The following is a 57,671-nucleotide window of genomic DNA, read 5'->3' as shown; positions in this document are numbered from 1 at the left end:
ATAAAGAAGACAAGCTGGTACACATTGTAAATAATGACATTGTGCCAAGCATACCTTCCATCTGAGAAAAATTGGAAATTGTTGTTGTACTTGATGAGCACGCCTAAGAGCTCTGTAAAAAAAGTGTAAATGATAATCATCGGGAAGTATTTCAACGGGGTGTCGAAATACCTTCGGTACCGTACAATGGCCGCTATCCATGTTACGAGGTATAGCGGCACATAGAAGTGCTCGGTCAGATAATCCAGGAGCTCTGTTGGCATGTTCCCTTATTTAAAAATCGGTGTATGGGGGCGGTCCAGAACCTCCATGGTTAAGGTTCAAGCTTCGGTCACCATTTTGAAAAAGAGCGGGCACCATACTTGCCTTGGAAGTGTTGGCTTCTTGCATTCCGCCATCTTCTGGGCTTCCCACCACATCTTTAATGGGTTTTGCCTTTCCATCCGCAGCAATGTAAAAGCCATATTCCTTGCCATCCATCATAGTGGTAGGTACTATAAAAATGGAATTTTGTCTCGGATGTACGACCTTTTTTCCATCGGGAAAATCGGGCTTGTTGGGATAATTGGCAAAATACAAGCGTAGCGAAGCTACTTCAACGCCGGCAGCTTCAGCTTCCTGCTCCACATAGGCCATGTATTGTTTCATGTCGGCATAGGTGAAAGCGGTGAAACGGGCGGGAATAAACTTTTCGTCCGGATTTTGCTCCGTTTCAAATTGTTCGATCATAGCCACCCTGTTCCGGGTATAATTGTCGTAAAGGGATTTGGATTCTTCCAGGGATATGATGCCCTCTGGAGGCGATACTTTTTCAGGTGTCGGTTCGGTAGGCTCATCCTTTTTTGGACCTTGTTGACAGGACCCGATGAATAGCAATGATGCGCCAAAAATAGCGAGCAAGGCCTTTTTGTTGTGATTCATAGTAAAGTGTTTTAAGTTCAGTTTTGAGGAAACCGAAATAAAGATATGCCTTTTCTATAAATTGACTCAACAAAAAACCCTTCAAAGCAAATTGAAGGGTCTATGATTTTTAGTTGTTATGGAACGATTTTTACTCGTTCATGGTGAGCAAAAACTCCTCGTTGTTCTTGGTTTGCTTTATGCGCTGCTCCATAAACTCCATGGCTTCAATTGGGTTCATGTCGGCAAGATACTTGCGCAAGATCCACATACGTTGAATCGTATTTTCGTCCAACAGAAGGTCGTCCCTTCGTGTTGATGAAGAAATAAGGTCGATGGCAGGGAAAATCCTTCGGTTGGAAATTCTTCTATCCAATTGAAGTTCCATATTACCTGTACCCTTGAATTCTTCAAAAATAACTTCGTCCATTTTGGAACCGGTCTCTGTCAATGCCGTAGCAATAATGGATAGTGAACCTCCATTTTCGATATTACGGGCAGCTCCAAAGAAACGTTTGGGTTTATGCAGTGCATTGGCATCCACACCACCACTCAAAACCTTACCAGAAGCTGGCTGCACGGTGTTGTAGGCTCTCGCCAAACGGGTGATGGAATCCAAAAGGATTACTACATCGTGACCGCATTCCACCAATCTTTTCGCTTTGTCCAAAACAATGTTGGCAACCCTAACGTGTTCGGTGGCCTCTTTGTCAAAAGTAGAAGCTACCACCTCGCCACGCACGTTACGTTGCATATCGGTAACCTCTTCTGGGCGTTCATCAATCAATAGGATGATTTGATATACCTCTGGATGGTTAGCGGCAATAGCGTTGGCAATATCCTTCAACAACATGGTCTTACCCGTTTTGGGCTGGGAAACGATCATTCCCCTTTGTCCTTTTCCAATAGGGGAGAACAAATCCATGATTCTGGTTGAAATCGTACTCTGTTTTTCCGCCAATTTGAACTTTTCCTTAGGAAACAATGGCGTAAGGTGCTCAAATGCTACCCTGTCCCTCACTACTTGGGGATCTAGGCCATTGATTTTGTTCACCTTGATCAATGGAAAATATTTTTCCCCTTCCTTGGGAGGGCGGATGTTCCCCAAAATGGTGTCGCCGGATTTTAGTCCGAACAATCGTATTTGTGATTGGGAAACGTAAATATCGTCGGGAGAAGAAAGGTAATTGTAATCGGAAGACCTTAGGAATCCGTACCCATCCTGCATAATGTCCAGTACACCTTCACTTTCGATAATGCTGTCAAATTCGAACTCAGGCTCTTTATACCTATTTTTCAGGTCCTTGTCAAAATTGCTGTTCTTTTTGTCGTGGTGGCCCTTATTTTGTTGGTTGTTATTGTTGCTTCTCCTGTTGCTTTGGTTCTTCTGGGAGTTGTTATTATTGTTGTTCTGGGGTTTGTTGTCCTTTTTTTGTTGCGGACTTTGCCCTTTGGAATCATCCTTTTTGTTTCGAGGCTCTCTTTTCTGTGGAGCTTTTTCGGGCGCATCCCCTTTGTTGTCATTTGCCTCGGTCTTTTTCGGACGAGGGGTCCTGGCTCTTTTTTGTTTTGGCTCTGGTTTGTCGTCCGCAGTTGTTGTGGCTACGGTTTCTGCCACGGCTTTTGGGTTGGAGGCCTGCACATCCAATATTTGGTATACCAGGTCCAGTTTTTTCAAGGTTTTGAATTTGGGAACATTGAGTTCTTTTGCAATCTCTTGCAACTCAGGAAGCTTTTTAGCTTTTAGATCTGAAATCTCGAACATTAAGTAAAGAAATAAGTTAAACTTGTGTGATTCTTAATATGAAGTAAGGGTTATTTTGGATGCTACTGGAGAAAAGAATTTCTTGGTAGGTGCTTGCTAATAACTGCACAATAATACAAATTATTTTTCAAGAATAAGCCCTCATTTCTCAAAAAGACGCCTATTTTTGCCATTGGAAATCAAATTTTGCAATGATTCAACGAATCCAGACGTTATATTTGCTCATAGTAGGCCTTGTTTCGGGCATACTGCCGTTCTTTTTGAATTTATGGGTGGAAGTTGGCGGAAAAGAGGTGTTTGCCCAAGACGAAGTGCTGGTGAGCCTTGTTTTTTACATAGTGACCGTTTTGGCCGTTGTGTCGATTGTGATGTACAAGAAAAGACAAAATCAATTTGTGGTAAACAGATTGAATATGATATTGAACCTTTTTTTACTAGGATTTTTCGTTTATCGATCGCTAAGCTTATCCGGAGAAACTGTGGTTTCTGAGAAGGGTATTGGGATGCTGATTCCTGTATTTTCTATCGTTTTTCTGGTCCTGGCCAACAGGGCTATCAAAAAGGATGAAGATCTTGTAAAATCTGTGGATCGCTTACGTTGAACCTAACATCTTAGTAGTATTAGTGCGAAAAAACCCTGGCCTTGGCCGGGGTTTTTATGTTGTTGGGTTACAGTTTAAATCTTGAGCCAAAAGTGGCCATGTTGAAACCAGAGTCAATTACTTTTTTATAAGCTGGACTAGTGGTGTCCAAAAGTGCGTTGGTATGGTTAAAATGTATAAAGTATACCTTGGATTTCTCCACTTGGGGCAAATCCTTTAGCAATTCCATACTTTCCACGACAAAGGGATGCGGGATTTCTGCAATGTTTCTCGAATTGATTTCTGGGCCATCAAAAAAGGTAGCATCCAGAAATGCCAGATCTACAGCTTTGATTTCATTCAATATGTCCTTTTCCCATTTGGACCACTTGTCAATATCGGGAATAAACAAGACAGATTTGTTGGGGCCGATGATTTTAAAGCCCACCGTTTCCGAATATTCATCCCTATGCGGAACCGTAAATGGAATCACACTTAAATCTTGGGTAAGTTGGATTGTTTTTTCATTCTGAATGGACTGAATGGAAATATTGTTCAATTTTACAAGCTGACTCCATGGTCCATTGGTTTCCAGGAACCGTTTCATTTTGGGCATTGCATACACGGGAACTCTCTTGCTGCCAAGGGACTCTCGGCCCAAGTACATTAAGCCGGTATAGTGGCCAATGTGGGCATGGGTAATAAAAATGCCATCAGGAACCTCTTGGTTGAGGTTGTTTCTCTCTTTCAACAATTTTAATTGGGAGGGTAAATCTGGGGTAGCTTCAAAAAGATAGCTTTTTTGGTTTAGATGGTCTACCACACCCAAGGATACTACTTTACGTGTAGGGTCAGGATTTTTAAACAGCCCTTCGCAGCACGATTTTTGACACCCAATATGAGGGCTTCCTCCATCCTGAACCGTTCCCAAAACATAAAGCGATGGATGTTTGGAATGACCATGGGAGTCCTTTTGGGCATTTACACTATTGCAACTGACCCAAATACCAAAAAAAAGAATTATCAGGTATTTCATTTTCATCTTTTTCCAAGTTCAACCACCTCCAAATCGCTTATTTTTTCCCCATCGATTACAAACCGCAACATGGTTCGCACTTGATGGAAACCATGCTTTCCGCAAGCTCCAGGGTTCATGTGCAAAAGCCCCAATTTTTTATCATGCATCACCTTTAGAATATGGGAATGACCGCAAATAAAAAGTTTTGGCGGATTGCTCCTAATTTCGTCCAGCACACGAACGTTGTATCGATTGGGGTATCCGCCAATGTGCGTGATCCATACATCGACCCCTTCGCACATAAATCGATTGTTTTCCGGAAACTCTTTTTGAATCACATGGTCGTCAATGTTTCCGAACACTCCCCGAACAGGTTTTAACTCTTTCAATCTATCGGTTACAGAAAGGTTCCCAATATCGCCGGCGTGCCAAACTTCGTCGGCCTGGGCGGCATATTTCAGAATGGTCTCATCCATATGTCCATGCGTATCGGAAAGCAATAAAATCTTTGTCATTTCGCTAAAAATATGCTAAAAACCCAAGGTCGGATTCGGTTTGGAAAGGATTCAATTATCTTTACAGGCTTAAAAGTAAGGGATCCCATTGAGATATTTTATCCAATTTTCTTATTTCGGAAAGGCGTACCACGGCTGGCAGAACCAACCCAATGCCATTACGGTGCAAGAGGTACTGGAAAAGGCCCTTTCCACCTTGCTCCGTGAAACTATCGAGGTGGTGGGGGCCGGAAGGACTGATGCCGGGGTCCATGCCAAGCAGATGTTCGCACATTTTGATGTAGAACGTATTTCGGATGTGGAAGAGCTGGTGTACCGTTTGAATGCCTTTTTGCCCGATGATATTGCGGTGCAGCACCTACGGCAGGTTCCAGAGGATGCCCATGCCCGTTTTGATGCTGTGGAACGGACTTACGAATATTGGGTGGTGAAGGAGAAACATCCTTTTTTGTGGGACCACGCCCACTGGGTAAAGTATCCTTTGGATATGGATGCGATGAACAAAGCAGCCAAAATCCTATTGGACCATACCGATTTTGAATGTTTTTCCAAATCCAATACCGATGTGAAAACCTTTAACTGTGATGTTAGGGAAGCCTACTGGAAAGTCGATTCTGAAAAATGGGTGTTCACAATCACGGCAGATAGATTTCTACGGAATATGGTTCGTGCAGTTGTGGGTACACTGTTGGATGTTGGCACGGGGAAAATGTCGCCCCAAGACATCCACAACGTAATTGCAAGTAAAGATAGGGGAGAGGCAGGCGTCTCCGTCCCCGCAAAAGGATTATATTTGACCAAGGTTAGCTACACAAAAGAAATTTTTGATGAGCAAAAAGGATGATGCAGGCAAGGCGTTTGATTTTCGCCTTTTTAAACGGGTTTTTTCACGGACCAGGCCCTATCGGGGCATTTTTTGGTTGGTGGCCATCGTGGCTATCCTCTCCGCCGCATTTGCCATTGGGATACCCTTGTTGGTAAAAACCATTATCAACCAATCGTTGGAAAGTAAGGATGGCGGGCAATTGCTCACCAATGTACTTTACATGTTGGCCTTTCTGTTGGGGCAGGTAGTCACGCAGTTGTTATTTAACTATTATGCCAACCTTTTGGGCGAATCGGTCATACGAGATATTCGAATCAACCTATTTGAGAAGATGACCAGCTTTAAAATGACCTATTTCGATAATTCTTCTATCGGCGTATTGGTTACGAGAGCGGTCGCCGATATGCAGCGTATCGGTGAAATCTTTAGCCAAGGATTCTTTATGATTGTTGCCGATGTCCTGAAGATGTTATCTGCCGCCATCATCATGGTAGTGATCAACTGGAAATTGGCGTTGATCGTGTTCGCTATTCTCCCCGTAATTTTGATAGCAACGCGTCTTTTTCAACAAGCGATGAAAGTTGCATTCATCGAGGTGAGGGCCCAAGTGTCCAACTTAAATTCCTTTGTGCAGGAGCGTATTGCAGGGATGAAAATCGTGCAGCTCTTTAACCGCGAGGAAATTGAAAAGGAAAAGTTTCGTGTTATCAACGAAAAGCATCAAAATGCCTGGTTGAAGACCGTTTGGTACAACTCTATATTTTTTCCCGTAGCGGAAATATCCAACTCTATTGGGATTGGCTTGGTGGTCTATTTTGGCGTCATCCAAAACATCCAGAATGTGGGAATGGACAACAAAGGAGCTATTGTCGCCTTCTTTTTCTTGATGGATCTCTTGTTCCGGCCATTGCGCCAGATCGCGGATAAGTTCAATACGCTGCAGATGGGAATGGTAGCGGCCAACCGTGTGTTCAAGATTTTGGATACCGATAGCCATATTGACGATAATGGAACCGTGGAGAAGAAAGATGTGAAAGGTGATATCGAGTTTAGGGATGTCCATTTTGGCTATGTGCCCGATGAGGAAGTACTGCACGGGATTTCCTTTAAGGTGAAGGCAGGGGAGACTGTTGCCATTGTTGGTGCCACGGGTGCGGGGAAATCCACGATCATCAATCTGCTCAACCGATTCTATGAAATCAATTCCGGGAAAATCTTGGTGGATGATGTAAGCTTGGAGGATTATACCTTAAAATCCTTGCGTTCCCATATTGCGATAGTGTTGCAGGACGTTTTCCTATTTGCCGATACCATTGCCAATAATATTTCGCTCCGTGACGAGAAGGTGACAACCGAACAAATAGAGGCAGCGGCCAAACAGATTGGCGTGCACGAGTTTATTTCGAGTCTTCCAGGGGGCTACCAATACAACGTGAAGGAACGGGGCACCATGCTCTCCAGTGGCCAACGCCAATTGATTGCCTTTTTACGTGCCTACGTGAGCAACCCTAGTATCTTGATTTTGGATGAGGCTACATCATCAGTAGATACCTATTCCGAACAATTGATCCAACAAGCTACCGATAAGATAACCGAAGGTAGGACCTCTATTATTATAGCGCACCGTTTGGCGACCATCAAAAAGGCAGATAAAATCATAGTGATGGACGCGGGTAAAATCATTGAGACGGGCACCCACAAGGAATTGTTGGACAAGGGCGGTTACTACAACGACCTTTACAATGCACAGTTCTTGGCGGAGGAAGTGGCTTAACTTTCCTGCGGAGGCAAGAAATCTTCAACTTTTAGCTCGCCGATCAAAAGCAGGAATAGTGGAAGGGCAATGGAAAAGGCGAAATAAAGAATAAGCAGAATAAAATAAAAAAGTAATAGTCTTACAATCAGTTTTACTCCCCTTGATTTCGAAATGCGAATAATGACGTATGTGGTATAAACCACCATGAAAAGAATACCAATAAATGAGAAAATGAAATACTGTTCTGGAATAAAGAACAGGACAATAATAGATGGAAGAAAGATGACCAAGCTATAATGAGCAAGGGCGTACATAAAAATGATGGTACGTTCGGCGAAATTATACCTTTTTTGGTCAAAACATAGCCAACCAGCAATGGTCATCATGGGAACAAACAATAAAAAAATAAGTGCTTGGTAGTCTAGGATAAAATCCATCAATTTTTCCTGATACCTCGTACTCACATTATTGTTTAGCATATCGAAATTCATGGCATCACCCGATTTGACCATCAAAAAAACGATAAGCCCCGAAAGTGTTATCGCAATCCCCATATAACTTATCGGGTTAAGGTATTTCCTGCGAATTCCTTGAAGATACCCCTCAATGACCACCTCTGGTGTAGTAGTTAAATGTACTACGGTCCTGATAAACGTATTATCTAAATTGAAATATCGCTCTAAAAAGTCTGTCCAAAGATTTTTTATGGTGATTCGGTTGCGTATCACTTTTGCGCCACAAGCGGGACAATACAAATAATCCGTTCGCAATCTTGCGTCACAATTTTTGCAGGTCATTGCTCCAAATCCTTTTTAATGCGTTTGATTAATTCTTCCCTTCCCTTAAAGGGTACAAAATCTCCATTTTTAATGTAGGATATCGACCCTGTTTCCTCGCTCACTACTAGGCAGAGGGCATCCGTTTTTTCGGTGATGCCCACGGCCGCCCGGTGTCGTAGACCAAAGCGTAGGGGAATGTTCCGGTCGTTGGACACGGGCAATATCACCCGAGTCGCGGTTATCGAGTTATCCTGAATCACAATGGCACCGTCGTGCAAGGGACTATTTTTAAAGAAAATGCTTTCAAGAATGGGCTGGGTCACTTTAATGTCCATCGCATCCCCAGTGGATTTTACAAAGTCCATGGAATTGTTGCGCTCGATTACAATGAGCGCACCTGTTTTGGAGGTGGCCATACGTTCACAGGCTCCGATAATGGCCTCCACATCGGTGTTGGTGGAAATGGCCTCCTGCTTGAGGAATTTAAAGTGCTTGAAAATATTCCGTTTCGAGGCAAAGTTGGTGGAGCCGATCATCAATAAAAACTTGCGTATCTCTTGCTGGAAAACGATGATGAGGGCAATCAAACCAATATTCATAAACCCGCCTACCATGCTACTGATCATTTTCATTTGGAGCAGCTCGGTAAGTTTCCAAAGCGCCCAAACAATCACGATCCCTATAAAAATATTGATGGCAACCGTGCCCTTGACCAGTTTGTAGATGTAATAGAGGAGTGCGGCCACGAGGACAATATCGATGATATCCGTAATCTTGAACTCGAGAAAATTTAGAAAATCCAATGGCAGCGTTTTTGTAAAATTAGCAAAAATAGCAGAACCTCAAATTAGAGCGCATTCTCTTTTAAGACCTCCACAAGTTTAACACATTCCATGGCTTCTTTTACATCGTGTGCCCTAATTATGTTCGCACCTTTCAATAGGGCTATGGTGTGCAGTGCCGTGGTGCCATTAAGCGCTTCCTGTGGAGACGATTCCAAAACCTTATAGATCATGGATTTCCGGCTCAGGCCAATTAAAATGGGCAAACCAAAGGTTTGGAACAGGTCCAGATGGTTCAGCAAGGTGTAGTTCTGTTCGGTGGTCTTGGCAAAACCAAACCCAGGGTCAATAATGATGTCGTTGATTTTTTTAGAGGTGGTTTCCCGTATTTTCTCGGAAAAATAGCTTCTCAAATCCTTGATCACGTCCGAATAGGTCGCCTGTTTTTGCATGGACTGTGGGGTACCCTTCATGTGCATCATAATGTAGGGCACTTGATAATCGGCTACCGTATCAAACATGGCAGTGTCCAAATTCCCTGCCGAAATATCGTTGATGAGGGCAGCGCCGTGTTCAATGCTCTCCGCAGCTACCTTGCTTCGGAAGGTGTCCACAGAAATCAAAGTGTCCGGAAATTTAGTTAAGATAAGGTCGATCACGGGAAGCATCCGTTGCAATTCTTCATATTCTGGAACATGTTCGGCCCCTGGGCGCGAACTGTAAGCGCCCATATCAATAAAGGTGGCACCGTGATTCAGCATGTATTCCACTTGCTGGAGGATGGAAGTTTCGTCCTTATACTTGCCTCCATCAAAAAAAGAATCGGGCGTAAGGTTGAGGATGCCCATCACTTTAGGTCTTGTAAGATCTACCAGTTCGCCTTTGCAGTTTATGGTCATAAAAAATATCTGCTTTGTTGGGTTTCATTATCTTTGGCAAAATGCGCTTGGCGATGGCCAAGTTGGACGAAATTTACGCAAATTAGTAACAATACATGCAGCAGACTTCCCAACAATATGACGCGGTGATTCAAGCCTGCCGGGAATTGTTTTCAAAAAAGGCAAAGGATTATGGCACCGCATGGCGCATCCTAAGGTTACCCTCGCTAACAGATCAGATTTTTATTAAGGCACAACGGATTCGAGGTCTTCAGCAGAATGATGTACGCAAGGTGGACGAAGATGAACGTTCCGAGTTTATCGGAATCATCAATTACGCCATTATGGCTTTGATTCAAATACAAAAAGGAGTGGTGGAGCAGCCAGACCTAACGGCAGAAGAGGCCATTACCTTGTACGATGAACAGGTGGCCATCACCAAAAAGTTGATGGAGGACAAAAATCACGATTACGGGGAGGCGTGGCGCGACATGCGGGTCAGCTCACTCACGGATTTGATTCTGCAAAAATTGCTCCGTGTAAAACAGATTGAAAATAATAAGGGCGCCACCTTGGTAAGCGAGGGCGTGGATGCCAATTATCAGGATATGGTCAACTATGCGGTTTTTGCACTCATACATTTAGGTGCAAATCCCAAATTGTAAATCCCAAATTACAACAGCTTTGACTTGGAAAGGAAATACGATTTAGAGGAGAGAACATTCAATTTTGCAAAGAACTGTAGATTGTACGTAAAATCACTAAGTACCACTATTGCAAATATTGAAGACGGAAGGCAGTTGATAAGATCCTCGGGCTCTGTGGGAGCAAATTATATTGAAGCAAATGAAAAACTTGGGAGTAGAGATTTTCAGTTCAGAATTAAAATTGCCAAAAAAGAGGCAAAGGAGTCTGGTTATTGGTTACGTTTATTAAAAGAAGCTAATCCCAATGAAGAGATGGTGCAGAGTTTAATAGATGAATCATTGGAATTGAGAAAGATTTTATCATCTATTTTGAAGAAAACCCAATGATAGGGAAATTGGATTTTGTTTATTTGGAATTGGAGATTTATTTTGAAAAAATATGAAATATTTGGTCTGGATATCAAGGATTATTGTAGGTGTGCTGTTTATTATCAGCGGTCTCATCAAGTTGAACGACCCTATGGGGTTTTCATTCAAACTGGAAGAATACTTTAGCCCCAGCGTGCTGGATTTGCCATTTTTAACGCCCTTGGCCTTGGGGATTTCCATCTTTGTGGTCATTGTTGAGGTTATTTTGGGTGTTTTGCTCTTGATTGGGTTCAAACCAAAGTTTACCGTTTGGAGTCTGTTGTTGATGATTGTTTTCTTCACCTTCCTCACCTTCTATTCCGCCTATTTCAATAAAGTGACGGATTGTGGGTGTTTTGGGGATGCCATCAAACTAACGCCATGGGAATCCTTCACCAAAGATGTCATATTGCTGGTGTTTATTCTGATATTGTTTTACGGTAGAAAGTACATCACGCCCCTTTTCGGCCCAAAAATCAACTGGTCCATTGGAGGCGTGGCTTTATTGGCTTGTATATTGTTCGCCAACCATGTATTGGCCCATTTGCCTGTTGTAGACTTTAGACCCTATAAAATTGGGGCCAATATCCAAGAAGGAATGTCTGTTCCCGAAGATGCACCCCAACCGGTGTACGAATATGCCTGGCGATTTAAGGTGAACGGAGAGGAACAGATTTACATTACCCAAGGGGATTACCCTTCTGTGGATGGAGAATTTATTGATGTGGAAACCACCGAAATACAAAAAGGGTATGAGCCCCCCATTCACGATTTTACGATTGAGCAAGAAGGACAGGATTATGCCTCGCGGGTTTTGGAAGTGGAAAAATTGGTAATGGTCATCGCTTACGATTTGGCCAAGAGCAATTGGGATGCTTTTGAAGAGGTGGCCAAAGTAACTTCAGAAGCCAAACAAAATGGATATAAGGTCATTGGTATGTCCGCTTCAAGCAGTGATATGGCCAATCGGGTTGTGGATACCTACGGACTGGACTTCAAGTTCTTTTTCACCGATGAGACCACCTTGAAGACGATTGTGCGATCCAATCCGGCCATTCTGGTGCTCCACAAAGGAACCATTAAGCAAAAAGTACATTATAACGATTTTGACGAGCTTAAGTTTTAATCAAACGACAAAACGAAAAACATAATAACAGATATCATGAGAACAAAGATTGTGGCAGGAAACTGGAAAATGAATAAGAACCTTCAGCAAACTGAGGAACTGCTGGCCGAGCTCTCCGCCAAACTACCCGATACCGATGCTGACGTAATTGTGGCACCGACCTTTGTGAATCTTCAAGCTGCAAAGCAGGCCTTACAAGATTCAAAGATTCAGGTGGCGGCACAAAACATGCACTTTGCTGAAAGTGGTGCGTACACCGGTGAAATCTCCGCCGATATGTTGTTGGGCTTGGATGTGGATATCGTCATTCTTGGGCACTCCGAAAGGCGCGCCTATTTTGGCGAGGATGATGCTTTTTTGGCCAAAAAAGTGAAAACGGCTATAGAAAAAGGACTTAAGGTGATTTTTTGCTTCGGGGAGGAATTGGACGACAGGAAATCCGGTAATCATTTTTCCGTAGTGGAAAGCCAATTAAAAAATGCATTGTTCGAACTTAAAGCCAGCGCATGGAGCAAAATTGTACTTGCCTACGAGCCCGTTTGGGCCATTGGTACGGGAGAGACCGCAAGTCCCGAGCAAGCGCAAGAGATGCACGCTTTTATTAGAAAAACCATTGCCGATGGGTTCAATTCGTCTATTGCCGAGGATGTTTCCATTTTATATGGTGGTAGTGTGAAACCAGGCAATGCGAAGGAAATATTTTCCAAACCCGATGTCGATGGCGGACTCATTGGAGGTGCTTCATTGGTTGCCAAAGACTTTACGGATATTATCAAGGCCATTTAATACCTAAACATTGGTCTATCTCGAATACGATTTTAATGTCAGTCCGCTCCAACCCGCAACAGATATGCTCATTGCGGAGTTGGGGGAGTTGGGCTTTGAGAGTTTTGTGGAAACGGAAACAGGGCTGTTGGCCTATATCCTCAAATCTGAATGGCAGGACCACAGCTTGGAAGACCTTTTTGCATTCCAAATCCCAGAAGTAAAGATTAGCTGGACCCGAAAGGAAATTGAGCAGCAAAACTGGAATGCGGAGTGGGAGAAGAATTTCCATCCCATTCTCGTGGGGGACCGCTGTATGGTGCGCGCACCGTTTCATCAACCCATGGAAGTGGATTACGATATTGTTATTGAACCAAAAATGAGCTTTGGTACAGGGCATCACGAAACCACCCACATGATGCTTCAGCATATATTGGACAATGATTTTGAAGGAAAAACTGTATTGGACATGGGCTGCGGCACCGGAGTGCTGGCCATTTTGGCCAAAAAACGGGGAGCAACGGACGTAGAGGCCATCGATATTGATGAATGGTGCTTTTTGAATACCCAAGAAAACGTGGAGCGCAATGATTGTTCGGATATCAAGGCATTTCAAGGGGATAGTGGTTTGCTTAAGGGCAAAAAGTACGACATCATCCTGGCCAATATCAACCGGAATATTCTTTTGGAGGATATTCCTATTTATGCTGATTGCCTCAAAAACGGCGGAACCTTATTTTTGAGTGGCTTTTATTTGGCGGATTTGGATGCAATTTCCTCAAAATGTGCTGCATATGGTTTGGAATTTGAAAAAAATCTGGAGAAGAACAACTGGGTTGCGGCAAAATATGTAAATTAGAAAGACATAAACTGCAATAGATTATGGGCACTAGAGAAAAAGAGTTGGAAGATGTTCTTCTGGAAGAAGAAATCACTAAAGAGCACGAAATAGTACTTTTTAACGATGACGTCAACACTTTTGACCACGTTATAGAAACCCTTATCAATGTGTGCGAGCACACGCCCGAACAGGCAGAGCAATGCTCGTTGATTGTGCATTACAATGGAAAATGCACGGTAAAGACCGGCGAATACTCATTCCTGAAACCCAAGTGCAGTAAGTTGTTACAGGCAGGGTTGAGTGCAGAAATCGTGTAATACATTTTTAAGTTGTAGCTTTTCCATAAATTAATACTGCAAACCAAAAATTCATGTATTCTTTAGCTTGAATTGAATTATCTTGCCGTCCCAGTCTTTACATTTAGCCTAAACAATCAAAAACCAACCCGATAACCACCCATTCTGCAAGATGAGTGAATTTTTTAAGGCTGAACTCAAAGACCGTTTTTTGGAATATGCTCTGGACCGTAATGATTATTTTGAAGTCCAGACCCTCTATGATGAATTTTTGCGTCCCAATTACAGTCTAGACTATGTGCAGAAATTGGTCAAGGAAATACAAGAGTACGATGAGAGCCTACTGGATGTAATGGGGGGCAATGGTTCGGATATTTTTATGCTGGCTTCCACGGCAACCACCCAGGACTTTTTGGAGGAGGGGGGCTTTATGCATCTTTATGTAAAGGAAGAAGAAAAGTGGGATACGTTTTTGGAACACTTATCCAGTACGCCCAAATTGACCAAATCAGAAAAAAAGCTCCTCAAACAAAATAATCCTCAACTTAAAAGGGAAAAGTTCATGCTTTTTGGTCTAATTGGTGCCGTGGCCATCAGTTTTTTGTTTACCCTGATAAGTATTTTCAACGAGACCTTGTTAAAACCGGAATACGTTCCTGCGGACGAGTTTCAACGAAAAATGAACCAATTGCAAGAGCAGTACATCCTGGAAAACGAACGCCTTAAGTTGGAGCTTAGGGAGGCCCAGCGAGTGTTGGACTCGTTGGAAAAATAGGATAAAAAAAGACCGTGGGGAAAGTCCACGGCCTATTTTTTTAGGTGCATGTTGCCTTAGGGCTTCATTCCCGGCTGTACTATTTCATAATTGGATTCGGTCTTCGCCTTTTCCACGATTTTTTTCACATCTTCCAATAGTTTTTTGGCATCGTAAATAATGCCATCTTTAATGGTATATTTTACCCCACCAACCCTTTTCACCGTGTTGTCTTCTTGCAGTTGGATGGCACCTGTACCATAAAGTGCCTTTAGGTTGACCAACGGATTCTCCTCAACAATCACAAAATCTGCCAGTTTCCCTACTTTAATGGTTCCAATTTCATCTTCCAGTCCAAGTGCTTCGGCACCGTTCAGGGTAGCGGCCTTGATTACTTCCAGCGGATGAAAACCAGCTTCGCGCAAAAGTTCCATTTCCCGTGGGTAGGCAAACCCATACAATTGGTAGATAAAACCGGCATCGGTGCCTACGGTAATGCGTCCGCCCCGATTTTTGTATTCGTTTAAAAACGTCATCCAAAGCCTGTAATTTTCTTTCCAGTCCATTTCCTGCTCCGTGCCCCAATAGTGCCAGTAAGAACCATGGGACTGTCGGCTTGGGGCATAGAACTCCCAAAGGGAGGGAAGGGTGTATTCCTCATGCCACTCTGCCCGCCTTGCCCTTTGCAGGTCGCGATTGGCTTCGTAGATCACCATGGTGGGGGAGATGGAGAAATCCAACGAAATCAACTCGTCCATTACGGCATTCCATTTGTCAGAATACGGTTGGGCCGCCTGTGCCCATAGTTGTCCTGCCTCCCCAAAACGATCTTGCTCGTTTTGGTAGTTGTAATCCAGGGAATAATCTTGTACCGTCCTGTCGTCGAACAAAGCTTCGGGCAATCCGTACCAGTGCTCCATGGAGGTAAGTCCAGCCCGGGCACTGTTCAGCACGTTCCAACGGCCCACATACAGTTGGGCATGGTGTGTTTTGGAACGTAGGCCCAATTTTTTGTTTTCATCCAACGCTGCGGTCATTACCTCGGGCAGTCCTCCTCCAAACTTGATGCCATCGGCACCTTTTTTGGCATTGGCGCGCACCCATTCCCGGGCAGCTTCGGGGGTTGTAATATCATCTCTGGAGCGTTCACCGGTCAAGCTGCTACCGAACCAAGTATACGCCTCAATCCGCGGCGCTGTGATTTCATTTTTATTGCTTTTTTCTTTTTGGTCCAGCACCCAATCAATGCCATTTCCGGAACCAGGATCACAAATGGTCGTGATACCGTGGCCCATCCATAGTTTAAAAACATATTCAGCGGGGGTACCTTGCGAACTCCCCCCAATATGGGCGTGGGTGTCCACAAACCCCGGTAGTAGGTACATGCCTTCGGCATTCAGCTCCTTGCCGCCCTCTTTCAGTTTGGGCCTGCCCTTTGGGTCAATCGCCATTCCGGGAAAACCGACAACCTTAACAGAAGCAATGCGGTTGTTCTCCACTACAATATCCACAGGACCAATAGGCGGGGATAGGGTACCATCAATTACCGTAACGCCGCGAATAATGAGTTGCGACCAAGGTCCTTCTCCTTCCGCTCTTGGAGGTGCTTTCTCAATTTGTGAATAGGAATGGAGCCCAAGTAAAAGGCAGATACATAAAAGGGAGTGTAGTTGAATTGTTTTCATAGGTTGGGTTGATTGGTGCTATATGTAGTAGCGCTATTTGATAAAATTCTAAATTATTTGGTCTAAAAGGTGTGTAAATTCAATTTTTTAAAGAAATCCTCGATTTTTTCTAAACTAAATTAAACAACTTATTGATTTATTTTTAAATTCATCAAAGCTAATTCGATAATTCTTTGGGACTTCGTATCAAATTGTACTCTTTTTTTAAAAAGGGAAGTTGGTTTGCCATTTTCTTGATGGCACAATTGATGTTTTCCCAAAACACGGAGATCAGTGTTTCGCAGGAAACCCAAAACCCTCAGGAGTTCTTCCAAGAATTACAGGAAAAATCAGGATATACCTTTTTCTATCTCCAAGATTGGATCGATGGGTTGGAACTGCCGGAAAATATACCCAACGCTTCCCTATCCGAGATTTTGGACACCCTTTTATCCGATACCTCATTGAACTATTACATCTTGGAAGAAGAAAAACGGGTGTTCCTGTTGCAAAATACCATCATTTATGATGAACTGCCCATTAGTTTCTATCAACAGAGCGATACCATTTTACAGTCCCAGACCGCCGAGACCCGGGGCAACCTTCCGCCCCCGACCTTTTTTCAGGATGAAGTTGTACAACGGCAACAACAATTGCCCGTTGCCCGTGTGGGACGTGCTGACGAACAGGACCTGAGGTCGAGCTACAGCTTATCGGGCCGTGTGCTCAATGCGGAAAATGGTGCGCCCATTCCGGACCTTGCCATAAGGAGCGGCGGACGTGTGGCCGTGACCGATGAACGTGGGGCCTATGAACTGGAACTTCCCGCAGGATACAATTTGGTCTCTACCAGTGCCATGGGAATCCAGGATTCGGAGCGCGAGGTGATCATGTACAACGATGGCACCTTGGATTTTGTGCTACAGGAAAGTTTGGAACAGTTGGAAGAGGTGGTGGTAGAGGCCGATGCGGTGAGCAACGTGGAGGATGCCATTTCGGGCAGCGAGGAAATCAACTCCGAAGAAGCCAAGGACATTCCTTTGGTGCTCGGGGAAAGAAACATTCTGGAAGTGGCCAAGGCACTTCCCGGCATATCATCGGCCGGCGAGGGGGCCACGGGCCTGAACGTAAGAGGGGGCAAGACCGATCAGAACCTGGTGCTGCTGGACGATGCGGTGCTGTACAATCCCACCCATTTTTTTGGCATTTTCCAGGCACTCAATCCGTTCACCACCGAAAAGGTGAACATCTACAAGGGCGCCGCGCCCATGGAGTTCGGGGGAAGGCTTTCCTCCGTGCTGGACATCGAGACCAAGAACGGGAACACCGAAAAAATATCAGGGGAGGGCTCCATTGGGCCCGTGACCGGAAACCTGGCCCTGGAAATCCCATTAAAAAAGGACGTCTCTTCCCTCGTGATAGGAGGCAGGGGCGTGTATGCCGATTGGATATTGAGGTCCTTGGACGAAGAGTCCCTGAGTAACAGCGAAGCTTCGTTCTTTGACGGTATCGTTAAATACCACCATAAGTTTAACGAGAACAGCGAGATCAGGGGGACAGCCTACTACAGCCGGGACAATTTCAGCATCACTTCCGATTCCCTGTACAATTATAGTAACCGATTGGGCTCGCTCCGCTGGGCGCACAAGCTCAACCAGAACACCACCGGGGTGCTGACGGGAAGCTTTAGCAGCTATAATTTTGGGATCGACTACGAAGGCGAAGGGAACGGCAACTTTGAGCTGGACTATACCATCAACGAATCCGAGCTCAAGTACAAACTGAACACCCGATTGAACAATGCCCATACCTTGGATTACGGCCTTTCAGCAAAATTTTATTCCTCACTGCCGGGCGATGTAAGGCCAACAGGGGAGAATTCCAATATCGCCCCTGTTTCCATAGACAGAGAGCAGGCCTTGGAGGGCGCACTCTTTATTGGGGACGAGTTCCGGGCATCGGAAAGGTTGCTGTTCAACGTCGGGGTACGCTATGCCTTTTACGCCGCACTGGGCGAAGGAACGCAAAACACCTATCAGGATGGCGCCCCAAGAAACCGGTCGACCGTACAGGACACCATATCCTATGGCTCCGGAGAATTTATCGAAACCTATGGCGGCCCAGAGGCACGGTTTTCCGCACGGTATTTGATCACCGACGATTTTTCGGTGAAGACGAGTTTCAACAATTCCTATCAGTTTATACACACGCTCTCCAACAATACCACGGTTTCGCCCATCGATACCTGGAAACTATCGGACCTGAACATAGCGCCCCAAAGGGGATATCAGGCCACCTTGGGATTCTTCAAGAACTTCAACGACAATATGTACGAACTCAGCTTGGAGGGATACTACAAGCGTATGGAGGATGTGCTGGACTTTAAAACGGGAGCCGACCTTTTGCTGAACGAGAATGTGGAGACCGAGGTGCTCCAAGGCCAGGGGAAAGCCTACGGTGTAGAATTCCTGTTGCGGAAGAACCGAGGTGATTTCAATGGGTGGCTCAGCTATACCTACTCCCGTTCCAAATATCGGTTCGATGGCAGTACCCCGGAGGAGCGCATCAATGATGGGGAGTTTTTCCCGTCCAATTTTGACAAGCCCCACGACCTGAGCGTCATCGCCAACTATAAGTTTACCCGGAGGTACAGCGTTTCGATGAACTTTGCCTATCAGACCGGGCGTCCGGTGACCTTTCCGGTGGGAACCTTTAGGTTCAACAATGCGGACTTTGTGGCTTTCAGCGATCGGAATGCCTTCAGGATACCCGATTACTACCGTTTGGACCTGGGCATCAATATAGAGGGCAACCATAAAAAGAACAAGCTGGCCCACAGTTTCATCACCATACAGGTATACAACGTTTTGGGCCGGAACAATCCGTATTCGGTATTCTTTGTGACCGAAAACGGGGAGGTAAAGGCCCTGCAAAGCTCCATTTTTGCAATGCCCATTCCCTCCATAACCTATAATTTCAAGTTTTGATGAATCGCGCTAAGATCATATATCGAATCATGTTGAGCTGGGTTCCTTTGCTGCTTTTGGGTGCCTGTGTGGACGAATTGGAGATCGAGTCCTTGGGCAATGATGAGGAGGCACCTCCTCTGGTTATAGAGGCTGTTCTTACCGATGAGGTCATCAACCAAAAAGTATTTCTGAGCAGGAGCAGCCAACGCTTGGATTTGGAGACGGATACGATTTACAACCCGAATGTTCCTCTTGGCAGGGGCCCCAGAGATTCTGTGGATGCGGAAAGCGGGGCCACGGTACGCCTTTTCGGCGATGATGGAACGGAATATGATTTTTTTGAGAGTGAAGCGGGCCTGTACCAGTCCGACCAAGCTTTTGCGCTGCAATTGGGGACCAATTATACCTTAGAAATTATAACCCGAAATGGAAACGAGTATGCATCGGACCCTATTACGGTTCCAGGGAGGTCAGAATTGACCAATCTATATGCGGAAAGGGCCACCAATGACAACGGGGAAGAGGGCATTGCCATTTATGTGGACAGTGAACCCCGAGAAGGCGATACCCAGTTTTACAGGTACGCTTATGAGGAAACCTATAAAATCGTATCACCACTTTGGTCGGCTAACGAGTTCAGGTTGACGGATTATGACCCGTGTGCATTGCCGAGTCCCACTTATAATCTGTCCGTCGTACCCAAAGAAGTGGAAAATAGGGTGTGCTACAATACCGTTGCGTCCAATACCATTATACAGTTGAGTACTGCTGGCAATCCAGGAGGTGATATATCCAAACATATGGTCCGTTTTATCGGGAAGGATAATTTCATTATTTCGGAACGTTACAGTATTCTGGTGCAGCAGCAGGTACAATCTGCCGATGCCTTTTCCTTATACTCCAATCTGAACAATTTTTCACAATCGGAAAATATATTTTCCCAGGTACAGCCCGGGGCCATTTATGCCAATGTGTTCCGAAAGGACGGGACCACCGAGAATGTCTTGGGCTATGTAAGTGCCGTTGGGGTATCGAACCAGCGGTTGTTCTTTAATTTTGAAGATTTTTTCCCAAACGATGAGCTTCCGGAATTTCCGTTCAATTGTGTTTATCAATCCCCACCGGAGTCACATCCTTCCTATTGTAGCCAAAATCCAGGGCCCAATCCATGTCCGCTTTCCATTATAGAAAGAGTGGATTTGGGAACCATTAGTTATTTTTCAACCTATGATCAAGCCTTAGTGCCCCTAGCGTCCTGTCCCAGCGATTATGTAGTGGTGCCAAGGATATGCGGTGACTGCACACTGTTGGGCAGTAATGTTGAACCCGATTTTTGGATTGAAGGATGAACAATAAGGCTCACATATTTGCTGTTGCTTTAAGTTCTTTGGTGGTTGCTTGCGTGGAACCTTTTGATGTAGCTTCTGAAATTCGTTCCGATACGAGTTTATTTGGTGCATTAGTGGTGGAAGCCAACATTACTGACATAGAAGGAACACAACGGATTTTCTTGAGCCGGATGCAACGAGTGATAAGCGATAGTACGGTTAATGTGGAAGAAGAACGACTTTTTAACGTAAACGCGCCAATTATAATACCGCGCGGTCTTGGTCCTGAATTTGAAAGTAATGCTACCGTTGAAATTCGTGCAGGCAATGGTGCGGTTTACGGCTTTGAAGAAACCGAAGACGGCACCTACGAATCCTTGGTGTCGTTCGCGGCAATGCCCAATGTTTCCTACCAATTGTTCGTGTCCACTTCTAACGGGGAAGAATACGTGTCCGATGCTGTGGTACTTCCTAGGACATCTACAATAGAAAACTTGTATGCCGAGCGAATGGTCAGCGACTCTGGACTCGAAGGCGTCGGTATTTTTGTGGATTCTAATTTCCCTTCCGATAGCGACAAGCTGTTCCGCTTTGCCTACGAAGAAACCTATAAGATTATAGCGCCTTATTGGACACCATTCGAATTTGAGATTATTAGGGATGAAACGGAGTTTATTTTTGATGATGACGGTAATGTACAAGAGATTTTATATCCTGACGTGCGATTGGTGCCCCGTGCTCGGGAAGAGCAAGTGTGTTACAGGACCGATCTCTCGGCTGGAGAGGTTTTGCTGAACGCCAATAGGTTCAATGGAAATAGAGCGGAAAGGACCATGGTCCGCTTTATTGGTGTTGACAATCCAATCATATCCCATCGATATAGTATTCTTGTCAAACAAAGGGGAGTTTCCAGACAAGCTTTTGATTTTTATGAGAGGTTAGTTGCATTTTCACAAAGTGAATCCCTTTTTAGTCAGGTACAGCCAGGTAGTTTGGAAGGAAATGTGTATAGTGCCAATGGTGATACAGAGGTTATTGGTTTTTTTGAAGTTAGCACAGCGGTAAGTCAACGGCTATATTTCAACTTTGAAGATTTGTTTCCAGATGAACCACTTCCCCCGTATTTCGGTGATATCAATTGTGAAAATTCGGTTGCCCCAATTCTTGGTAACCCTGAAAGGGACGGACCACCACCACCATTTGGAGGTTGTGCGAGACCATTGATTGAAGGTGTTCAACTTGGTCTGGTAGAGTATTATGAAGCAAATAGCAACCCTCCAGGTGAATGCGAAGGTCCATATTTGGTGGTTCCAACCATATGCGGGGATTGCAATGTGGTGGGATCCAATGTAAAACCCGATTTCTGGGTGGATTAAAAAGCAGTTTATGAAAACACAATGGATACTTTTTTGGGTTATCGCATCCTTGGCCTTTCAAGTCAAGGCACAATATGTAATAGGCAGTGTGGAAGAATTAAAGAATCTCAAAAGTCTGCCGCAGGAAAAGGTCTATCTGCACCATACGGGCCCCATCGTGTTTACGGGAGAGTATGTACATTATGCCTTTTATTGTTTTAATGCGCAGAACAACCGGGCCAGTGATATCAGCTTTACAGGCTACGTGGCCTTGGTCAACCAGCAGGGGGAATACGTGCTGGAACAAAAGGTGCGGTTGCAGAATGGCCTGTCCCACGGCGACTTTTTTGTCAACACCGACGTTCCTTCGGGAAACTATAAACTGTTAGGGTATACCCAATGGATGAAGAACAACGGATTGGAACAGGTCTTCAAGGATGATCTGGTCATCATCAACCCCTACCAACAGGACCAGTCACAACTGATGTCCACTTCCTTGGAAGAGGAAAGGGGGGTTATTGAAACAACACGACCTGTGGATTCCTCCATGGTGCAGATAAAACTGTCAGAAAAAAGGGTGGGCACCCGAACAAAGGTCAGTTTACAGTTGGTGAACTACAAGGCCAAGCTGGGTCATGGAACGTATACCTTAAAGATCCAAAAAAAGGACGAAATCAAAACAAAACCTGCCGAAAACGCCATTTCCTATGCCCGTTCCTATTTTGATGTGAAGGGCGAGCTGGACAAGAAGGTGGGTGACAGCCTTTTTCTGCCCGAGCAGCGCGGGGAACTCTTGTTCGGCAAGGTGACCGACCCACAGGGGAACCCATTGCCCGATACCAAAATAGTGGTTTCCGTGCCGGGTGAGGGTTTCTTGCTCAAATTCGCCACCACCGATGCACAGGGGAACTTTTACACCTATCTGAGAAAGGACTATAAGCAAGATAGGGCCATTATCCAGCCCACCGATCATACGCAGGATGTTCGGGTATCCTTCGGTACCTTGCCGAATCTGGATGCTTCGGGACTTGTATTTGGTGATTTTCGCTTACCATCCAGTGCTATTGAAGCGATAAAAAAGCGCAGTATTTACAATCAACTGGAAAACCAGTTCTTTTCTGCAAAACCGGATTCCGTTCTTTTGGGAGACCCTGTAGACCCTTTTGATGGGGGAATACCCAATACCATTTATTTGGACGATTACACGCGTTTCCCCACCTTTCAGGAAACCTTGGTGGAAGTCTTTAATTTAGCAGGCTACAGGAACAGTAGTAGTGGCAGTGATTATATCCGGATTGCACAGGATTTTGAGAAGTATACCGAGGAGGCCAATAGTTACCCGGCCATTGTGCTGATCGATGGGGTATATATTCCCGACCATGAAAAGATAAAGAACTTTGATGCCCGTAAAATTGAATCCATCAGTACCGTTCCCGATCAGTTTGTGATGGCGGGCAAGGATTACCAAGGGATTATGTCGGTCAAGACCATCGCGGGCAATTATTTTGAAGAGTACACCCCAGAATATGGGATCAATGTGCCCATAAAAAAGGCCCGGCCGCAAAAAAATTATTTTGAACAACGCTACGGCGTCGAAGGAAGCGACCAAAATCATATCCCCGACTACAGACGGATTCTCTTATGGGAGCCGCAGGTAGAGCTTACTGATGCAGATGTACAGTTTGAGTTCTACACTTCGGACCTTTCTGGGGAATTTGACGTAGTTTTGGATGGATTCACCAGCTACGGAAAGCCGATTTCGGTGTATGAGACCATTCTGGTGCAAGATGACAGCCAATAACCTAAATTCATATATCATCCGATGAAGTACTTACGCCATTGTTCATTTTTCCTTTTGATGTTGGTTTTTTCCACGAATCAAGTGTCCGGTCAGCAACAATTGAGTGCCGAGGTGGTATCCGACCTTCAAAAAACAACCCAATATGCTTTTGTTTTAAGCGAAGAGCGACATTTTAGGGGTGTTTTGTCTATGTACGATACATTGAAAGCAAACGGTGTGACCATTACCGAATATGAAATTGTTGTAAAGGGCAAGGTCGTCTTGCAGCTGAAGAAAGGTTCTGAACTGGAGTCCTTGTATCAAAAGTATAAGGATAAGGTGCGGGTAAGCGTATGTAGCGTCGCTATGTCGAAATTGGGTGTTAGCGCGGACGAACTTATTCCGGGCCTGATTCCCGTGGAAACAGCTTCCATTCGAATGTTACAGTTGCAGGCAAGAGGGTATAATACGCTGACCTATTAGCAGATGGGACTGAACCTATATTCGTGACCGCGGCAGGATGGTTCCACGTCCTTAGCGTCAATATACCTGGATATATTCTTGAGAATTTGATGATGTGATTCTTTATAAATCAATGACTTCCATATTCGGATTCATTGAATTTAAAGAAATAATCTTTATTACAAAATGCAAATGACCTGATGTTTGAAGAAAAAAGCAGTTGACCAAGATCGGTTGTATGATGGTTTCACTTGGTGCAAATACCGTTTGCCATGCCGTTACAACCGTTCAATCAATTGTTTTAAAACCGTATCGGTTCCCTCCAAGAAATGTTGCTCTTGTTGATTGATAATTATATCTGGTTGTAGAGCGGTGTTTTCTTGATTTGATAAACGAAAAAGCCTTTTCGAATAGGTGATGGTCAATTTGGAGCCAGGAAGCATAAAACTGTCCATGTCTTGGTATCCATTTGGATTGGAACCTGTAGGCTGGCCCACAATTTTTGCATTCAATAATTGTTTGAACAGAGCCGCATTGCTCGTTCCTGCAGAAAAAGTTCGGTTACTTGTCAATACAAACACCCCGTTTTCCCAGTCTATGGAATCCGCGAGGTTCAGGGCATAGGCCAAAACCACCCCGACATACAGGTCGCCGCCACCATTGTGGCGCATATCTATCACCACTTGTTTTATCTGGTTCGCCGAAATATAGCCCACCAGTTCTTCCCCAAAGCCTTGCATTTCCTCAAAGGTTGGATAGCTTTCAAAATTGATATAGACCGCCTTGGTGCCTTCAATGGGCACGTACCATAAATAGGGAAATTTGGCGTTTTTTGGTTTTGTGATTTCTGGCACTCCACCGCTTACATGAACAAAATCCGTTGTTTTGTTGTAAACCGCTTCATCTAAAGCTTCCAAGGTTAATTTTACTTCCTTATTATTTGGGTCTACAAATGTGAAGACTGCCTTTTGCTGGTTTTGGATAATGCCAAGTGCGAAGAGCAACTCACTGATATTCATATAACTTCCTGTTCTTATGACTTGTGAGTATTCGTTTTCCACAAATTGTGCTGTCTTGGCGACTTTGCTCGCAATCTTTTCTATGGGAACACCATCAATCCCTGCCAAGGTAAACTTCAATAGGTCCTCATGCGCTTTACTGGCTTTGACCACCCTCCAATGATTGTCAATATATTCCGCTTCGAAAGGAAATCGATGTAAGGGGACATTCCTTGAGGATACAGCCGTATGGCCATCATTTATACGACGTGTTAAACGCATCAATCTTACCGTGATATCGAAATCATTCAAGACTGCTACACTATCATATATACGGTTCCAATCCTTTGCGAATTCTTCTTCCGTAATCGAATGGTACAGGTTAATATGTCTTTCTTCCAACGAAGACTTATATATTGAAAGGTCCTTTTTCCAGTCAATATCTACCTTTGATTGGGCAAATAATGTATTGGACAGCGATGCCAGGACATACATAAAAAAATAGATCAGTACTTTTTGGGCGACATTCATCTGATTAGTGTTGATCGATCAATGAAAGAATCTCATATACCCAGTTCAATGTGCTTTTGGAAGCTTCCAATTGATTTAAAGTACCTGCAATATACGTATCCAATTGTGAACAGTACCATAAAAAGGATGCTGTACTGCCGGTGTGCCCGATAACCTCTAGGTGTGTATCCGTATCAAAAAGATTATTAAAAGATACTTTTCGTATCCCAAAACCATATTCCATTCCTTTGGTTTCATGCGTCCAATGTTGCATTGTCAAACGGGTTTCTTTTTTTACGATTTTATCTTCTTGGAAGGCTACTAGAAATTGCACAAGATCTTGTGTTGTGGATACCAAACCACCACCGCCCCAGTCGGCACTCAGACTTTGGATGGACGATAACGCAATATCACCAGCATAAAACTTGGCCATTGGTAATTGCTTTTTTATTGGGGTCGATTTTAAATTGATATAGGACGCATCCATACCCAAAGGTTCAAAAATGTACTGTTGAAAGAACTGATCTAAAGTGGTGCCGCTCACATTTTCAATGATCAAGGCCAAAAGCACATACTCCGTATCGGTATAGTGGTACCCTTGACCCGGTACAAAATGGGGCTCCATTTTCTCTTTGCTAAAGGCAATCATTTCTTGAGGGGACCAAGATTTGTCCGTATCCACCAGTAGCTGATTGATTATATTTGGACTACCATCAACGGTGGTACCCGTAAAATAGTCTGGCAAGCCTGAAGTGTGCTGTAATAAATGGGAAATGGTAATGTCCTTGGAATATTCTTCGCCTTCTAGCACATGCAGGTTCTTCATCAATTGCTCTGGAAGGTGCTGGTATATCTGGTCCTCAAAATTTAATTTCCCGTTATCCTTTAGGATGCCTATGGCAGTGGCCGTAAACATCTTGGTGATACTGGCTGTATAAATGGGATTTTCCATCGTTGGAGCATCTTCCGTACAATCATCGCTATCGGCAAATTGAATATTGATACCTTTAGATTTGGAGTACACCTGCAAGAAAGCATTTTTGACTTCCGTTTTTTCCATTTGGTCATCAAACAATCGTTTGATGACCGTATCCAAATGTTGTTGTCCATAGCCGTTTACTGCGATAAAAATAACAGTTAGAAAGTGTAAACAATCTCTCATGATATGGTTTTATAACGTAGGGTGATTTTAAAATTTAATGCCCACATATAGGTTGGGTTCAAAAAGGAAATAGTTTTTCCATTTGTTGTCCAACCGTTTGAATTCATCAGGGGTATTGGTGTCGATCATCCAATTTTGACAATGAATTTGTGGTTCAACAAAGATTCGTTTCTTTTTCCCAAAGGCAAAGTGATATCCAAGATGATAGGAGGTATAGAGCTTAAATCCATTTGCTATTTTTTTGTTGTCCAAGTCCAAATACGTTTTGTATTGTGGCAAGACCTCCACGGAGGCAAACAATCCTTTCCAAAGCATACGTTGGTAAGATACGCCAATTCCTGTTTCCCTAAGATAACCGGGATAGAACTCCGTTTCAGAATCTATTTTGTCCAAAAGGCCATCCCACCATTGGATACCCATGGGTTGAAATAGTCTCCAGGTTGCAAATTTCACACCTATTATATTCTTGGAATCCAATTCTTGCTTTACATGGAGCTCAATGTGCTGTGTATTCGTCCGTTCGCCTCCTTCACCAATATTGGCCAAAATAATGGCGGGGAAACTGATCCGATACTTGAATTTTGAGCCATTGTTTGTCAATGAATCATTGTTGTCCTGTGCGAAAGAGGCAAGGGTACAAAGTGTTAATCCGATGATTGCTAGTTTTTTCATTTTTGATAGTTGTTTGATTGTTCGTTTTTTGATGTATGAATAACTTAATTTGATGATGCAAAGAAATGTGGAAAGGAAAGGCTGGTCGTACTGAATTATGATTTGAAACCTTTTTGTTCTTTAGGCTAGGGGAGCGCCTTATTTCTTTTTGATCTCACAGAGCCAATGAATGGGAAATAAAAAAGGCTCAACATTTTAACGTTAAGCCTTTTCCGGAGTAGTAAGCTATTTTTCCAACCGATTTTTATCCCTAAAACAACTCTTCTGGATTGGAGGTCAGCTTAGCTACATTCTGGGTGATTTTTTCCAAGTCCCAATCCCACCATTTCATTTCCAATAATCTTGCAATGCTATCCTCGGAAAAACGCTTTTTTATTTCTTTCGCTGGATTTCCACCAACTATGGTATAGGGTTCCACATTCTTGGTCACCACCGCCTTGGTGGCAATGATGGCCCCATGACCTATCTGAACCCCTGGCATTATGGTTGCGTCATGACCTATCCATACGTCATTCCCGATGACCGTGTCACCTTTGGTCGGGTAGCTTTTCCCTTTCATGGCATCTTGCCAGGCCCCTCCAAAAATGGCAAACGGATATGCTGATGTTGCTTCTGTTAAATGGTTTCCACCGTTCATTATGAAAGTGGCGCCCGATGCAATCATGCAGAACTTGCCGATAATCAACTTGTCCCCAATAAAATCAAAATGGTACTTCACGTTTTTCTCAAAGTTGGAAACATCATCAAAATCATCATAATAAGTATAGTCCCCTACAATAATGTTGGGATTGTTGACCAGGTTTTTTAGAAAGCAAAGGTTTTTGTAATTGGACAACGGAAAAACGGTATTTGGATCTGGAATGTTCATTAGGATTTGATTTGTTGTGATGATTTAAATAGTGTAATAGCAAAAAACAAGGTGATTATCGCCTGAGACTTCTCTATCATGGTTTCTGCTAGAAGGTTGCCAAGGGTATTCAAGGCAAAAAAGACCGCAAATACCATGAATATCCTTTTTATCGCCATAGCTGTAAAAATAGGTTTTATAATCTTGATTTTCATAGCTAGGACCATCCCTAGAAATAGCATTGTAACCAATGCAATTCCTTCCAATAGGTAAAGTTTTTCGATGGAATCGATTTTACCGCCCCATACAATATCATGAGGTACTATTTGCAGAAGAATGGATAAATGCATAACGCAGTAACCCAATACAATAATTAACATCCCTTTTTCCCAAGTTCTCATGGTCGTTCTTAGTTAAGTTTGCAGTTTTTTAGCTTCTATTATGTAATACTCTTTTAAGCGATTTTCCCCATAAGTTGGTGTGATATGGTCCTTTGCCATTAAAGTTAAAAAGAACTCGATGGGGCCATAGGTTTTGACGCTGGTGAATGTTCTGAATACCCATAGGGTCAGTTTTCGGGACCAATCAGGTAAATGAACAATTCTTATAGGTTTGTTCAAAGCGGTGAATGCAAGTTTTCCAATTTCGTTGAGACTCAGCACATCAGGGCCTCCAAGGGTCATTTCTTTATTATAATCAGTTAAAGTATCAACAATGGCTCTGGCTAGATCTTCACCATGAATAGGGTTGAATCTTTGATGGCCGGAACCGAACACATACACACGACCCGATTTGGCCATTTGTAAAAAGTCCTTCATATCCGAGAAAAAACCATTGGGCCTAACAATCGTGTAGTTTATTCCGGAGGAACGTAAAGCATCAACAAACTTCTCTTTGGCCTCAAAGATCTTCAAATTTCTGTATGTGTCGCCATCGACCGCAGAAACATAAACAAAGTGATTGACCCCAGCTTTTTTGGCTTCTTCAAGTAGATTCATATTCGCCTGATAATCCACATCCATATAAGTGAGTCCATCTTTCTGTCGAGTTATGCCAACCGTGGATATAACGGTATCGATTCCTTTACATATGTCCCGCAAGCTTTTCGGATTTGTCACCTCGGCCTGTTTGATTTCTAAATAGTTTTCATTGAAGGCTTTTATTTTTTCCGGATTGCGCGCAATGGCAACGACCTGATTTTCTTTTTCGATCAAAACCTCCAACAAATATCTGCCCAAATAACCCGTTGCACCCGCAAGTAATACATTGGTATGTTTCATAGCCAATTCGTTTTTAAGTTATTTCAATTAAACTCGTTGGCTAACAAGTGTTGGATAATGGTATTGCGTTGTTCTCCTGTATCATCTTGCTGATTGCTCAAGAGTACAATGGTTGCATCGTATGCCGGTATAAAACCGATCATACTCCAATAGCCGTTAATATCACCACCATGCCAGTACATTGTTGTGTTTCCCGCTTGGGTCGTAAACCATCCCATACCAAAATCTACATAGCCACTCGGTACATCTTGGGCAAATATTTCTGCTTTTTCAGCTTCGGTAAACCAATCTTTTTTTACTGCTTTGGTCCAGGTTTCCATATCCTTTGGTGTACTGCTAAAATCACCGGCGCCAAATGCAAGGGCCATTGGATATGTGCTGTTGTGACTTCCATTTAGATACCCTTGTGCGTGGGTGTTGGTATCAATTTCATCGGTGCCTTTGTATGAATTTGCAATGCCTAACGGATTAAAAATATGCTGCTGGATGTATTGATGGTACGAAATGCCGGACAATTGCTCCACCAAAAGAGCGGCAATAAGATAGTTGGAATTGCAATAGTGCTTATTTGAGCCTGGTGTAAAGCTGAGTCCGTTTACTAAAATGAGTTCCTTAATGAGAGCATAGATATTCATTCGATCCAAAACCAAACCTTCTTCAAAAGCTTGTTCCGCCACTAATTGGTACTCAGGAATCCCGGATTGGTGCGATAATAGGTGCCCAATGGTAATCTGGTCCCCGTTTGGAAATTCAGGGTCAAACTCGTCCAAGGTCTGGTCAAAACCAGTAATAAGACCATCCCGCTTTAATCCCACTATGGCCGCTGCGGTCAATGTCTTGCTGACCGAACCGATGCGATAGGCGAGCTCTTGGTTTTGTGGTAGGTCCGTACTTTGATTTGCCAAGCCAAAACCTTGGCGCACCAAGTCATTTCCGTTTTTCGTAACAATGGCATACCCTTGAAAATCGCCTTCGGTCAATAAGTTTTTAACGCTTTTGTAGTCTGTAGAAGGTAAACTTGTATCATCATCATTGGAACAGGACGATACTAGCATAGCTATGGTAAGCAATAGCAGTAATGGGAGTTTTGAGATTGAATTGTAACGTTGTTTGATTGATGCGTTCATGACTGTTCGTTTTTTGATTATTGATTTTGGTGCAAAGATTAACCGGATTGATTAGTCAATCGTTCTAAATTATAATCTGAAACGAACTAAGGGAGTTTAGGATAGATTGGATTTCATCCAAGTTCTGGGTGTTGCTCCTTCTGTTTTTTTAAAGTAGGTGTTGAACACGCTCTTGGAATTAAAACCACTATCATAGGCCAACCCAAGAATGGTAAGGTGCGCATTTTTAGGATTCAGCGCTATGGTTTTAAAATGCTTTAAGCGGTAGGAATTCACAAAGTCATTAAAATTGGTATCAAAGGCTTTGTTGATCAGAAAGGACATTTTATTGGTGTTTAATCCCAAGACCTCCGCCACAAATTTTAAACTCAAATTTTGGTTTAAATAGGGCTCTTCTTCGATAAAATAGGAAAGGAGTTCTTCTTTTAAGGAGGCTATTTGACCATTATCCAAAACCGCTGAAGTTGATTTCTCTCCTTCATCCTTTTCGAGTTTAATATCCGAAAGGCATAAACTGGAATGATGTAGGTCTTTAAAAGCCCTTATTCTTTGCAATGGTTGCAAAAATGGCTCTTGCCTATAATTAATGACCTGGCCGCGTCTTTGGTCTATCAATTCCCTTAAGCGTTGGAAGGCCTGTTCTTTGAGGTCTGAACTGCTTAAAATAAACAGATCATATGGAACCAGCATCGTTTGGTCGTTTCCAAGTCGTGCCCATTGTTCAATCATCTCATGGGGAACTTCCGTGTGCTTTTCATTTATGATTTTAAACAAAAGCTTTTTTTCTTCGACTAATGATGTATTTCGGGTAAATTCGAGGAATTCGGCTCCTTTATTGAGCCATATGAGACAAAAGCATTTTAAATGATGCGCTAATTCTAGTTCGGGATTCAGGGTAAGCGCGTAATTGACCACTTCCAATGCCTTCTCAAATTCATTTTGGTAATAGTGTATATGGGCCAAGGTATAATGGTTGTTTGCCGAAAGGGGGTCTACTTCCAATAGCTTGTTTGCGTGTACCAGTGCTTGGTCAAAAAAACCAAGTGCCATAAACAGTTCTGCCATGGCTTCCAAACCATCGATATGATTCGGATTGATTTCCAGTACCTTATTGATATGGACATAGGCATTTTTAAAATCCCATTCTTCCCAAAAGAATTTGCCAACAAATGACAATGGATATTCAGGTAACGAGGCATCCAGTTCCTTGGCTATCAATAAATTGCTTATCGCCAGGTCTATCCCTTTTTGATATGGAATATAACCCCACATGGCCAGTAGGCCATAGCATTGTAGGTTTGCATAGTACGCCTTGGCGTAATTTTTATCCAAAGCAATGGCTTGGTCGTAATAAGATATCGCTTCGTTGATACTTTGAGGTGTCCATTTTAATTGTAGGGAACGGCCTTTTAAAAACAGTTGGTAGGCATCAATGCTGTTGGTAGGTTCTTGGATCAACCGCTCCTGAATTTCAAAATGCCCAAAGTTGTTGCGGACTTCTTCAGCAATGCCCAGACTGATTTCATCTTCTAGTTCGAAAATGTCGATCAATTCCCTATCGAACCTTTTCGACCAATAATGCGTTCCGTCCGCTACATCAATTAATTGTGCCGTGATTCTGACTCTTTCTTGGGACTTTTTAATACTTCCTTCAAGAATCGTATGCACGCCCAGTTGTTTGCCAACTTCCCTAACATCGATGTTTTTTCCCTTAAAGGCAAAGGAAGAAGTTCTTGCAATAACTTTAAGCTGGTCGATTTTTGTCAGTGCATTTATAATTTCCTCTGTGATTCCATCGCAGAAGTACTCATTGTCAATATCATTGCTCATATTGACAAAAGGCAGGACTGCTATGGACTGTGTAGTGCTCATTAATTTGGACCGCCGAGATGATTAAAGCGGTCTCGAATTGTCGCCAACCTTCAGGTTATATAATCTGCCAACTTTGGCAGATGGGCAAGTTAAACATTGTTTTTAATTTTCACATTAATTATTGGCTATCTACAATTTTTTTAAGTGGTATTACCGCAAAATGTTATACATGTATTAAAATGGGCATTTTTAAATATTGATGGCCCAAATCGGTTTGTTTGTGCTTGATTTCCGCGTAGACCTAACGGATAAATAGTGATCTTATAAAGTTGTTAGTCAGTATAAATTCTCAATTTTTTGGAGCACAGATTTAAGTTGAAGTAAAGGAATAGGATGAAGAGTCTAATTTTAGTTACAATGAGATAAAAGAAAGTATTAAGTCCAATTTCCCATATTTTGGAGGGTACCCCTATGATTTGCAACTTTCGTTGTTTTGGCATTGCTGCCCAGTGACCGCGGCAGGATTTGCTTCGCCTTTCCTAACAAAGCTCCGCTTTGAAAATAGTCCAAACAAAAAAACGCTCAAGCAAGCTTGGCGTTTTTCCTTATTTGACTATTTATTCGTGACCGCGGCAGGATTGTTCCACGTCCTTAGCGCTACGCGCTGAAAATCAAAAACCCTCAAAATCAAAAAAGCAAGCTTTATGATTTTGCTTGCTTTTCGATTTATTCGTGACCGCGGCAGGATTCAAACCTGCAACCTTCTGAGCCGTAATCAGATGCGCTATTCAGTTGCGCCACGCGGCCTTATTTAAGGGCTGCAAATATATTTCTTTTTAACTTTACCTCAAAACCCTAGCGAACAAAAAATGGATTTTGCACCCTACATTCGTGATATCAAGGATTTTCCCAAGCCCGGGGTCGTTTTTAAGGATATCACTCCGCTTTTGAAAAATGCCACAGCACTGCAAAAAGCGGCCGACGCCCTAGTCGGTTTTACCAACCATATGAAAATTGATAAAGTGGTGGGTGTGGATAGCCGCGGATTCATATTTGCGCCCATGATGGCCGAAAAATTGGGTGCGGGCTTTGTTACGGTTCGTAAATCAGGCAAATTGCCCTATACCACCATCTCCGAGACCTATGAATTGGAGTATGGGACAGGCACCCTCGAAATCCACTCCGATGCCATTGAGGTAGGGGATAAGGTGCTGGTACACGACGATGTTCTGGCTACGGGAGGCACGGCCCAGGCCGTTTGCCGATTGGTAGAAAAACTGGGAGGAGAGGTCGTCCAATGCAATTTTTTAATTGAACTTACCTTTTTGAACGGATTTGAAAAAATAAAGGATTATCAAAAAGCAGCCCTGCTTCAGTATTGATCGAGTGCCCTGGTGGTGATATAGTATCTCCAACCAATAATGGCCATCTGTAATTTGGATGCTTTGACCAAGTCCAACCCCCTTTTACTATAAGAGGGCAACAGTGCCTTGTTCAGTTTTGCCAAAATCTTGTAAAACATATTGTTGTGTTGCTCTGTACAAATATACACAAAGCCTATTACAAGCAATGGAGGTCAATAGCAATGTGGCAACCCTAACGGTTAAATGAAGATAACCGTTAAGAGTTGCACAAGAAGTGTGATGAATACTTTTACAATTGCTATCATTTTTTGATTGATTTTTAAGGTTGAAAAAACTACTATTTTTCTGTTATGTCCCCGAATATATAATGATAAATGTCATGCTTCCAAGCATTTGGCCTAAAAACAATGTATTTGCATACGAGATTGTATTTTTAAAAACGCATTGCTCCTTCATGTGAAACATGTTTCCTTGAAAAAAGTTATATTTTGTAATCATAAATATTATTTTGATATGAAAAATGTTAGAATTGTAGGGGCTTTTTTGGGGTGAAATTAAAAAACTAGGGAGCTTTCGTTTAAAAAAGGGCTGTTTTTTCGGTTTTCGTTTTGGGGCAAAAAAAGAACCGCCTCGAAAGACGGTTCCACTGACTACTCAAAAACCATTGGTTTTTTGATCAATTGCCTTTTTTGGTAGTTACCTCGATAACGCCATTTTTGGCCTTTTTTCCATACTTCTCCACCGCGGTGTCCCCTTTAAGCACACTAATGCTCTCAATCTCGTCCGGGGACATATTTTTAAAGTCTTTTGATTCCGACTTTTTACCGTCGATATAATAGAGAGGTTTTCTTTTTCCATCATCTTTGATGTAAAAGAAACGGGAGTCTTCATCGCCAATGATAACCTCATTTTCTTCATCGCTCACAGAATCTTTAATGACCACCACATTTTTGTCTCTTTTTACATGGATCTTTTTTTCATCATCCGTTCGGATCATCACCACATTCTTGTGTTTCTCTTCTCCCACTTTTTTGATGGTCACATAGTTGACGTCCTTATCTTCCTTGTCCTTTGTTACAAAAATGGAAGCAACGTTATCTAAATCGATTTCCTCCATTTCTTCTTCCGTCAATCGCTTTCCATTAATGATGACCTCTTTCTCTGCATCACCTTCTTTTATGATGATTTCCGTATCATCATCGGTAGTCCAAGAGCCTTTGCCTTTAATTTTATGTATTTTGACGTTTTGGCCCTTGCCTGCATTCCAAAAGGAAACCGCATTGTTCGTATCGTCGTACAACACGGTGATGGGACCAATGGGACCGTCCGAATTGCTGTTGTAATTACCGCTGAACGATTTACCATCTGAACTCTTGCCACTCAGTTGTAGCGAAATTTCAATGATTTCCCTATCATCATTCCGAACCGTGGTGTAGCTGAAGTCGATATCATCTTCGGCCAAATCTTTCTTCATTTGGTCCAATTCGGCATCCGTGGTGTTTTTATTTATGCTAAGCTCCACGGTTTTGTCATCAATGGGGGATTCTTCCACCATTACATCCTCTATACTGTCGGATTCCTTATAAATATAAGTTTCCTTGATACTGAAACTTGCCAAGAACAGTCCCAACAGGGGTAGCATCACCAGAATTTTAAGGGCATTGATTTTTTTGGATTGATTTTGATTTAACATGACTATTCGTTTTTTGATTAATGAATTATAAAATGAATTGGTTAAGGCATATTTTGGTGTATTAACTGCCTGTTTAAGCATCAGGTATTGGTAGGATTTTTTGTCCGCAGCCCGTGCTATGGCAAAATGGTCCGCCAAGTATTCGAGGTTTTCCTTTACCGCACTTTTGTATAGCCATAAGACCGGGTTGAACCAAAACACGATTTTCAGCAGTTCCAAGAATAGGATGTCCAAGGTGTGCCATTGCCGGGCATGCGCCTTTTCATGTTCGAGGACTGAAAGCAATTCGTTGGGTTCAAAAAGTCGAGGATTATAAAAAATGTAGTTGAAAAAGGAAAACGGGGTAATCTTCTTTTCCGTGACCAGGTGCAAAAATGGGGTTTCCTTTCTCCACTCTGCTTTTTCGGCCAAATTTTTCAATGAAATCAATCTAAGTATGAACCGTATCAATAAAAAAGCGCTCACGGCTATGTAGATGGTAACGAGTCCATTTTGAAGCGTAAAAAATCCATTTTCCTGAAGAGTTGTTGACATCTCTCCACTGGCCGCACTTGCCTGAATCAGCGCAGGTTTCGCAATGACCACGGTCTTTTTTATCTTGATTAACGGGAACACAAGGGCCAGAATCAGACCAGATAAGAGAAACAATCTGTTTTCGGTAAAAAGGGTGTCCCTTTTTAAGAAGATATGGTATACCGCCAAAAAACCTCCGGATATAAGGACAGACTGTAAAATATACATATATAGTGGTTCCATTATTTCTTCCTTTCTATGAGTTCGATAATTTCCTTGAGTTCAGAAATGGATATTTTTTCTTCCTGTGCAAAATGTGAGACCAAACTTTTAAAGGAATCATTATAATAATCGGCAATGGCAGCATTCACAAATTTTTTGCGGTACTGTTCCTTGCTGATCACGGGGAAATAGCGATGGGTGTTGCCAAAGGCTTCATGGTCCACATATCCTTTTTCCTGGAGATTCCGAACTATGGTGGATAAAGTGTTGTAGTGCGGCTTTTCCCCTTCGATTTTTTCCAGGATTTCCTTTACAAAAGCCTTTTCGAGCTCCCAGAGGATTTTCATGACTTCCTCTTCTTTATTGGTCAATTTTTGCATGATCTAATCTTTAACTGCACCAAACATAATACTAATAAAATAGTTAAACAACTATTTTTATAGTTTGTTAACTATTTTTGTAGTTTTATTTATAAACTTGCTGTACTGCATCAATTTCCCAACGCTTATATTTGTTCTAAAATTTAGGCTTTTGAGAAATCTGTTGTTTATACTTTTGGGTCTGGCCCTTTTGATTGCGGGAGGAAATTGGCTGTTGAAGTCAGCGGTGGCATTATCGCTTAAGTTGAATATTCCTAAAATTGTGATAGGGATGACGGTGGTTTCTTTCGCAACCTCGGCACCAGAACTTATTGTAAGTATAAAGTCCGCATTGGATGGCTTTCCCGATATTGCCTTGGGCAATGTGGTGGGTTCCAACATTGCCAATTTGGGACTGGTGTTGGCCGTTACGGTAATCTTGCGCAATATTGAGGTGCGCAAAAGTTTTTATACCACCGACTGGCCGGTGATGATGGTGGCCTCCTTGCTCTTTTTTGGTTTTATTTATTTTGATGGGCAATTGGGACAAACCGAGGGCATAGTGCTGGTGTCCTCATTATTTGTGTTTTTAGTGTATCTGCTTCGTTTTCAAAAAACAGCCGTGGTGGATGATGCGCCCGAGGACGATGTACCTCTGCCCCTCTACAAAACAGTCTTGTTCTTGGGACTGGGCGGTGCTGCCCTTTGGGGCGGTTCCGAATTACTTATCGATGGAGCTGTTGGACTGGCTTCGTCCTTTGGAGTGAGTGACCGGGTAATCGGGATAACCGTTGTATCGGTAGGGACCAGTATACCAGAGTTGGCGGCATCCGTAATTGCGGTTATCAAAAAGGAGAAGGCCATTTCTGTTGGCAACTTGATCGGTTCCAATATCTTTAATCTGTTGGCGGTGTTGGGAATCACTTCTATCATCACGCCTATAACCGTGGTGGACCAAGGATTGTTGTCCAACGACATATTTTGGATGTTGGGCATATCCTTCCTTATTTTGCCCTTGGTGTTCTTCCCCAAAGGATTACGATTGGGGTGGAGGGACGGTCTGGTCCTTGCGGCCTTTTATACCGCATTTGTATACTTTACCATAACATAAAAACCGCCCCAAAAAAGTTCGGGACGGTTTTCACCTATAATCAACAACTAATCTATTATCCGTTTATACGTTGGCGGATTTTACTGTTTTCACAATAACGGCCGCTACTTTGTATGGGTCAGCGTTGGAAGCTGGTCTTCGGTCTTCCAACCATCCTTTCCATCCTTTCTCTACGGTCAAAATTGGAATTCGGATAGAAGCACCTCTATCGGAAACTCCATAGCTAAAATCGCTAATGGAGGCAGTCTCGTGCTTACCGGTCAATCGCTCATCGTTGTACTCACCATAAACGGCAATGTGCTCTGCGGTTACCGGACGGAAAGCCTCACATACCTTTTCGTATACTTCTTTCGACCCACAAGTTCTCAACAAGGTGTTCGAGAAGTTGGCGTGCATACCGGAACCGTTCCAGTCACCTTTGATGGGTTTTGGATGGTACTCAATATAGTAACCATAGCTCTCGGTCAATCGCTGTAGCAAGTATCGTGCTACCCAAATCTCATCACCGGCTTTCTTGGCACCTTTGGCGAACAATTGGAATTCCCACTGTCCAGCAGCAACCTCTTGATTGATTCCTTCAAACTGAAGGCCTGCATCCAAACATAGGTCGGCATGCTCTTCAACAAGGTCTCTGCCCCAAGTGTTTCTACCACCAACAGAGCAATAATATAGACCTTGTGGTCCAGGATAACCACCTACAGGGAAGCCAAGCGGCAGTTGGGTGGCCGTATCCATAATAAAGTACTCCTGCTCAAATCCAAACCAGAAATCATCATTGTCATCATCAATAGTGGCTCTGGAATTGCTCACGTGCGGAGTTCCATCGGGGTTCAATACCTCGGTCATCACCAAGTAGCCATTTCTTCGAGCTGGGTCGGGATAAATGGCAACAGGTTTCAATAGGCAGTCAGAGGAACCACCTTCAGCTTGTTTAGTAGAAGAACCGTCGAAGGACCACATCGGGCAGTCTTCCAATTTACCGCTAAAATCTTCCTCAATTCTAGTCTTACTTCTAATATTGGCTGTTGGTTCATACCCATCCAACCATAGATACTCTAATTTAGATTTGCTCATAATGCTGGTAGTTAATTGTTCTCAATTTTATGATGCACAAAAATAGTTTTTTCATTTAATTATCAATATTTTAAAGGGTTAAAATCACAAAATTGCGTTTAATATTTATTTTACCCCTGTCAAAAGGAGGGTGGAATGAAAAAAAAGTAATTTTTGAAGCATATATTATTAAATTCTTAATTGTAGATTTGAATTTTAAAAATTATGGAATATGCCGAAAACAAGATTTGATGCCTTGGCCGAAAGCCGAAATAGGACACATGCTGATATAAACGAAACTGGTAAAAGATCCGAGCTGTTTGGGAAAAATGTCTTCAATGAAGAAAAAATGCTCCAGTTCCTTACCGCCGAAGCATTTGAAAAGGTAAAATCTGCGATTTTTCAGGGAACCAAAATAGACCGAAAAATTGCCGACCAAGTGGCCGAGGGGATGAAAGCTTGGGCACTTTCCATGGGAGCTACCCATTATACACATTGGTTTCAACCGTTGACCGGTGCCACTGCGGAAAAGCACGATGCTTTTTTCGATATCCTGCCCAATGGCAAGGCCATGGAAAAGTTTGGCGGGGCACAACTCGTACAGCAAGAACCCGATGCATCCAGCTTTCCGAGCGGAGGAATCCGTAATACCTTCGAGGCCCGGGGCTATACCGCTTGGGACCCTACCTCTCCGGCATTTATTTATAAGACAACACTCTGTATCCCAACCATATTCGTTGCCTATACTGGTGAAGCCTTGGACAACAAGGCGCCTCTTTTGCGGGCCCTACAGGCGGTGGACCAAGCCGCGACCGGAGTGGCACAGTATTTTGACAAAAACGTACGGAAGGTTTATGCCACATTAGGTTGGGAGCAAGAATACTTTTTGATAGATAAGGCATTGGTCAATTCCCGAATGGACCTCTCTGTGACGGGACGGACATTGGTGGGCAGTTTTTCGGCCAAAGGCCAACAATTGGACGATCACTATTTTGGTGTGATCCCAGCAAGGGTCTTGGGCTTTATGAGCGAACTGGAAAAAGAATGTACCAAATTGGGCATTCCAGTGAAGACACGCCATAACGAGGTGGCGCCCAATCAGTTTGAGCTTGCTCCAGTTTTTGAAGAGGCCAATCTTTCCGTAGACCATAATTTATTGTTGATGGACGTGATGGAGGAGATTGCCGATAAATACAACTTCTCGGTGCTGTTCCACGAAAAGCCCTTTGCGGGAATCAATGGTTCGGGAAAACATAACAACTGGTCTTTGGCTACCGATACAGGCGTCAACCTGTTGAGTCCGGGGAGTACACCCATGAAAAATCTTCAGTTTTTGACCTTCTTTGTGAATACGATCAAAGCTGTGGACACTTATGAGGAATTATTGAGGGCATCCATAGCCTCTGCCAGCAACGACCATCGATTGGGAGCCAACGAGGCACCCCCTCCCATCATTTCCATATTTATAGGAAAGCAGTTGAGCGATGTGCTGGATGAACTCGAAGGGGTTTCCAAAGGAAAATTATCACCCCAAGAAAAAACGGAGCTCAAATTGAACGTGGTTGGAAAGATTCCCGAAATATTGCTCGACAATACGGATAGGAACAGAACCTCGCCTTTTGCGTTTACGGGAAATAAGTTTGAAATGAGAGGGGTAGGGGCCAAGACGAATTGTGCAAAGCCCATGACCATGCTCAATACCATTGTTGCCAAACAGTTGACCGACTTTAAAAAGGAGGTCGATGCGCTTATCGACAAGAAAAACCTGAAAAAGGACGAGGCGGTTTTCAATGTGCTTCGGGAATATATCAAAACCTCCAAGCGTATTCGTTTTGAAGGGGATGGCTATGGAATGGAATGGCAGGAAGAGGCAAGAAGACGCAAGCTGAGCATCAACAAAAACACCCCAGAGGCACTACAAGTCATCACGGCAAAGGAGAGTCTGGAGCTTTTCAAGCAAATGGACGTAATGAACGAAGTGGAGCTCAAGGCCCACAAAGAGGTCGAGCTGGGAGCCTATATTTTTCATATTCAAATTGAAGGGCGTGTGTTGGGCGAAATGGTATACAACCATATTATTCCAGCAGCAGTAAAGTACCAAAATATCCTTTTGGAAAACATTCACGGGTTGAAAGAAGTATATGGCGCGGCCCACAAGAAAATGGGAGAAGTCCAGCTGAACATTTTGGAGCAGATCGCGGAGCATATCGTTGAAATCAAAAAGCTGACGGATGAAATGGCTGATGCCCGTAAGCGCGCCAATGGCATGTCAGCCGTGGAGAAAAAGGCCCAGGCCTATTGCAACAACGTAAAACCCTATTTTGATAAAATCCGGGAACACTCCGATACCTTGGAGAAATTGGTTGCCGATGAATTTTGGCCCTTTACCAAATATCGCGAGATGCTGTTCTCCAAATAGGACGAGCCTTAAAAATGTAAAAGACGGAAAGCATATCAATAGTTTGATGGCTTTCCGTTATTTTTGCCCAAACCTTTCATATGTCATCCGATACCAGTAAGAGATATGCACAACGAGGTGTTTCCGCCTCCAAGGAAGATGTGCACAACGCTATCAAAAATATCGACAAAGGCCTTTTTCCCAAAGCTTTCTGTAAAATTGTACCCGATTACCTTACGGGTAGCGAGGACCATTGTTTGGTAATGCATGCCGATGGTGCTGGTACCAAGTCCTCTTTGGCCTATATGTATTGGAAGGAAACGGGGGATATTTCCGTGTGGAAGGGAATTGCCCAAGATGCCTTAATCATGAACGTGGACGATCTGATCTGTGTGGGTGCAACAGATAATATTATGTTGTCCTCCACCATTGGGCGAAACAAAAACTTGATTCCCGGAGAGGTGATTTCCGCTATCATCAATGGCACCGAAGAATTGATTGCCGATTTGGAGAAACACGGTATCACCATTCGGTCTACAGGAGGTGAAACGGCCGATGTGGGCGATTTGGTGCGAACCATAATCGTGGATTCCACGGTAACGGCCCGGATGGAACGCAAAAATGTTATCGACAATGCCAATATCAAAGCAGGTGATGTGATCGTAGGCTTGGCTTCCTTCGGAAAGGCGAGCTATGAAACCGAGTATAATGGCGGCATGGGGAGCAATGGACTTACCTCGGCGCGCCATGATGTGTTCTCCAAATATTTGGCCAAAAAATACCCAGAAAGTTTTGATGCCTCCGTTCCAGAGGAATTGGTGTATTCGGGGAATGCAAAATTGTCCGATAAGGTGCCAGGTTCACCCCTTGATGCGGGAAAACTGGTTTTGTCGCCCACCCGGACCTACGCACCCATCATCAAAAAGGTGTTGGAGCGCTATTCATCCAAAGAAATTCACGGTATGGTGCATTGCAGCGGTGGTGCACAGACCAAAATTCTCCACTTTGTGGAGGACCTTCACATCATCAAGGACAATATGTTTCCCATTCCACCATTGTTCAAATTGATACAGGAACAATCCAATACCGATTGGAAAGAAATGTACCAGGTGTTCAATTGCGGACATCGTATGGAACTGTATGTGGATGAGAGTGTTGCGGAGGAGATTATCGCCATTTCGCAGAGTTTTGATGTGGATGCCCAAATTATTGGTCGAGTGGAACCCTCCGATACCAAAAAATTGGCCATCCAGAGTACCTACGGCAAGTTTACCTATTAGCATACGATTTTTCTCGAAATAGCGTTTTACATTATAAACCTCTACGCTATGGAAAGAAAGGAATTCCTACGAAGTTTGGGCGCAGGTGCTGCCTTTGCCCTCACATTTCCCTGTTTGCACGGTTGCTCCAAGGATGAAGTGAATGGAAATTTGGTGGAAGAACCCACTGGAGTCGACTTTACCATCGACCTGACTTCGAACGAAGCAGCAAATCTTTCGCAGAATGGCGGGTTTATCTTAAAAAATTTAGTTGTGGTCGCTAGAAATTTGGAAGGCGAATATGTGGCCGCAAGCCAAGTTTGCAGTCATGAATCCTATGATCAGGTACGTTTTGTGAACCAGAACGGTGGTATATTTTATTGTGATGTCCACGGGTCTCGTTTCGACCAAGACGGCACACCGCTCAACCAGGTAGATGGAAACCCTGCCAGAGCCTTGAAGGTTTTCAATACGGAACTCAACGGTTCCGAATTACGGGTATTTGAGTAGTTTTGCCAATCCCAAATCGAATGAAAAATATCATCTATATACTACTACTTTGCTTTTCCGGCCTGCTTCAAGCACAACAATGGGAAGAAAGTTTTGATGCGGCCCTTGCCAAAGCGTCGGCCGAAGAGAAACCGATTGTTCTTGTGTTTTCGGGTTCGGATTGGTGTGCTCCTTGCATCCGTTTAAAGCGACATATTTTTGACAGCGATGAGTTTAAGGCCTACGCTTCGGAACATTATGTGATGTACGATGCCGATTTCCCTCGGAAGAAGCAGAACAAACTGCCCGAGGAAAAGATGAACGTAAACAAATCCCTAGCTGAAAAATATAACCCAAAGGGTTATTTTCCGTTGGTGGTGGTGATGGACAAAAATCAGAAAGTCTTGGGAACCACCGGCTTTGTGGCCCGAACCAGTCCCGAAAAGTATATCAAGACCCTTAACAAGTTCATCCAATGAAGACCCTACTTGTCTTGACCTGCAGTCTGTGTTGCCTGCTGTCGTTCGGGCAGTCGAGGCAAACGGATGTGACGGTAAAAAAGACCTTGAAATTGATGGGGACCCGGTTTGAGATTACCGTCGTGGCACCCAACGAGGAAATAGGGTACATCAACATTGACGAAGCTGTTTCCGAAATTGAACGTATCGAAAGGGTCATTTCATCATGGGATGAAAAATCAGAAACCTCCTTGATCAACAAAAATGCCGGTATTAAACCTGTAAAGGTGAGTCGGGAACTGTTTAATTTGATAGAACGGGCAATCAAAATATCAGAAATCACCGATGGGGCCTTCGATATCACCTATGCTTCCATGGACCAAATCTGGAAGTTTGATGGGAGCATGGACAAAAAGCCCACGGCTGACGAAATCAAAAACTCTGTGGCGAAGGTGGGGTATCAAAAACTGGTTTTGGATGTCGAAAACGCAACCGTATTTCTTCCCGAAAAAGGCATGAAAATCGGATTTGGAGCCATCGGCAAAGGCTATGCCGCCGATAAGGCTAAAGATCTATTGGTTTCCAAAGAGGTCAAAGGAGGAATCATCAATGCTTCTGGTGATCTTACTACTTGGGGAACCAAAGTCACAGGCGAAAAATGGTTGGTGGGCATCGCCAATCCGCTCAGTAAGGATAAAGTGTTCAGTTGGCTGCCTGTTGTGGAGTCCTCTGTGGCCACATCCGGGAATTATGAAAAGTATATTATCATCGACGGGGAAAAATACTCCCATATTATCGACCCAAGAACGGGGTACCCCACCAAGGGCATCAATAGTGTATCCATTTTTGCGAAGCAAGCCGAGCTGTGCGATGCCTTGGCCACCGCTGTCTTTACCATGGGCCGCGATGTTGGTCTGCATATGATCAATCAAATTGATGGGGTAGAGGCCGTCATTGTGGATTCGGAAAATAAAGTTCATCGAAGTTCGGGCATCCTGTTCGATACGAATTAGTACATTTAGCTCATGCAAAAACTCTTTTGGTTTATCATACTTCTGATTGGTCTCAATTCCTGCGTTGTCGTTCGGGAATACGACAAGGTGTACGTGAACGATGAGGAGATGCAATTGAGTGCAAGGCCGTGCGAGCGGTTCGAGACCAATTTTCATATTTATAGGGAGGCATCCGCTGGTGCCAACGGAGGCAAAACAGGTGGGGGATGCGGATGCAATTAATACAAAGCAGCAATCGATCTAACAGCCCAATGACCGAATTATCCAAATCCATAAAAACCATTTTTCTTTTCTTCTTCTTGATGAAGGCAGGTATGGGCTGGTCACAGCAGAGCAATACCTCTTATAAACGAAGAGTTCTAGAAGCTAGTGAAGTTGACTTGTTGTTCAGTTATTACAATCAGGATGGGCAAAATGCAGCCGTTACCGGCGGTGAGGGCACGGAGGAGTTGACGGATGCCACTTCGAGCATCGTGCTTCGCATGCCTATGAACGAAGACGATATCTTAACGGTAGATGTGGGTCTTTCTGCCTATACTTCAGCATCTTCCAGTAACGTCAATCCTTTGGATGGCGGCGTGGATGTGAGCCCGTTTGATGCCTCTTCGGGCGAATCGCGCAAGGATGTGCTGGCTTATATCAACCCAACTTACGAGCACAGTTCCGATGACCGCAATACCATTTGGAGCGTCAATGGCTATTTTTCATCTGAGTACGATTATGTTTCGATTGGATTTGGTGGCAGTTTTACCAAATTGTTCAATGAAAAGAATACGGAAATCACCCTAAGCGGTCGTGTGTTTCTGGACAAATGGAATTCGCAATACCCCATAGAGCTGCGCAACGGTTTTTTTGATGATCGAATCACTGGAAATGGGACCTATCAACCCATTTTTTCGGAATTTGAAAATGAAAACAGAAACTCCTATTCACTTTCGTTGAGTTTCAGCCAAATATTGACGCCAAAATTGCAGGGAGCACTATTTATGGATGTAGTTTCGCAGAATGGTCTGTTGAGCACGCCCTTCCAGCGGGTCTATTTTTCGGATTTTGAGGATTTTTTTATCGATGAGTTCCAATTGGCGGACAATGTGGAGCAATTGCCCGAAAGCCGTTTCAAACTACCTGTGGGTGGGCGGTTGAACTATTATCTGAACGATTTGGTGATACTGCGTTCCTACTACCGTTTTTATTGGGACGATTGGGGAGTTCAGTCGCACACAGCGAGTTTGGAGGCGCCGATTAAGCTTACGGATAAGTTTACGCTGTTTCCCACCTATCGATACTATACCCAAACAGCTGCCGATTATTTCTATCCAAAAGAAGAGGCCTTCTCTACCTTCGAGTTTTATACGTCCGATTACGATTTGTCCAACTATGATGCGCATCAATATGGAATGGGAGTACAGTACAAGGACATTTTTACCAGCACCCGGGTGCTCAGCTTTGGGTTAAAGACCATCAACATGCGCTTTAGTCAATACGACCGTAGCGATGGTCTCAATGCCTTTATCGTTACCTTGGGGACTACTTTTGTTGGTAACTGATACCTAGGATTTAAAAAATAATCCAACTAAAAAATCGTAAATTCGCATTCCTATTAGGAGGATTGATTTATGCTAGACAAACTCAACATTGTAAAACAACGTTTTGATGAGGTTTCGGACCTGATCATACAACCCGATATTATTGCGGACCAAAAACGGTACGTAAAACTCAACAAAGAATATAAGGACCTTAAAGTACTCAGCGAAAAGCGGGATGAGTACATTACCCTTACCAATAATATTCAAGAGGCCGAAGAAATCATTGCCGATGGCAGCGATGCCGAAATGGTGGAAATGGCCAAAATGCAATTGGACGAGGCAAAAAGCGCCCTGCCCCAATTGGAGGAGGAAATCAAATTCCTTTTGATTCCCAAAGATCCTGAAGATGCCAAGAACGTGGTTATGGAAATCCGTGCAGGTACAGGTGGAGACGAAGCCAGTATTTTTGCCGGAGACTTATTCCGCATGTATACCAAATACTGTGAATCCAAAGGGTGGAAGACCAATGTAATCGATTTGAGCGAAGGAACCAGTGGTGGTTATAAGGAAATCCATTTCGAGGTGAATGGGGAAGATGTGTACGGTACCCTCAAGTTTGAGGCGGGCGTACACCGTGTGCAACGCGTGCCACAGACCGAAACCCAAGGTAGGGTGCACACCAGCGCCGCTACCGTAATGGTAATTCCAGAAGCGGAAGAATTTGATGTGCAAATAGACCCCAAAGATGTTCGGATTGATTATTTCTGTTCGTCCGGACCGGGTGGGCAGTCGGTGAACACTACGTACTCGGCGGTGCGATTGACGCACGAACCAACAGGGATTGTTGCGCAATGTCAGGATGAAAAATCACAGCACAAAAACAAGGATAAAGCCTTTAAGGTACTTCGTGCCCGTTTGTACGATATGGAATTGGCCAAAAAGCAGGCCGAAGATGCAGCCAAACGGAATTCCCAAGTGAGCAGTGGCGACCGTTCGGCCAAAATCCGCACCTACAATTATCCGCAGGGTAGGGTAACCGACCACCGAATCGGGCTTACGCTTTATGATTTGCAGAATATCATCAATGGGGATATTCAAAAAATCATTGATGAGCTGATGTTGGTAGAGAACACCGAAAAACTCAAGGAAGCTTCCGAGATATTCTAATGTATTAAAACCAAGAACGGTCGAGAAACCACCAAAATGAAGATAACAGATTTAATTGCCCAAATACGTCAAAAAAAATCGTTTCTCTGTGTAGGTCTTGATACTGACTTGGATAAAACCCCGAAGCATTTGCTGGGGGAGGAAGACCCCATTTTTGCGTTCAATAAGGCCATTATTGATGCTACGCATCCGTACTGTGTGGCCTATAAGCCCAATATCGCTTTTTATGAAGCCTATGGGTTGGAAGGATGGAAATCCTTGGAACGGACCATGGAGTATATCAATCTAAACCACCCGGAAATCTTTACCATTGCCGATGCAAAACGAGGGGATATCGGGAATACCTCTACCCGCTATGCCAAAGCATTTTTTGATACCATGGATTTTGATTCCATCACCATTGCACCTTACATGGGCAAAGATTCGGTAGAACCTTTTCTAGCATTTGAGGATAGGCATACCATTTTATTGGCATTGACTTCTAACCAGGGGGCTTTTGATTTTCAGACCAAAAATGTGGGTGGACAGGAACTCTACAAAGAAGTATTGTCTGTCTCTAAAACGTACAAAGGCGCTGAGCGATTAATGTATGTGGTGGGGGCCACCAAAGCCGATTATTTGGCGGATATCAGAAAAATTGTTCCAGAAAGCTTTTTGTTGGTGCCCGGAGTGGGTGCGCAAGGCGGAAGTTTACAAGAGGTATGCAAGTATGGAATCACCAAGAATGTAGGTTTATTGGTGAATTCTTCCAGAGGAATTATCTATGCATCAAATGGGACTGACTTTGCGGAAATCGCTGCAAAAAAGGCACAGGAAATTCAGCAGCAAATGGAAATTGAGCTGGATAAATTAGGATAGCCCTCAAACTAAAGACTTTCCAATACTTTTTTAATGCCCTGCGCTTTTCTTTTAAAGAATTCGCCCAATTGGGAATCCTTACCGGAAACACTCGCAGCCTTTTCCATAAAATTGTTGTGCATCACTTCCAAAACGGAGGTGGCATGACTTAAACCGGTGATGGGCGTTACCGTTCCCACTTTACAATACTGATTATTCATAGCTCTTAAGATTTGTTACTTCCAAAGATACGTTCAAATCGGGCTTGTGGACTATGGGTGAAGACGCTATACAGCTATAAATCAGGTAATTTATCTAAAATTTAACGAATCGGCCTTAATCCTATCGAAGGCATTACATTGGGTTAGGATAAAATTAACGTACCTTTAAAAGGAGTCGAATAATTACTAAGGCATCCTTATGTTTAGATTATGGGTCATTTTAGCGTTGTTTTTGTCAACACTGATGACTGCCCAAAACTCGGATAGTTGCCCCTGTTGCACTGAAAATCATAGGGCTTTTGATTTTTGGATAGGGGAATGGGAGGTCGTTAACGCCAAAGATGGTTCTCCAGCCGGAACGAGTCGTATCTCAAAGGAAGAAAACGGTTGTGTTATCCGTGAACATTGGACCAGTGCTAAAGCTGGATATACTGGAACGAGTCTCAATTTTTATAATGCTGAAAGGGATACGTGGGAACAGACGTGGGTAGATAATACCGGTGCAGTGCTGAAATTAAGCGGAAACCGAAAAGGAAATAAAATGATTTTGTCCTCAGATGAGTTTACCAAAGCTGACGGGAAAACCTATACCAACAGAATTACATGGATAAACAACCCGGATGGAACAGTGAGGCAATTATGGGAGGTACTTGACGAAAAAGGAGCGGTCTCCGTTGCTTTTGATGGCCTGTATCGTCCGATGCAGAAAACAAAAAACCGGTGATGGTACACCGGTTTTTAAACTAACTAACTCAAAAAAATGCTAACTCAGATAACTTGTACAAAATTCAAGTTTAACCTTCAGCTCAAGGTTAATTTAACTTTAGGGTTTTGTTATAATTATTCTTGAATCTTGAAATTATAACGCTTTAGTTTTAAAGTTATTACATTTTTCTGAAAAAATTATGATTAATCTTGTAGAGCGAACACTTTTTTTAACAAATCTGTTGTTCTGGACGAAACTTTTGTCCTAATTTCCTTTTCTTCCACCGCTATCATAGCATAAACACCTTCCAGCGCTTCATTGGTGGTGTAGTCCGTTAGGTCGGGGTTTACATCATTGGTTAAGGGTAGGTTGTTGTATTTGGTGATGATGTTGCTCCAAATCTGGTCTGCACCTACTTTTTGGAACGATTGCTTGATAATGGGATTGAATTTATTGTACAGCTGGGTTTTAGTGGCCTGCTGCAAATATTGGGTGGCGGCATTATCGTTCCCCAGTAGAATTTGCCTGGCGTCGTTGAACGTGATGCCTTTCACAGCCTCTACAAAAATCGGGGTCGCCTCCCCAACGGCATCCTCTGCGGCCCTGTTGATGATGCGCAGCCCCTCGTCGGCCAAACTCGACAATCCAATATCACGTAGCGTTTTGTCTACCTTTTGCAATTCTTCGGGGAGCAAGATTTTTACCAGCTCGTTCTTAAAAAAACCGTTTTCTAGCGCCAATTTATTGACCTGTTTGTCAATGCCCATATTCAAGGCTTCCCGCAGACCTTGGGCTATCTGTTCGTTGCCAATGCCCGATGTTCCTTGGGGCAATTGGTTTACGACCTGTTGCAGTTCGGCGCAGCTCATTAGCAGCAGCACAACGGCACTTAGGATTATTTTCTTCATGGTTTTGTGTTTAAAATTGATATGAAAATAGGTGTAATGCTCCATAAATCGATGATTTATGAAGCATTTTAGATGAACTTCTTCCTTGGGAAAACCAAGCGTTGTGTTTCCTTAGCCCATTTTTAGGACCCAGAGAGCGTTTTCGGCTTGCCATTCAGCATGATTTCGAGGTCCGCTCCTCCATCAATCGTAAACGTTGTTTCTTTTTGACTGACGTTCACTTTAATGACTCTGTTCCTAAAATTGATTTTAAAGGAATAGGACTCCCATTGTTGCGGTATTTGTGGTGTGAAGCACAAGGTTCCATTCTGGATGCGCATTCCGCCAAAGCCTTCCACAATACTCATCCAAGTACCCGCCATGGAAGTGATGTGCAGTCCTTCTTCCACCTCTTTATTGTAGTCGTCCAAATCTAAACGTGAAGTGCGCAGGTAAAAGGTATATGCCTGCTCCATTCTGCCCAGCTTTGCTGCTTGTATGGCGTGTACGCAGGGCGATAAGGATGATTCGTGAACCGTAAACGATTCATAGAAATCAAAATGTTTCTCCAGCTCGGCATCCGTAAAATGGTCCTCAAAAAAGTAAAAGCCCTGCAAGGTATCAGCCTGTTTAATATATGGCGAACGTAGGATGCGGTCCCAGCTCCAATGTTGGTTGATGGGTCGTTCTTTTTTGTCCAAATTGGCCACCCGCACCAAATCCTTGTCCAAGAAGCCATCTTGTTGCAGGTATACGCCATGTTCCTCTGAATATGGGAAGTACATGTGGGCCACAATTTTTTTCCAAAGTCCGGTTTCGTCATTGCTTAATTGGGTTTTGTCCATGACCCTCTTGTAATCGGATGGGTAGTTTTGTTGTACCTGCTCCAATTGCTCCAAAGCATATTCCAAGCACCATTTGGCCAGATAGTTGGTGTACCAGTTATTATTGACGTTGTTTTCGTACTCATTGGGTCCTGTTACACCTAGCATCACGTACTTTTTTCGATGTTCGGACCAGTTGACTCGCTGTTGCCAAAAACGTGCAATACCAATCAAAACCTCCAATCCCATTTCGGGAATGTAGCTTTGGTCGTTGGTGAAACGTGTGTAATTAAAAATGGCATAGGCAATGGCACCGTTCCTGTGGATTTCCTCAAAGGTGATTTCCCATTCGTTGTGGCACTCTTCGCCGTTCATCGTTACCATGGGATAAAGAGCTGCCCCCTTGGTAAAGCCCAGTTTTTCGGCATTTTCAATGGCCTTTTCCAAATGGTTGTAGCGGTACTTCAGCAACTTACGGGCAACCTCCTGATTTTTGGTGGCCATATAAAACGGCAGACAGTACGCCTCGGTATCCCAATAGGTGCTACCGCCATATTTTTCGCCCGTAAACCCTTTGGGTCCAATATTCAAACGGGAATCGGTACCGGTATAGGTTTGGTTCAACTGGAAAATATTGAAACGGATACCTTGTTGTGCCTTAACGTCACCTTCAATGGTGATATCGCTCATTTCCCAAACTTCGCCCCATGCTTTCTTTTGGGCGTCCAAGAGTCCCTCAAACCCTAGCTTGGAGGCTGCATCAAGAACATGGTTGGCCGCTTCGGTCAGTTTTTGGGCATCGTGGTTTCTATCTACCGTATACCCTCCAAATTTGACCAAACTTACGCCCTCTCCCTTTTTTACGTTTTGGGAAAACTCAAACCCAATGGAAAGCTCTCCCTTATGCAGTTGGTCGGGAGTTGTTTTGGTATGCTCTCCATACACCAAGTGGGCCTGCATAAAAGTGCACACATTAAAATGGGTTTTCATGGTGTGAGATTCCACAAATGCCCGGTTTTTTTCCGATGTAATCTGTGTAGTGTTCCAAAATTTATCGTCCCAGTTGCTGTCCTCGTTGGTGATGCCAGCGTCCAGATAAGGCTTAAAGGTGATATCGGCATCGGTGTTCAATGGTGTTACCTCGTAGTGTATCGCCCCCAGTTCATCATGGGAAAGACTTAAAAATCGGGTGGCTACCACTTTGATTTCAACATCATTGGCCGTAGTGGCTTCAAAATCCCTTCGGTACCAACCTTCCTTCATGTTGAGTTCCCGCCTAAATTTTTTTACGTTTTTGCACTTGGCCAAATCCAGCGGCTCACCATCAACCAGTACATCAATACCGATCCAATTGGGAGCGTTCAATACCTTGGCAAAATATTCGGGATAGCCATTTTTCCACCACCCAACGCGGGTTTTGTCAGGATAATAGACCCCTCCGATATAGCTCCCTTGGAATGTGGGGCCGGAATAGGATTCTTCAAAATTGGCACGTTGTCCCATGGCGCCATTTCCGATACTGAAAAGACTTTCCGAAGATTTAACGCGTTCCTTGTCGAAACCTTCTTCGATGAGACTCCATGCATTCGGTTGTATATAATCTTGATTCATGTAAGAATTTGGTGTTAATTGTTGATATTAAGATACATAATCTTTGATTCGATTATGAAAAAATAACGGTTTTGTTATTGTAGACCATTGTTTTGCGGGCTACGTGAAGCTGCACCGCACGGGAAAGTACAATGCGCTCCAAATCCCTGCCCTTGGCGATGAAATCCTTCACGGAATGGGTGTGCGAAACGGCCGTAACATCCTGCTCAATAATGGGTCCTTCGTCCAAGTCTTCCGTTACGTAATGACTGGTGGCGCCAATGATTTTTACCCCTCGCTCAAATGCAGCGTGGTAGGGTTTAGCGCCCGCAAAGGCCGGTAAGAACGAATGGTGAATATTAATGATTTTTTGCGGAAAAACGTCAATCACCTTTGGTGATACAATTTGCATGTATCTGGCCAAAACGATAAAGTCTGCTCCATATTCAGCCAACAATTCCAATTGTTTATCCTCAGCTTCGGCTTTGTTTTCCTTGGTCACCGGAACATGAAAATACGGAATGTCGAATTGATGGGCCACATACTCCAAATCCTTGTGGTTGCTCAAAATAAAGGGAACTTCTACGGCTAGCTCTCCAGAATTGTATCGGCTGAGCAAATCATAAAGGCAATGGTTGTATTTGGAAACGAAAATGGCCATTTTTGGTTTGTACCCATCCGTGTAAGCGTCCCATTCCATTTGAAACCGTGTTGCCAGTTCTTGACCAAAATCCTCCTTGAATTGAGTCAGGTCGATTTCCTGTTCGAACTCGCTTTTCAAACGCATAAAAAATACCCCGGCCTGTTTGTCCACATGTTGGTCCAAATACACTACATTTCCTTGTTGTTGATGGACGAAAGTGGTCACCGAACGAATGATTCCCGATTGGTCGGGACAATGAATGAGAATGGTCAGTTTCATGGGTTAGGTTTTAGTGAGTAAAATTATGGTATTCAAAAAAGGAAGCCCAAACATTTACTATTTTTTGTACAATCTTAATCAAAATCAATTTTCAATTGCATTTTCCGTAAATTGCAGAGCAAAATTACATCCTTTATTAACGATGGAACAAATTAAAGCCTACACACCCAAACATAAAATACGTATTGTAACCGCAGCTTCCCTGTTCGATGGCCACGATGCAGCCATCAATATTATGCGGCGAATCATACAGGCCACTGGGGTCGAAGTGATTCATTTGGGGCATGATAGAAGCGTTTCCGAAGTGGTCGATTGTGCCATTCAGGAGGATGCCAATGCCATTGCGATGACCTCGTACCAAGGAGGGCACAACGAGTATTTTAGGTACATGTTCGATTTGTTGAAGGAGCGGGGTGCAGGCCATATCAAAATATTTGGTGGCGGAGGCGGAGTTATACTTCCGGAAGAAATCAAGGAATTGATGGAGTATGGCATTGAGCGCATTTATTCGCCCGATGATGGAAGGGAAATGGGTCTTCAGGGAATGATCAATGATCTGGTGGAACGTTGCGATACTGCTGTCCCAGATTTGACCTTCCCAAAGGGAAGAAGTCTGGAGCAGGAATTGTCCGCCAAGCACCCCAACACCTTGGCGCGCCTGATTTCCTTGGCAGAAAATCGTCATGATGCCTTTGAGCAGTTTGCATCAACCATCCAAAAAGAACAAGACAATGTCCCTGTACTTGGGATTACGGGTACTGGAGGTGCTGGAAAATCCAGTCTCGTGGACGAATTGGTCCGAAGATTCTTGATGGATTTCCCCGACAAGCATATTGGTATTGTTTCCGTAGATCCTTCCAAACGAAAAACAGGAGGTGCACTTTTGGGCGACCGTATTCGTATGAACGCGATCAATAATGAGCGGGTGTACATGCGATCGTTGGCGACCCGACAGTCCAATTTGGCCCTTTCCAAGCATGTGTCCGAAGCGGTGCAGGTGCTCAAGGCGGCAAAATACGACCTTATTATCTTGGAAACCTCGGGCATAGGGCAGTCCGACACCGAAATTTTGGAGCACAGCGATGTATCCCTGTATGTGATGACGCCCGAGTTTGGTGCGGCAACCCAATTGGAAAAAATTGATATGCTGGATTTTGCGGACATCGTGGCTATTAACAAGTTTGATAAAAGGGGCGCTTTGGATGCCCTTCGTGATGTAAAAAAGCAATATGCCCGTAACCATGGATTATGGCATGCCAATGAGGATGAGCTTCCCATTTTCGGGACCATCGCTTCGCAGTTCAACGACCCCGGCATGAACAGTCTTTATAAAAAAGTGATGGATACCTTGGTGGAAAAGGCAGGTGCCCAACTGCAGTCCACTCTCGAGGTGACCCAAGAAATGACCGAAAAGATCTATGTGATTCCGCCGTCGCGGACCAGATATCTGTCGGAAATTGCAGAGAACAATAGAAATTATGACGCTAAGGCCAGGGAGGAATCCAAAACGGCCCAAAAGCTTTATGGGGTATTTATGACCCTGTCCTCCGTTTTGGGAATGGAGCAAGAGCAGGCGGAGGAAGCTTTCTTGGATAAATCGGGATTGAACGAGGAAAACATTAAATCCCATCTCAAAAATGAGGAATCCAAAGAATTGGTCAATCTTTTGATCAAGGAATTTGATCGCATCAAAATGCACTTGAACCCACTGTACTGGGAGGCCATCATCAAGTGGCGGGAAAAGGTGAGCCGTTATGCGGCCGAGGTGTATTCCTTTAAGGTGCGGGACAAAGAAGTCAAAATTAAAACCCATACCGAATCCCTTTCGCATAGTCAAATCCCGAAAGTTGCCTTGCCCAAATACAAGGCGTGGGGCGATATTTTGCTATGGATCTTACAAGAGAACGTGCCGGGTGAATTTCCCTACACCGCTGGACTGTACCCGTTTAAACGGGAAGGAGAAGACCCCACCCGAATGTTTGCTGGAGAGGGTGGACCGGAACGGACCAATCGACGTTTTCATTATGTAAGCATGGATATGCCAGCCAAACGGTTGTCCACAGCATTTGATTCAGTGACGCTCTACGGGAACGACCCAGACCACCGCCCAGATATCTACGGAAAAATTGGAAATGCAGGGGTGAGCATTTGCTGTTTGGATGATGCCAAGAAACTATATTCCGGATTTGATCTGAGCAGTCCAATGACTTCGGTGAGTATGACCATTAATGGTCCGGCGCCCATGTTGCTGGCCTTTTTTATGAATGCTGCGATTGACCAAAATTGTGAAAAATACATCAAGGCACACGGATTAGAGAACGAGGTCCAGAAAAAAATAAAGTCGATTTTTAAGGCGAAGGATGCAGAAGCACCCTCCTATTATGGAGACTTGCCCCAAGGGAACGACGGTCTGGGGTTGATGCTTTTGGGTGTTACGGGGGACCAAGTGCTGCCCAAGGAGGTGTACGAAGATATCAAGGCCAAGACCTTGAACCAGGTTCGGGGGACGGTTCAGGCCGATATTTTGAAGGAGGACCAAGCGCAGAACACCTGTATTTTCTCTACGGAGTTTGCCTTAAGGTTAATGGGGGATGTGCAGGAGTATTTCATCGAACAACAGGTACGTAATTTTTATTCCGTTTCCATTTCAGGATACCACATTGCCGAAGCAGGTGCCAATCCAATAACGCAATTGGCGTTTACGCTGTCCAACGGTTTTACCTATGTGGAATATTATTTGAGCAGGGGAATGGACATCAACAAGTTTGGACCCAATCTTTCCTTTTTCTTTTCGAACGGGGTGGATCCGAATATGCAGTCATCGGTCGGGTGGCGAGACGTATTTGGTCCAAAGCCCTCAAAGAAAAGTACGGTGCCAATCCTAGGGCGCAGATGCTCAAATACCACATCCAAACCTCGGGAAGAAGTTTGCATGCCCAAGAAATCGATTTCAACGATATCCGAACCACGCTCCAAGCGTTGTACGCCATCTACGATAATTGCAACTCCTTGCATACCAATGCGTATGACGAGGCCATCACTACCCCCACGGAGGAATCTGTCCGCAGGGCCATGGCCATTCAATTGATCATCAACAAGGAATTGGGCTTGGCCAAAAACGAAAACCCGATTCAGGGCTCGTTTATCATTGAGGAATTGACCGATTTGGTCGAGGAGGCTGTACTGATGGAATTTGATAGGATTACGGAACGCGGTGGTGTTTTGGGAGCTATGGAAACTATGTACCAACGTTCCAAAATCCAAGAAGAAAGTTTGCATTATGAGACGTTGAAGCATTCTGGGGAATACCCCATCATTGGGGTCAATACCTTTTTGAGTTCCAAAGGCTCACCGACCATTCTGCCAGCAGAAGTCATCCGGGCTACGGAAACCGAAAAGCAAAATCAAATTAAGACACTGGAAAACCTGCACAAACGGGAAGCCAGCAAAGCCGAAAAGCAGTTGAAGGAGTTGCAAGAGGTCGCCATCAACAATGAAAATATCTTTGAAAAATTAATGGAGGCAGCGAAATACTGTTCGTTGGGACAGATTACGGAAGCCTTGTTCCAAGTAGGGGGTCAATACCGAAGAAATATGTAGAGACGATCAATCGGTTTTATGGATGGAGGGATTTCCTCCATTTTTTAAAGTACACCCTAAAGATGCGGATCTCTTTTCTAAGGAGATTGAGGTATTCCTTTTCTTTGACCCCATCCCTTTCCAATCCGTTGCAATAGGCCAAGATGTTTCGGGTCATGATGTTCACGTAAGAAAGACTTTTCATCCGAACGGAAGGACAGCTGCTCAGTGCGGCCTGTTCCACTTCTTTGGTGATGAGGTCGGCATCGGCCAACAGTGAGCGGGAAATATCGTCCCGAAAGGAGTCGATTTTGCGAAAGGATAGAATTTCCCGGTTTTGGGTAAAGTAAGCAGCGACCGCTTCGCTCATATCACGAAGGGCCAAAGATCTACGATATACACCTAAGGAGTTTAGAGAATTTCTCTCCATTTTTCAAAGCAATTTAGTATCCTAAAATTACGCACGATTTAAATTTTCTTACTTTTGTTAATAAAGCTAAAGTTTGATTTTACTTTTGAAAGCAAAATAATACAGCTCAATTACTTTAAAAATGAAGATAGATGATTTGAATTGGCAAATACTGCATCATTTGCAGCAGAATGCAAGGGAATCGTTTGCCAATATTGGGAGAAAAGTAGGGCTTACGCCACCAGCGGTTGCGGAGCGGGTCAAAAAAATGGAAGATTTGGGCATTGTAGAAGGTTACCGTGCCAACATTTCATACGTGGAGGCCGGATATCAGTTCAAGGCCATCATCATGCTGCGTGCCTTTATGGGAAAGCTCAAACCCTTTTTGGATAAGGTAAAAACGTTTCAGGAGGTCGTAAATTGCTACAGGATCACGGGTAACGAAAATATCATCATGGAGGTGGTGTT

54 protein-coding genes, 1 tRNA gene and 1 pseudogene (2 of these 56 only partly in view) are annotated in these 57,671 nt (G+C 43.7%); 29 read left to right on the top strand and 27 right to left on the bottom strand.

Translation table 11 applies throughout. The features are described 5' to 3' along the window. From ABNE31_RS15990 to rho, 3 genes are all read right to left on the bottom strand, one after another. Positions 1-263, bottom strand: the 5' portion of a protein-coding gene (locus ABNE31_RS15990) for a hypothetical protein (RefSeq protein WP_349351848.1). Its footprint begins 427 nt before the window's first position; only the first 263 of its 690 coding nucleotides appear in the window; the start codon lies at positions 261-263; the stop codon falls past the left edge of the window. Positions 264-273: 10 nt separating this feature from the next. Then, complete coding sequence (locus ABNE31_RS15985) at positions 274-921, bottom strand: hypothetical protein (protein ID WP_349351847.1); 648 nt, start codon at positions 919-921, stop codon at positions 274-276. 130 nt (positions 922-1,051) lie between these two features. Continuing rightward, entirely contained in the window at positions 1,052-2,665 is a 1,614-nt protein-coding gene (rho, locus tag ABNE31_RS15980) for a transcription termination factor Rho (RefSeq protein ID WP_293283186.1), read from the bottom strand. A gap of 191 nt (positions 2,666-2,856) precedes the next feature. On the opposite strand from rho, the gene ABNE31_RS15975 reads away from it, so the two are divergent. Further along, positions 2,857-3,267, top strand: coding sequence for a DUF4293 domain-containing protein (locus ABNE31_RS15975; RefSeq protein WP_349351846.1), 411 nt, complete (start codon positions 2,857-2,859; stop codon positions 3,265-3,267). Between the two features lie 67 nt (positions 3,268-3,334). On the opposite strand, the gene ABNE31_RS15970 is transcribed toward ABNE31_RS15975, so the two are convergent. Then, positions 3,335-4,282 carry an MBL fold metallo-hydrolase gene (locus ABNE31_RS15970; RefSeq protein WP_349351845.1) on the bottom strand — a complete coding sequence of 316 codons (948 nt, stop codon included), beginning with the start codon at positions 4,280-4,282 and terminating at the stop codon, positions 3,335-3,337. 2 nt (positions 4,283-4,284) lie between these two features. Next, positions 4,285-4,779, bottom strand: coding sequence for a metallophosphoesterase family protein (locus ABNE31_RS15965; RefSeq protein WP_349351844.1), 495 nt, complete (start codon positions 4,777-4,779; stop codon positions 4,285-4,287). Between the two features lie 88 nt (positions 4,780-4,867). Here ABNE31_RS15965 and truA point away from each other — a divergent pair, with 88 nt between their 5' ends. After that, complete coding sequence (truA, locus tag ABNE31_RS15960) at positions 4,868-5,623, top strand: tRNA pseudouridine(38-40) synthase TruA (RefSeq protein ID WP_349351843.1); 756 nt, start codon at positions 4,868-4,870, stop codon at positions 5,621-5,623. Beyond that, positions 5,607-7,379 (top strand): ABC transporter ATP-binding protein, encoded by a 1,773-nt coding sequence (locus tag ABNE31_RS15955; protein ID WP_179384358.1) that lies wholly within the window; start codon positions 5,607-5,609, stop codon positions 7,377-7,379. The genes truA and ABNE31_RS15955 overlap by 17 nt, the downstream gene beginning before the upstream one ends. Here the strand turns inward: ABNE31_RS15955 and ABNE31_RS15950 are convergent. Genes ABNE31_RS15950 through folP form a run of 3 tightly spaced genes read right to left on the bottom strand, consistent with a single transcriptional unit; the run spans position 7,376 to position 9,821 of the window. Continuing rightward, positions 7,376-8,158 (bottom strand): DUF3667 domain-containing protein, encoded by a 783-nt coding sequence (locus ABNE31_RS15950; RefSeq protein WP_349351842.1) that lies wholly within the window; start codon positions 8,156-8,158, stop codon positions 7,376-7,378. The two genes, ABNE31_RS15955 and ABNE31_RS15950, sit on opposite strands and share 4 nt — an antisense overlap. Next, complete coding sequence (gene cdaA, locus ABNE31_RS15945; protein ID WP_293288219.1) at positions 8,155-8,943, bottom strand: diadenylate cyclase CdaA; 789 nt, start codon at positions 8,941-8,943, stop codon at positions 8,155-8,157. Before cdaA ends, ABNE31_RS15950 begins: the two co-directional genes overlap by 4 nt. A 44-nt stretch (positions 8,944-8,987) precedes the next feature. Then, positions 8,988-9,821: a dihydropteroate synthase gene (gene folP, locus ABNE31_RS15940; protein WP_349351841.1), complete on the bottom strand. Its 834-nt coding sequence runs from the start codon at positions 9,819-9,821 to the stop codon at positions 8,988-8,990. Positions 9,822-9,916: 95 nt separating this feature from the next. Here folP and ABNE31_RS15935 point away from each other — a divergent pair, with 95 nt between their 5' ends. The 7 genes from ABNE31_RS15935 (at position 9,917) to ABNE31_RS15905 (ending at position 14,658) form a co-directional block, all read left to right on the top strand. Continuing rightward, positions 9,917-10,465, top strand: coding sequence for a DUF1599 domain-containing protein (locus ABNE31_RS15935; protein WP_349351840.1), 549 nt, complete (start codon positions 9,917-9,919; stop codon positions 10,463-10,465). 24 nt (positions 10,466-10,489) lie between these two features. After that, positions 10,490-10,834 carry a four helix bundle protein gene (locus tag ABNE31_RS15930; protein WP_349351839.1) on the top strand — a complete coding sequence of 115 codons (345 nt, stop codon included), beginning with the start codon at positions 10,490-10,492 and terminating at the stop codon, positions 10,832-10,834. Between the two features lie 52 nt (positions 10,835-10,886). Then, positions 10,887-11,981 carry a BT_3928 family protein gene (locus tag ABNE31_RS15925; RefSeq protein WP_349351838.1) on the top strand — a complete coding sequence of 365 codons (1,095 nt, stop codon included), beginning with the start codon at positions 10,887-10,889 and terminating at the stop codon, positions 11,979-11,981. A gap of 36 nt (positions 11,982-12,017) precedes the next feature. Then, positions 12,018-12,767 (top strand): triose-phosphate isomerase, encoded by a 750-nt coding sequence (tpiA, locus tag ABNE31_RS15920; RefSeq protein WP_179384351.1) that lies wholly within the window; start codon positions 12,018-12,020, stop codon positions 12,765-12,767. 10 nt (positions 12,768-12,777) lie between these two features. Then, positions 12,778-13,605, top strand: a complete 828-nt coding sequence (gene prmA / locus ABNE31_RS15915; RefSeq protein ID WP_349351837.1) for a 50S ribosomal protein L11 methyltransferase — start codon at positions 12,778-12,780, stop codon at positions 13,603-13,605. Between the two features lie 23 nt (positions 13,606-13,628). After that, on the top strand, positions 13,629-13,904 hold the full coding sequence (locus tag ABNE31_RS15910; protein ID WP_179384349.1) for an ATP-dependent Clp protease adaptor ClpS: 276 nt from the start codon (positions 13,629-13,631) through the stop codon (positions 13,902-13,904). 151 nt (positions 13,905-14,055) lie between these two features. Then, positions 14,056-14,658 carry a hypothetical protein gene (locus ABNE31_RS15905; protein ID WP_179384348.1) on the top strand — a complete coding sequence of 201 codons (603 nt, stop codon included), beginning with the start codon at positions 14,056-14,058 and terminating at the stop codon, positions 14,656-14,658. Positions 14,659-14,714: 56 nt separating this feature from the next. Here ABNE31_RS15905 and ABNE31_RS15900 read toward each other — a convergent pair whose 3' ends face one another. Continuing rightward, complete coding sequence (locus tag ABNE31_RS15900) at positions 14,715-16,322, bottom strand: amidohydrolase family protein (RefSeq protein WP_349351836.1); 1,608 nt, start codon at positions 16,320-16,322, stop codon at positions 14,715-14,717. 173 nt (positions 16,323-16,495) lie between these two features. Between ABNE31_RS15900 and ABNE31_RS15895 the strand changes: the two genes are divergently transcribed. Genes ABNE31_RS15895 through ABNE31_RS15875 form a run of 5 tightly spaced genes read left to right on the top strand, consistent with a single transcriptional unit; the run spans position 16,496 to position 24,216 of the window. Further along, positions 16,496-19,288 carry a TonB-dependent receptor gene (locus ABNE31_RS15895; protein WP_349351835.1) on the top strand — a complete coding sequence of 931 codons (2,793 nt, stop codon included), beginning with the start codon at positions 16,496-16,498 and terminating at the stop codon, positions 19,286-19,288. Beyond that, a complete protein-coding gene (locus ABNE31_RS15890) occupies positions 19,288-20,619 on the top strand; it encodes a DUF4249 domain-containing protein (RefSeq protein ID WP_349351834.1) in 1,332 nt (443 codons plus the stop codon). The genes ABNE31_RS15895 and ABNE31_RS15890 overlap by 1 nt, the downstream gene beginning before the upstream one ends. Continuing rightward, positions 20,616-21,974 carry a DUF4249 domain-containing protein gene (locus ABNE31_RS15885; protein WP_349351833.1) on the top strand — a complete coding sequence of 453 codons (1,359 nt, stop codon included), beginning with the start codon at positions 20,616-20,618 and terminating at the stop codon, positions 21,972-21,974. Before ABNE31_RS15890 ends, ABNE31_RS15885 begins: the two co-directional genes overlap by 4 nt. 10 nt (positions 21,975-21,984) lie before the next feature. Next, a complete protein-coding gene (locus tag ABNE31_RS15880) occupies positions 21,985-23,754 on the top strand; it encodes an Ig-like domain-containing protein (protein ID WP_349351832.1) in 1,770 nt (589 codons plus the stop codon). Between the two features lie 21 nt (positions 23,755-23,775). Then, positions 23,776-24,216, top strand: a complete 441-nt coding sequence (locus tag ABNE31_RS15875; RefSeq protein ID WP_349351831.1) for a DsrE family protein — start codon at positions 23,776-23,778, stop codon at positions 24,214-24,216. A gap of 257 nt (positions 24,217-24,473) precedes the next feature. On the opposite strand, the gene ABNE31_RS15870 is transcribed toward ABNE31_RS15875, so the two are convergent. The 9 genes from ABNE31_RS15870 to ABNE31_RS15830 all read right to left on the bottom strand — a co-directional run bounded on the left by ABNE31_RS15870 (position 24,474) and on the right by ABNE31_RS15830 (position 33,410). Further along, complete coding sequence (locus ABNE31_RS15870) at positions 24,474-25,724, bottom strand: hypothetical protein (RefSeq protein WP_349351830.1); 1,251 nt, start codon at positions 25,722-25,724, stop codon at positions 24,474-24,476. Between the two features lie 4 nt (positions 25,725-25,728). Continuing rightward, complete coding sequence (locus ABNE31_RS15865; RefSeq protein ID WP_349351829.1) at positions 25,729-26,865, bottom strand: serine hydrolase domain-containing protein; 1,137 nt, start codon at positions 26,863-26,865, stop codon at positions 25,729-25,731. Between the two features lie 27 nt (positions 26,866-26,892). Further along, entirely contained in the window at positions 26,893-27,537 is a 645-nt protein-coding gene (locus ABNE31_RS15860; RefSeq protein WP_293284386.1) for a hypothetical protein, read from the bottom strand. A gap of 250 nt (positions 27,538-27,787) precedes the next feature. Further along, positions 27,788-28,405 carry a CatB-related O-acetyltransferase gene (locus tag ABNE31_RS15855; protein ID WP_349351828.1) on the bottom strand — a complete coding sequence of 206 codons (618 nt, stop codon included), beginning with the start codon at positions 28,403-28,405 and terminating at the stop codon, positions 27,788-27,790. After that, entirely contained in the window at positions 28,405-28,785 is a 381-nt protein-coding gene (locus tag ABNE31_RS15850) for a hypothetical protein (RefSeq protein ID WP_349351827.1), read from the bottom strand. The genes ABNE31_RS15855 and ABNE31_RS15850 overlap by 1 nt, the downstream gene beginning before the upstream one ends. A 12-nt stretch (positions 28,786-28,797) precedes the next feature. Then, a complete protein-coding gene (locus ABNE31_RS15845) occupies positions 28,798-29,664 on the bottom strand; it encodes an SDR family oxidoreductase (RefSeq protein WP_349351826.1) in 867 nt (288 codons plus the stop codon). A gap of 23 nt (positions 29,665-29,687) precedes the next feature. After that, positions 29,688-30,791: a serine hydrolase domain-containing protein gene (locus ABNE31_RS15840; protein ID WP_349351825.1), complete on the bottom strand. Its 1,104-nt coding sequence runs from the start codon at positions 30,789-30,791 to the stop codon at positions 29,688-29,690. Between the two features lie 96 nt (positions 30,792-30,887). Then, complete coding sequence (locus ABNE31_RS15835; protein ID WP_349351824.1) at positions 30,888-32,663, bottom strand: helix-turn-helix domain-containing protein; 1,776 nt, start codon at positions 32,661-32,663, stop codon at positions 30,888-30,890. Between the two features lie 673 nt (positions 32,664-33,336). Beyond that, positions 33,337-33,410, bottom strand: a tRNA-Arg gene (locus ABNE31_RS15830). Between the two features lie 62 nt (positions 33,411-33,472). Between ABNE31_RS15830 and ABNE31_RS15825 the strand changes: the two genes are divergently transcribed. Beyond that, positions 33,473-33,985 (top strand): adenine phosphoribosyltransferase, encoded by a 513-nt coding sequence (locus tag ABNE31_RS15825; RefSeq protein WP_179384283.1) that lies wholly within the window; start codon positions 33,473-33,475, stop codon positions 33,983-33,985. Here ABNE31_RS15825 and ABNE31_RS15820 read toward each other — a convergent pair. From ABNE31_RS15820 to ABNE31_RS15810, 3 genes are all read right to left on the bottom strand, one after another. Next, positions 33,976-34,125, bottom strand: a complete 150-nt coding sequence (locus ABNE31_RS15820; RefSeq protein ID WP_349351823.1) for an SsrA-binding protein — start codon at positions 34,123-34,125, stop codon at positions 33,976-33,978. The genes ABNE31_RS15825 and ABNE31_RS15820 overlap by 10 nt on opposite strands. A 518-nt stretch (positions 34,126-34,643) precedes the next feature. Further along, the gene (locus tag ABNE31_RS15815; protein WP_349351822.1) at positions 34,644-36,401 is read right to left on the bottom strand and encodes a M56 family metallopeptidase; all 1,758 of its coding nucleotides are present in this window, start codon (positions 36,399-36,401) and stop codon (positions 34,644-34,646) included. Positions 36,402-36,415: 14 nt separating this feature from the next. Further along, positions 36,416-36,775 (bottom strand): BlaI/MecI/CopY family transcriptional regulator, encoded by a 360-nt coding sequence (locus tag ABNE31_RS15810; RefSeq protein ID WP_349351821.1) that lies wholly within the window; start codon positions 36,773-36,775, stop codon positions 36,416-36,418. 151 nt (positions 36,776-36,926) lie between these two features. On the opposite strand from ABNE31_RS15810, the gene ABNE31_RS15805 reads away from it, so the two are divergent. Further along, positions 36,927-37,865 (top strand): calcium/sodium antiporter, encoded by a 939-nt coding sequence (locus tag ABNE31_RS15805; protein WP_349351820.1) that lies wholly within the window; start codon positions 36,927-36,929, stop codon positions 37,863-37,865. A gap of 63 nt (positions 37,866-37,928) precedes the next feature. On the opposite strand, the gene ABNE31_RS15800 is transcribed toward ABNE31_RS15805, so the two are convergent. Continuing rightward, positions 37,929-38,939 (bottom strand): glutamine synthetase beta-grasp domain-containing protein, encoded by a 1,011-nt coding sequence (locus tag ABNE31_RS15800; RefSeq protein ID WP_179384278.1) that lies wholly within the window; start codon positions 38,937-38,939, stop codon positions 37,929-37,931. Positions 38,940-39,150: 211 nt separating this feature from the next. Here ABNE31_RS15800 and ABNE31_RS15795 point away from each other — a divergent pair, with 211 nt between their 5' ends. The 9 genes from ABNE31_RS15795 (at position 39,151) to pyrF (ending at position 48,086) form a co-directional block, all read left to right on the top strand. Continuing rightward, positions 39,151-41,337, top strand: a complete 2,187-nt coding sequence (locus tag ABNE31_RS15795) for a glutamine synthetase III (RefSeq protein WP_179384277.1) — start codon at positions 39,151-39,153, stop codon at positions 41,335-41,337. An 80-nt stretch (positions 41,338-41,417) separates the two neighbouring features. Beyond that, positions 41,418-42,596: an AIR synthase related protein gene (locus tag ABNE31_RS15790; protein WP_349351819.1), complete on the top strand. Its 1,179-nt coding sequence runs from the start codon at positions 41,418-41,420 to the stop codon at positions 42,594-42,596. 48 nt (positions 42,597-42,644) lie between these two features. After that, the gene (locus tag ABNE31_RS15785; RefSeq protein ID WP_349351818.1) at positions 42,645-43,085 is read left to right on the top strand and encodes a Rieske 2Fe-2S domain-containing protein; all 441 of its coding nucleotides are present in this window, start codon (positions 42,645-42,647) and stop codon (positions 43,083-43,085) included. Positions 43,086-43,105: 20 nt separating this feature from the next. Then, positions 43,106-43,543, top strand: coding sequence for a thioredoxin family protein (locus ABNE31_RS15780; protein ID WP_349351817.1), 438 nt, complete (start codon positions 43,106-43,108; stop codon positions 43,541-43,543). Next, positions 43,540-44,535, top strand: coding sequence for an FAD:protein FMN transferase (locus ABNE31_RS15775; RefSeq protein ID WP_349351816.1), 996 nt, complete (start codon positions 43,540-43,542; stop codon positions 44,533-44,535). Before ABNE31_RS15780 ends, ABNE31_RS15775 begins: the two co-directional genes overlap by 4 nt. Before the next feature lie 12 nt (positions 44,536-44,547). Beyond that, positions 44,548-44,757 carry a DUF4266 domain-containing protein gene (locus ABNE31_RS15770; RefSeq protein ID WP_179384272.1) on the top strand — a complete coding sequence of 70 codons (210 nt, stop codon included), beginning with the start codon at positions 44,548-44,550 and terminating at the stop codon, positions 44,755-44,757. A gap of 29 nt (positions 44,758-44,786) precedes the next feature. After that, on the top strand, positions 44,787-46,082 hold the full coding sequence (locus ABNE31_RS15765) for a DUF3570 domain-containing protein (protein ID WP_349351815.1): 1,296 nt from the start codon (positions 44,787-44,789) through the stop codon (positions 46,080-46,082). 69 nt (positions 46,083-46,151) lie between these two features. Beyond that, entirely contained in the window at positions 46,152-47,228 is a 1,077-nt protein-coding gene (gene prfA, locus ABNE31_RS15760) for a peptide chain release factor 1 (RefSeq protein ID WP_179384270.1), read from the top strand. Positions 47,229-47,264: 36 nt separating this feature from the next. Continuing rightward, complete coding sequence (gene pyrF, locus ABNE31_RS15755; RefSeq protein WP_349351814.1) at positions 47,265-48,086, top strand: orotidine-5'-phosphate decarboxylase; 822 nt, start codon at positions 47,265-47,267, stop codon at positions 48,084-48,086. 8 nt (positions 48,087-48,094) lie between these two features. Here pyrF and ABNE31_RS15750 read toward each other — a convergent pair whose 3' ends face one another. Continuing rightward, positions 48,095-48,286, bottom strand: a complete 192-nt coding sequence (locus tag ABNE31_RS15750) for a hypothetical protein (RefSeq protein WP_179384268.1) — start codon at positions 48,284-48,286, stop codon at positions 48,095-48,097. Between the two features lie 232 nt (positions 48,287-48,518). Between ABNE31_RS15750 and ABNE31_RS15745 the strand changes: the two genes are divergently transcribed. Next, entirely contained in the window at positions 48,519-49,010 is a 492-nt protein-coding gene (locus ABNE31_RS15745) for a hypothetical protein (protein ID WP_349351813.1), read from the top strand. Positions 49,011-49,195: 185 nt separating this feature from the next. On the opposite strand, the gene ABNE31_RS15740 is transcribed toward ABNE31_RS15745, so the two are convergent. From ABNE31_RS15740 to purU, 3 genes are all read right to left on the bottom strand, one after another. Then, a complete protein-coding gene (locus ABNE31_RS15740) occupies positions 49,196-49,900 on the bottom strand; it encodes a DUF4197 domain-containing protein (protein WP_293284420.1) in 705 nt (234 codons plus the stop codon). 122 nt (positions 49,901-50,022) lie between these two features. Next, a complete protein-coding gene (locus tag ABNE31_RS15735) occupies positions 50,023-52,314 on the bottom strand; it encodes a glycoside hydrolase family 65 protein (protein ID WP_349351812.1) in 2,292 nt (763 codons plus the stop codon). Positions 52,315-52,366: 52 nt separating this feature from the next. Beyond that, positions 52,367-53,215 (bottom strand): formyltetrahydrofolate deformylase, encoded by an 849-nt coding sequence (gene purU, locus ABNE31_RS15730; protein WP_349351811.1) that lies wholly within the window; start codon positions 53,213-53,215, stop codon positions 52,367-52,369. Between the two features lie 142 nt (positions 53,216-53,357). On the opposite strand from purU, the pseudogene ABNE31_RS15725 reads away from it, so the two are divergent. Next, positions 53,358-56,815: pseudogene (locus ABNE31_RS15725) on the top strand (methylmalonyl-CoA mutase family protein). Between the two features lie 16 nt (positions 56,816-56,831). Here ABNE31_RS15725 and ABNE31_RS15720 read toward each other — a convergent pair. After that, complete coding sequence (locus tag ABNE31_RS15720) at positions 56,832-57,224, bottom strand: hypothetical protein (RefSeq protein ID WP_179384262.1); 393 nt, start codon at positions 57,222-57,224, stop codon at positions 56,832-56,834. 121 nt (positions 57,225-57,345) lie between these two features. On the opposite strand from ABNE31_RS15720, the gene ABNE31_RS15715 reads away from it, so the two are divergent. Further along, on the top strand, positions 57,346-57,671 hold the 5' portion of the coding sequence (locus ABNE31_RS15715; RefSeq protein ID WP_179384261.1) for an Lrp/AsnC family transcriptional regulator. 127 nt of this gene lie beyond the right edge of the window; 326 of the gene's 453 nt are visible here — the first part of the coding sequence; the start codon lies at positions 57,346-57,348; its stop codon lies off the right edge, out of view.

Source organism: Flagellimonas sp. MMG031, assembly GCF_040112705.1.
GTDB lineage: Bacteria > Bacteroidota > Bacteroidia > Flavobacteriales > Flavobacteriaceae > Flagellimonas.
The sequence above is the reverse complement of the archived record's forward strand: the minus strand, read 5'-3'. Positions and strand labels throughout refer to the sequence as shown.

Coding starts and splice junctions, on each gene's coding strand:
- ABNE31_RS15985 (WP_349351847.1), bottom strand. CDS start 921: ATGAATCACAACAAAAAGGCCTTGCTCGCTATTTTTGGCGCATCATTG.
- rho (WP_293283186.1), bottom strand. CDS start 2,665: ATGTTCGAGATTTCAGATCTAAAAGCTAAAAAGCTTCCTGAGTTGCAA.
- ABNE31_RS15975 (WP_349351846.1), top strand. CDS start 2,857: ATGATTCAACGAATCCAGACGTTATATTTGCTCATAGTAGGCCTTGTT.
- ABNE31_RS15970 (WP_349351845.1), bottom strand. CDS start 4,282: ATGAAATACCTGATAATTCTTTTTTTTGGTATTTGGGTCAGTTGCAAT.
- ABNE31_RS15965 (WP_349351844.1), bottom strand. CDS start 4,779: ATGACAAAGATTTTATTGCTTTCCGATACGCATGGACATATGGATGAG.
- ABNE31_RS15955 (WP_179384358.1), top strand. CDS start 5,607: ATGAGCAAAAAGGATGATGCAGGCAAGGCGTTTGATTTTCGCCTTTTT.
- ABNE31_RS15950 (WP_349351842.1), bottom strand. CDS start 8,158: ATGACCTGCAAAAATTGTGACGCAAGATTGCGAACGGATTATTTGTAT.
- folP (WP_349351841.1), bottom strand. CDS start 9,821: ATGACCATAAACTGCAAAGGCGAACTGGTAGATCTTACAAGACCTAAA.
- ABNE31_RS15935 (WP_349351840.1), top strand. CDS start 9,917: ATGCAGCAGACTTCCCAACAATATGACGCGGTGATTCAAGCCTGCCGG.
- ABNE31_RS15925 (WP_349351838.1), top strand. CDS start 10,887: ATGAAATATTTGGTCTGGATATCAAGGATTATTGTAGGTGTGCTGTTT.
- tpiA (WP_179384351.1), top strand. CDS start 12,018: ATGAGAACAAAGATTGTGGCAGGAAACTGGAAAATGAATAAGAACCTT.
- ABNE31_RS15910 (WP_179384349.1), top strand. CDS start 13,629: ATGGGCACTAGAGAAAAAGAGTTGGAAGATGTTCTTCTGGAAGAAGAA.
- ABNE31_RS15905 (WP_179384348.1), top strand. CDS start 14,056: ATGAGTGAATTTTTTAAGGCTGAACTCAAAGACCGTTTTTTGGAATAT.
- ABNE31_RS15900 (WP_349351836.1), bottom strand. CDS start 16,322: ATGAAAACAATTCAACTACACTCCCTTTTATGTATCTGCCTTTTACTT.
- ABNE31_RS15890 (WP_349351834.1), top strand. CDS start 19,288: ATGAATCGCGCTAAGATCATATATCGAATCATGTTGAGCTGGGTTCCT.
- ABNE31_RS15885 (WP_349351833.1), top strand. CDS start 20,616: ATGAACAATAAGGCTCACATATTTGCTGTTGCTTTAAGTTCTTTGGTG.
- ABNE31_RS15880 (WP_349351832.1), top strand. CDS start 21,985: ATGAAAACACAATGGATACTTTTTTGGGTTATCGCATCCTTGGCCTTT.
- ABNE31_RS15875 (WP_349351831.1), top strand. CDS start 23,776: ATGAAGTACTTACGCCATTGTTCATTTTTCCTTTTGATGTTGGTTTTT.
- ABNE31_RS15870 (WP_349351830.1), bottom strand. CDS start 25,724: ATGAATGTCGCCCAAAAAGTACTGATCTATTTTTTTATGTATGTCCTG.
- ABNE31_RS15865 (WP_349351829.1), bottom strand. CDS start 26,865: ATGAGAGATTGTTTACACTTTCTAACTGTTATTTTTATCGCAGTAAAC.
- ABNE31_RS15860 (WP_293284386.1), bottom strand. CDS start 27,537: ATGAAAAAACTAGCAATCATCGGATTAACACTTTGTACCCTTGCCTCT.
- ABNE31_RS15855 (WP_349351828.1), bottom strand. CDS start 28,405: ATGAACATTCCAGATCCAAATACCGTTTTTCCGTTGTCCAATTACAAA.
- ABNE31_RS15850 (WP_349351827.1), bottom strand. CDS start 28,785: ATGAGAACTTGGGAAAAAGGGATGTTAATTATTGTATTGGGTTACTGC.
- ABNE31_RS15845 (WP_349351826.1), bottom strand. CDS start 29,664: ATGAAACATACCAATGTATTACTTGCGGGTGCAACGGGTTATTTGGGC.
- ABNE31_RS15840 (WP_349351825.1), bottom strand. CDS start 30,791: ATGAACGCATCAATCAAACAACGTTACAATTCAATCTCAAAACTCCCA.
- ABNE31_RS15835 (WP_349351824.1), bottom strand. CDS start 32,663: ATGAGCACTACACAGTCCATAGCAGTCCTGCCTTTTGTCAATATGAGC.
- ABNE31_RS15825 (WP_179384283.1), top strand. CDS start 33,473: ATGGATTTTGCACCCTACATTCGTGATATCAAGGATTTTCCCAAGCCC.
- ABNE31_RS15820 (WP_349351823.1), bottom strand. CDS start 34,125: ATGTTTTACAAGATTTTGGCAAAACTGAACAAGGCACTGTTGCCCTCT.
- ABNE31_RS15815 (WP_349351822.1), bottom strand. CDS start 36,401: ATGTATATTTTACAGTCTGTCCTTATATCCGGAGGTTTTTTGGCGGTA.
- ABNE31_RS15810 (WP_349351821.1), bottom strand. CDS start 36,775: ATGCAAAAATTGACCAATAAAGAAGAGGAAGTCATGAAAATCCTCTGG.
- ABNE31_RS15800 (WP_179384278.1), bottom strand. CDS start 38,939: ATGAGCAAATCTAAATTAGAGTATCTATGGTTGGATGGGTATGAACCA.
- ABNE31_RS15795 (WP_179384277.1), top strand. CDS start 39,151: ATGCCGAAAACAAGATTTGATGCCTTGGCCGAAAGCCGAAATAGGACA.
- ABNE31_RS15790 (WP_349351819.1), top strand. CDS start 41,418: ATGTCATCCGATACCAGTAAGAGATATGCACAACGAGGTGTTTCCGCC.
- ABNE31_RS15785 (WP_349351818.1), top strand. CDS start 42,645: ATGGAAAGAAAGGAATTCCTACGAAGTTTGGGCGCAGGTGCTGCCTTT.
- ABNE31_RS15780 (WP_349351817.1), top strand. CDS start 43,106: ATGAAAAATATCATCTATATACTACTACTTTGCTTTTCCGGCCTGCTT.
- ABNE31_RS15775 (WP_349351816.1), top strand. CDS start 43,540: ATGAAGACCCTACTTGTCTTGACCTGCAGTCTGTGTTGCCTGCTGTCG.
- ABNE31_RS15770 (WP_179384272.1), top strand. CDS start 44,548: ATGCAAAAACTCTTTTGGTTTATCATACTTCTGATTGGTCTCAATTCC.
- ABNE31_RS15765 (WP_349351815.1), top strand. CDS start 44,787: ATGACCGAATTATCCAAATCCATAAAAACCATTTTTCTTTTCTTCTTC.
- prfA (WP_179384270.1), top strand. CDS start 46,152: ATGCTAGACAAACTCAACATTGTAAAACAACGTTTTGATGAGGTTTCG.
- pyrF (WP_349351814.1), top strand. CDS start 47,265: ATGAAGATAACAGATTTAATTGCCCAAATACGTCAAAAAAAATCGTTT.
- ABNE31_RS15750 (WP_179384268.1), bottom strand. CDS start 48,286: ATGAATAATCAGTATTGTAAAGTGGGAACGGTAACGCCCATCACCGGT.
- ABNE31_RS15740 (WP_293284420.1), bottom strand. CDS start 49,900: ATGAAGAAAATAATCCTAAGTGCCGTTGTGCTGCTGCTAATGAGCTGC.
- ABNE31_RS15735 (WP_349351812.1), bottom strand. CDS start 52,314: ATGAATCAAGATTATATACAACCGAATGCATGGAGTCTCATCGAAGAA.
- purU (WP_349351811.1), bottom strand. CDS start 53,215: ATGAAACTGACCATTCTCATTCATTGTCCCGACCAATCGGGAATCATT.
- ABNE31_RS15720 (WP_179384262.1), bottom strand. CDS start 57,224: ATGGAGAGAAATTCTCTAAACTCCTTAGGTGTATATCGTAGATCTTTG.